The sequence below is a fragment of the Rossellomorea oryzaecorticis genome (genome assembly GCF_045897515.1).
Lineage (GTDB): Bacteria > Bacillota > Bacilli > Bacillales > Bacillaceae_B > Rossellomorea > Rossellomorea enclensis.
Genome location: NZ_JBJOSA010000012.1, coordinates 1 through 56,828, shown reverse-complemented (window position 1 = coordinate 56,828; position 56,828 = coordinate 1). Strand labels below are relative to the sequence as shown.

61 protein-coding genes, 1 tRNA gene, 3 pseudogenes and 2 riboswitches (1 of these 67 running past the window's edge) are annotated in these 56,828 nt (G+C 43.6%); of the genes and pseudogenes, 10 read left to right on the top strand and 55 right to left on the bottom strand.

The window, feature by feature from the left end:
- The 13 genes from accB to ACKA06_RS14250 all read right to left on the bottom strand — a co-directional run.
- On the bottom strand, positions 1-310 hold the 5' portion of the coding sequence (gene accB / locus ACKA06_RS14310; RefSeq protein WP_411159944.1) for an acetyl-CoA carboxylase biotin carboxyl carrier protein. The gene continues 197 nt to the left of window position 1, outside the view; only the first 310 of its 507 coding nucleotides appear in the window; the start codon lies at positions 308-310; its stop codon lies beyond the left edge, outside the window.
- Between the two features lie 642 nt (positions 311-952).
- Entirely contained in the window at positions 953-1,504 is a 552-nt protein-coding gene (locus ACKA06_RS14305) for a SpoIIIAH-like family protein (protein ID WP_058297718.1), read from the bottom strand.
- A gap of 14 nt (positions 1,505-1,518) precedes the next feature.
- A complete protein-coding gene (gene spoIIIAG, locus ACKA06_RS14300) occupies positions 1,519-2,169 on the bottom strand; it encodes a stage III sporulation protein AG (RefSeq protein WP_411159943.1) in 651 nt (216 codons plus the stop codon).
- 7 nt (positions 2,170-2,176) lie between these two features.
- A complete protein-coding gene (gene spoIIIAF / locus ACKA06_RS14295) occupies positions 2,177-2,779 on the bottom strand; it encodes a stage III sporulation protein AF (protein WP_411159942.1) in 603 nt (200 codons plus the stop codon).
- Positions 2,780-2,793: 14 nt separating this feature from the next.
- Positions 2,794-3,987, bottom strand: coding sequence for a stage III sporulation protein AE (gene spoIIIAE / locus ACKA06_RS14290; RefSeq protein ID WP_411159941.1), 1,194 nt, complete (start codon positions 3,985-3,987; stop codon positions 2,794-2,796).
- Between the two features lie 25 nt (positions 3,988-4,012).
- On the bottom strand, positions 4,013-4,405 hold the full coding sequence (gene spoIIIAD / locus ACKA06_RS14285) for a stage III sporulation protein AD (RefSeq protein ID WP_098151200.1): 393 nt from the start codon (positions 4,403-4,405) through the stop codon (positions 4,013-4,015).
- A 14-nt stretch (positions 4,406-4,419) separates the two neighbouring features.
- The gene (spoIIIAC, locus tag ACKA06_RS14280) at positions 4,420-4,626 is read right to left on the bottom strand and encodes a stage III sporulation protein AC (RefSeq protein WP_006838772.1); all 207 of its coding nucleotides are present in this window, start codon (positions 4,624-4,626) and stop codon (positions 4,420-4,422) included.
- A gap of 72 nt (positions 4,627-4,698) precedes the next feature.
- Entirely contained in the window at positions 4,699-5,214 is a 516-nt protein-coding gene (gene spoIIIAB / locus ACKA06_RS14275) for a stage III sporulation protein SpoIIIAB (protein ID WP_064564157.1), read from the bottom strand.
- Positions 5,215-6,138, bottom strand: a complete 924-nt coding sequence (gene spoIIIAA / locus ACKA06_RS14270) for a stage III sporulation protein AA (protein ID WP_032087747.1) — start codon at positions 6,136-6,138, stop codon at positions 5,215-5,217.
- A gap of 602 nt (positions 6,139-6,740) precedes the next feature.
- A complete protein-coding gene (gene efp / locus ACKA06_RS14265) occupies positions 6,741-7,298 on the bottom strand; it encodes an elongation factor P (protein WP_058297723.1) in 558 nt (185 codons plus the stop codon).
- Positions 7,299-7,337: 39 nt separating this feature from the next.
- Positions 7,338-8,402, bottom strand: coding sequence for a M24 family metallopeptidase (locus tag ACKA06_RS14260; protein ID WP_032087745.1), 1,065 nt, complete (start codon positions 8,400-8,402; stop codon positions 7,338-7,340).
- On the bottom strand, positions 8,392-8,853 hold the full coding sequence (aroQ, locus tag ACKA06_RS14255) for a type II 3-dehydroquinate dehydratase (RefSeq protein WP_058297725.1): 462 nt from the start codon (positions 8,851-8,853) through the stop codon (positions 8,392-8,394). Before aroQ ends, ACKA06_RS14260 begins: the two co-directional genes overlap by 11 nt.
- Positions 8,854-8,942: 89 nt before the next feature.
- A complete protein-coding gene (locus ACKA06_RS14250; protein WP_052011528.1) occupies positions 8,943-9,500 on the bottom strand; it encodes a YqhR family membrane protein in 558 nt (185 codons plus the stop codon).
- Positions 9,501-9,817: 317 nt separating this feature from the next.
- Between ACKA06_RS14250 and ACKA06_RS14245 the strand changes: the two genes are divergently transcribed.
- A complete protein-coding gene (locus tag ACKA06_RS14245; RefSeq protein ID WP_231938018.1) occupies positions 9,818-10,201 on the top strand; it encodes an SA1362 family protein in 384 nt (127 codons plus the stop codon).
- Between the two features lie 23 nt (positions 10,202-10,224).
- Here ACKA06_RS14245 and ACKA06_RS14240 read toward each other — a convergent pair whose 3' ends face one another.
- The 6 genes and pseudogenes from ACKA06_RS14240 to ACKA06_RS14215 all read right to left on the bottom strand — a co-directional run bounded on the left by ACKA06_RS14240 (position 10,225) and on the right by ACKA06_RS14215 (position 16,519).
- Positions 10,225-11,106: a patatin-like phospholipase family protein gene (locus ACKA06_RS14240; RefSeq protein WP_411159940.1), complete on the bottom strand. Its 882-nt coding sequence runs from the start codon at positions 11,104-11,106 to the stop codon at positions 10,225-10,227.
- A gap of 139 nt (positions 11,107-11,245) precedes the next feature.
- Positions 11,246-12,370, bottom strand: a pseudogene (locus ACKA06_RS14235) (vitamin B12-dependent ribonucleotide reductase); the annotation flags it as partial.
- Between the two features lie 59 nt (positions 12,371-12,429).
- Positions 12,430-13,362: a PDDEXK family nuclease gene (locus ACKA06_RS14230; protein ID WP_411159939.1), complete on the bottom strand. Its 933-nt coding sequence runs from the start codon at positions 13,360-13,362 to the stop codon at positions 12,430-12,432.
- 211 nt (positions 13,363-13,573) lie between these two features.
- Positions 13,574-14,224: pseudogene (locus tag ACKA06_RS14225) on the bottom strand (vitamin B12-dependent ribonucleotide reductase); the annotation flags it as partial.
- Between the two features lie 315 nt (positions 14,225-14,539).
- Positions 14,540-15,334, bottom strand: a pseudogene (locus ACKA06_RS14220) (ribonucleotide reductase N-terminal alpha domain-containing protein); the annotation flags it as partial.
- A gap of 348 nt (positions 15,335-15,682) precedes the next feature.
- Entirely contained in the window at positions 15,683-16,519 is an 837-nt protein-coding gene (locus ACKA06_RS14215; RefSeq protein WP_032087739.1) for a lipoate--protein ligase family protein, read from the bottom strand.
- Between the two features lie 249 nt (positions 16,520-16,768).
- On the opposite strand from ACKA06_RS14215, the gene ACKA06_RS14210 reads away from it, so the two are divergent.
- Positions 16,769-17,152, top strand: coding sequence for a rhodanese-like domain-containing protein (locus tag ACKA06_RS14210; RefSeq protein ID WP_058297728.1), 384 nt, complete (start codon positions 16,769-16,771; stop codon positions 17,150-17,152).
- A gap of 226 nt (positions 17,153-17,378) precedes the next feature.
- On the opposite strand, the gene gcvPB is transcribed toward ACKA06_RS14210, so the two are convergent.
- From gcvPB to gcvT, 3 genes are read right to left on the bottom strand one after another with little or no spacing between them, the layout of a single operon-like run.
- Positions 17,379-18,845 (bottom strand): aminomethyl-transferring glycine dehydrogenase subunit GcvPB, encoded by a 1,467-nt coding sequence (gene gcvPB / locus ACKA06_RS14205; RefSeq protein WP_411159938.1) that lies wholly within the window; start codon positions 18,843-18,845, stop codon positions 17,379-17,381.
- Positions 18,838-20,184 (bottom strand): aminomethyl-transferring glycine dehydrogenase subunit GcvPA, encoded by a 1,347-nt coding sequence (gene gcvPA, locus ACKA06_RS14200; protein WP_411159937.1) that lies wholly within the window; start codon positions 20,182-20,184, stop codon positions 18,838-18,840. The genes gcvPB and gcvPA overlap by 8 nt, the downstream gene beginning before the upstream one ends.
- An 18-nt stretch (positions 20,185-20,202) precedes the next feature.
- Entirely contained in the window at positions 20,203-21,306 is a 1,104-nt protein-coding gene (gene gcvT, locus ACKA06_RS14195) for a glycine cleavage system aminomethyltransferase GcvT (RefSeq protein WP_032087735.1), read from the bottom strand.
- A gap of 106 nt (positions 21,307-21,412) precedes the next feature.
- A riboswitch (glycine riboswitch) is annotated at positions 21,413-21,491 on the bottom strand.
- A 3-nt stretch (positions 21,492-21,494) separates the two neighbouring features.
- A riboswitch (glycine riboswitch) is annotated at positions 21,495-21,585 on the bottom strand.
- Positions 21,586-21,762: 177 nt separating this feature from the next.
- Between gcvT and ACKA06_RS14190 the strand changes: the two genes are divergently transcribed.
- Together ACKA06_RS14190 and ACKA06_RS14185 are read left to right on the top strand one after the other, a co-directional pair.
- Positions 21,763-23,463 carry a DEAD/DEAH box helicase gene (locus ACKA06_RS14190; protein ID WP_032087734.1) on the top strand — a complete coding sequence of 567 codons (1,701 nt, stop codon included), beginning with the start codon at positions 21,763-21,765 and terminating at the stop codon, positions 23,461-23,463.
- On the top strand, positions 23,432-24,223 hold the full coding sequence (locus tag ACKA06_RS14185; RefSeq protein WP_064564167.1) for a YqhG family protein: 792 nt from the start codon (positions 23,432-23,434) through the stop codon (positions 24,221-24,223). Before ACKA06_RS14190 ends, ACKA06_RS14185 begins: the two co-directional genes overlap by 32 nt.
- A gap of 37 nt (positions 24,224-24,260) precedes the next feature.
- On the opposite strand, the gene ACKA06_RS14180 is transcribed toward ACKA06_RS14185, so the two are convergent.
- Genes ACKA06_RS14180 through comGA form a run of 9 tightly spaced genes read right to left on the bottom strand, consistent with a single transcriptional unit; the run spans position 24,261 to position 28,928 of the window.
- Entirely contained in the window at positions 24,261-24,443 is a 183-nt protein-coding gene (locus ACKA06_RS14180; RefSeq protein WP_032087732.1) for a YqzE family protein, read from the bottom strand.
- A gap of 51 nt (positions 24,444-24,494) precedes the next feature.
- A complete protein-coding gene (locus tag ACKA06_RS14175) occupies positions 24,495-24,992 on the bottom strand; it encodes a shikimate kinase (protein WP_232353885.1) in 498 nt (165 codons plus the stop codon).
- A 5-nt stretch (positions 24,993-24,997) separates the two neighbouring features.
- Positions 24,998-25,399 (bottom strand): hypothetical protein, encoded by a 402-nt coding sequence (locus tag ACKA06_RS14170; RefSeq protein WP_411159936.1) that lies wholly within the window; start codon positions 25,397-25,399, stop codon positions 24,998-25,000.
- Positions 25,347-25,796, bottom strand: coding sequence for a competence type IV pilus minor pilin ComGF (gene comGF, locus ACKA06_RS14165; protein ID WP_197671299.1), 450 nt, complete (start codon positions 25,794-25,796; stop codon positions 25,347-25,349). The genes ACKA06_RS14170 and comGF overlap by 53 nt, the downstream gene beginning before the upstream one ends.
- Complete coding sequence (locus tag ACKA06_RS14160; protein ID WP_198258811.1) at positions 25,774-26,091, bottom strand: hypothetical protein; 318 nt, start codon at positions 26,089-26,091, stop codon at positions 25,774-25,776. Before ACKA06_RS14160 ends, comGF begins: the two co-directional genes overlap by 23 nt.
- Positions 26,075-26,521 (bottom strand): competence type IV pilus minor pilin ComGD, encoded by a 447-nt coding sequence (gene comGD / locus ACKA06_RS14155; protein ID WP_411159935.1) that lies wholly within the window; start codon positions 26,519-26,521, stop codon positions 26,075-26,077. The genes ACKA06_RS14160 and comGD overlap by 17 nt, the downstream gene beginning before the upstream one ends.
- Positions 26,508-26,825, bottom strand: a complete 318-nt coding sequence (gene comGC, locus ACKA06_RS14150; RefSeq protein WP_032087727.1) for a competence type IV pilus major pilin ComGC — start codon at positions 26,823-26,825, stop codon at positions 26,508-26,510. Before comGC ends, comGD begins: the two co-directional genes overlap by 14 nt.
- Positions 26,826-26,848: 23 nt before the next feature.
- Complete coding sequence (gene comGB / locus ACKA06_RS14145) at positions 26,849-27,904, bottom strand: competence type IV pilus assembly protein ComGB (protein ID WP_198258812.1); 1,056 nt, start codon at positions 27,902-27,904, stop codon at positions 26,849-26,851.
- A complete protein-coding gene (gene comGA, locus ACKA06_RS14140) occupies positions 27,855-28,928 on the bottom strand; it encodes a competence type IV pilus ATPase ComGA (protein ID WP_456153945.1) in 1,074 nt (357 codons plus the stop codon). The genes comGB and comGA overlap by 50 nt, the downstream gene beginning before the upstream one ends.
- Before the next feature lie 537 nt (positions 28,929-29,465).
- Between comGA and ACKA06_RS14135 the strand changes: the two genes are divergently transcribed.
- Positions 29,466-29,537, top strand: a tRNA-Gln gene (locus ACKA06_RS14135).
- Positions 29,538-29,772: 235 nt separating this feature from the next.
- Here ACKA06_RS14135 and ACKA06_RS14130 read toward each other — a convergent pair.
- Entirely contained in the window at positions 29,773-30,153 is a 381-nt protein-coding gene (locus tag ACKA06_RS14130; RefSeq protein WP_032087679.1) for a Spx/MgsR family RNA polymerase-binding regulatory protein, read from the bottom strand.
- A 294-nt stretch (positions 30,154-30,447) separates the two neighbouring features.
- On the opposite strand from ACKA06_RS14130, the gene ACKA06_RS14125 reads away from it, so the two are divergent.
- Positions 30,448-30,693 (top strand): DUF2626 domain-containing protein, encoded by a 246-nt coding sequence (locus tag ACKA06_RS14125; protein WP_032087678.1) that lies wholly within the window; start codon positions 30,448-30,450, stop codon positions 30,691-30,693.
- Between the two features lie 47 nt (positions 30,694-30,740).
- On the opposite strand, the gene ACKA06_RS14120 is transcribed toward ACKA06_RS14125, so the two are convergent.
- Positions 30,741-31,373, bottom strand: a complete 633-nt coding sequence (locus ACKA06_RS14120) for an MBL fold metallo-hydrolase (protein ID WP_411159934.1) — start codon at positions 31,371-31,373, stop codon at positions 30,741-30,743.
- A 218-nt stretch (positions 31,374-31,591) separates the two neighbouring features.
- On the opposite strand from ACKA06_RS14120, the gene ACKA06_RS14115 reads away from it, so the two are divergent.
- Positions 31,592-31,765 (top strand): DUF2759 domain-containing protein, encoded by a 174-nt coding sequence (locus ACKA06_RS14115; RefSeq protein WP_032087676.1) that lies wholly within the window; start codon positions 31,592-31,594, stop codon positions 31,763-31,765.
- 67 nt (positions 31,766-31,832) lie between these two features.
- Here ACKA06_RS14115 and ACKA06_RS14110 read toward each other — a convergent pair whose 3' ends face one another.
- The 7 genes from ACKA06_RS14110 to ACKA06_RS14080 all read right to left on the bottom strand — a co-directional run bounded on the left by ACKA06_RS14110 (position 31,833) and on the right by ACKA06_RS14080 (position 40,555).
- Positions 31,833-32,144, bottom strand: coding sequence for an MTH1187 family thiamine-binding protein (locus ACKA06_RS14110; protein WP_058297785.1), 312 nt, complete (start codon positions 32,142-32,144; stop codon positions 31,833-31,835).
- A 5-nt stretch (positions 32,145-32,149) separates the two neighbouring features.
- Complete coding sequence (locus tag ACKA06_RS14105; RefSeq protein WP_411159933.1) at positions 32,150-33,250, bottom strand: YqgU-like beta propeller domain-containing protein; 1,101 nt, start codon at positions 33,248-33,250, stop codon at positions 32,150-32,152.
- A 314-nt stretch (positions 33,251-33,564) separates the two neighbouring features.
- Positions 33,565-34,758, bottom strand: coding sequence for a M14 family metallopeptidase (locus tag ACKA06_RS14100; protein ID WP_411159932.1), 1,194 nt, complete (start codon positions 34,756-34,758; stop codon positions 33,565-33,567).
- 104 nt (positions 34,759-34,862) lie between these two features.
- Positions 34,863-36,737, bottom strand: coding sequence for an LTA synthase family protein (locus ACKA06_RS14095; protein ID WP_032087672.1), 1,875 nt, complete (start codon positions 36,735-36,737; stop codon positions 34,863-34,865).
- Between the two features lie 377 nt (positions 36,738-37,114).
- Entirely contained in the window at positions 37,115-38,083 is a 969-nt protein-coding gene (locus ACKA06_RS14090; RefSeq protein WP_411159931.1) for an ROK family glucokinase, read from the bottom strand.
- Between the two features lie 10 nt (positions 38,084-38,093).
- Positions 38,094-38,300, bottom strand: coding sequence for a YqgQ family protein (locus ACKA06_RS14085; protein ID WP_032087922.1), 207 nt, complete (start codon positions 38,298-38,300; stop codon positions 38,094-38,096).
- An 803-nt stretch (positions 38,301-39,103) separates the two neighbouring features.
- A complete protein-coding gene (locus tag ACKA06_RS14080; protein ID WP_411159965.1) occupies positions 39,104-40,555 on the bottom strand; it encodes a spore germination protein in 1,452 nt (483 codons plus the stop codon).
- A 148-nt stretch (positions 40,556-40,703) separates the two neighbouring features.
- Here ACKA06_RS14080 and ACKA06_RS14075 point away from each other — a divergent pair, with 148 nt between their 5' ends.
- On the top strand, positions 40,704-41,588 hold the full coding sequence (locus tag ACKA06_RS14075; RefSeq protein ID WP_058297787.1) for a hypothetical protein: 885 nt from the start codon (positions 40,704-40,706) through the stop codon (positions 41,586-41,588).
- Here the strand turns inward: ACKA06_RS14075 and ACKA06_RS14070 are convergent.
- The 9 genes from ACKA06_RS14070 to ACKA06_RS14030 form a co-directional block, all read right to left on the bottom strand.
- On the bottom strand, positions 41,585-43,108 hold the full coding sequence (locus ACKA06_RS14070) for a rhomboid family intramembrane serine protease (protein WP_336511344.1): 1,524 nt from the start codon (positions 43,106-43,108) through the stop codon (positions 41,585-41,587). The genes ACKA06_RS14075 and ACKA06_RS14070 overlap by 4 nt on opposite strands.
- A 161-nt stretch (positions 43,109-43,269) precedes the next feature.
- Entirely contained in the window at positions 43,270-43,446 is a 177-nt protein-coding gene (locus ACKA06_RS14065) for a hypothetical protein (protein ID WP_169792801.1), read from the bottom strand.
- 42 nt (positions 43,447-43,488) lie between these two features.
- The gene (locus ACKA06_RS14060) at positions 43,489-44,283 is read right to left on the bottom strand and encodes a DUF92 domain-containing protein (protein ID WP_411159930.1); all 795 of its coding nucleotides are present in this window, start codon (positions 44,281-44,283) and stop codon (positions 43,489-43,491) included.
- Positions 44,276-44,839, bottom strand: a complete 564-nt coding sequence (locus ACKA06_RS14055) for a 5-formyltetrahydrofolate cyclo-ligase (RefSeq protein ID WP_411159929.1) — start codon at positions 44,837-44,839, stop codon at positions 44,276-44,278. Before ACKA06_RS14055 ends, ACKA06_RS14060 begins: the two co-directional genes overlap by 8 nt.
- 92 nt (positions 44,840-44,931) lie before the next feature.
- The gene (gene rpmG / locus ACKA06_RS14050; RefSeq protein ID WP_064091498.1) at positions 44,932-45,081 is read right to left on the bottom strand and encodes a 50S ribosomal protein L33; all 150 of its coding nucleotides are present in this window, start codon (positions 45,079-45,081) and stop codon (positions 44,932-44,934) included.
- A 57-nt stretch (positions 45,082-45,138) separates the two neighbouring features.
- Positions 45,139-45,717, bottom strand: coding sequence for a hypothetical protein (locus ACKA06_RS14045; protein ID WP_411159928.1), 579 nt, complete (start codon positions 45,715-45,717; stop codon positions 45,139-45,141).
- A 6-nt stretch (positions 45,718-45,723) separates the two neighbouring features.
- Positions 45,724-46,734, bottom strand: coding sequence for a nucleotidyltransferase family protein (locus ACKA06_RS14040; RefSeq protein WP_411159927.1), 1,011 nt, complete (start codon positions 46,732-46,734; stop codon positions 45,724-45,726).
- Positions 46,734-49,037 (bottom strand): glycosyltransferase, encoded by a 2,304-nt coding sequence (locus ACKA06_RS14035; RefSeq protein WP_411159926.1) that lies wholly within the window; start codon positions 49,035-49,037, stop codon positions 46,734-46,736. Before ACKA06_RS14035 ends, ACKA06_RS14040 begins: the two co-directional genes overlap by 1 nt.
- Positions 49,034-49,741 carry a DUF4912 domain-containing protein gene (locus ACKA06_RS14030; protein WP_032087647.1) on the bottom strand — a complete coding sequence of 236 codons (708 nt, stop codon included), beginning with the start codon at positions 49,739-49,741 and terminating at the stop codon, positions 49,034-49,036. Before ACKA06_RS14030 ends, ACKA06_RS14035 begins: the two co-directional genes overlap by 4 nt.
- Positions 49,742-50,102: 361 nt before the next feature.
- Between ACKA06_RS14030 and ACKA06_RS14025 the strand changes: the two genes are divergently transcribed.
- Both ACKA06_RS14025 and ACKA06_RS14020 read left to right on the top strand, forming a co-directional pair.
- Positions 50,103-50,450 (top strand): helix-turn-helix domain-containing protein, encoded by a 348-nt coding sequence (locus ACKA06_RS14025; protein ID WP_032087646.1) that lies wholly within the window; start codon positions 50,103-50,105, stop codon positions 50,448-50,450.
- Positions 50,451-50,462: 12 nt separating this feature from the next.
- Positions 50,463-50,912, top strand: a complete 450-nt coding sequence (locus tag ACKA06_RS14020) for a hypothetical protein (protein WP_032087645.1) — start codon at positions 50,463-50,465, stop codon at positions 50,910-50,912.
- A 99-nt stretch (positions 50,913-51,011) separates the two neighbouring features.
- Here ACKA06_RS14020 and phoU read toward each other — a convergent pair whose 3' ends face one another.
- From phoU to ACKA06_RS13990, 6 genes are all read right to left on the bottom strand, one after another.
- Complete coding sequence (gene phoU, locus ACKA06_RS14015; RefSeq protein WP_032087644.1) at positions 51,012-51,671, bottom strand: phosphate signaling complex protein PhoU; 660 nt, start codon at positions 51,669-51,671, stop codon at positions 51,012-51,014.
- 37 nt (positions 51,672-51,708) lie between these two features.
- Positions 51,709-52,482: a phosphate ABC transporter ATP-binding protein PstB gene (gene pstB / locus ACKA06_RS14010; protein WP_032087643.1), complete on the bottom strand. Its 774-nt coding sequence runs from the start codon at positions 52,480-52,482 to the stop codon at positions 51,709-51,711.
- 25 nt (positions 52,483-52,507) lie between these two features.
- Complete coding sequence (gene pstB / locus ACKA06_RS14005) at positions 52,508-53,317, bottom strand: phosphate ABC transporter ATP-binding protein PstB (RefSeq protein WP_032087669.1); 810 nt, start codon at positions 53,315-53,317, stop codon at positions 52,508-52,510.
- 18 nt (positions 53,318-53,335) lie between these two features.
- Positions 53,336-54,223 carry a phosphate ABC transporter permease PstA gene (pstA, locus tag ACKA06_RS14000; RefSeq protein WP_032087642.1) on the bottom strand — a complete coding sequence of 296 codons (888 nt, stop codon included), beginning with the start codon at positions 54,221-54,223 and terminating at the stop codon, positions 53,336-53,338.
- Positions 54,223-55,128 carry a phosphate ABC transporter permease subunit PstC gene (pstC, locus tag ACKA06_RS13995; RefSeq protein ID WP_411159964.1) on the bottom strand — a complete coding sequence of 302 codons (906 nt, stop codon included), beginning with the start codon at positions 55,126-55,128 and terminating at the stop codon, positions 54,223-54,225. Before pstC ends, pstA begins: the two co-directional genes overlap by 1 nt.
- Before the next feature lie 92 nt (positions 55,129-55,220).
- On the bottom strand, positions 55,221-56,123 hold the full coding sequence (locus ACKA06_RS13990; RefSeq protein WP_032087640.1) for a phosphate ABC transporter substrate-binding protein: 903 nt from the start codon (positions 56,121-56,123) through the stop codon (positions 55,221-55,223).
- Positions 56,124-56,828: the final 705 nt, after the last annotated feature.

Here is a 56,828-nt window from a genome sequence, read left to right as displayed (position 1 = left end):
ATGCATAGAACGTCCCTACCATCGGAGACGTGATTTTATGTAGGTTTGCATCATCCGTACTTGCAGCTTCGGATTTCTTCTCTTCTGCAGGTGCAGGCGCCGCCGCTTCTGTTTGAACAGGGGCAGGTGCTTGCTGTACCGCCTGCTGAGCAGGCTGGCTCACTTCTGCCTGGACGATCCCCGCTCCATGTGCAGAACCGGTGTTTTTCTTCAGTTCGATTTTTGAACCTTCATGCTCATATGAAAACTCGTCCACGCTTGAGTTATCGACAAGCTTTATTATTTCACGGATTTCTTGAATTTTTAACACTTTGGACACCCCTCTTATAGTTTAAAAGATTATGACTAGCTACTAATATCATACGATAATACCTCGTATAAATTCAATATGTGTTTCAAGCTATTCTCTAAAGCGCATACATGCTCCTTTATTATCTTATCTCTTTTTTTCAAAAAAATAAAATAATAGGGGCAGAATTTTGTCAAATGGTGTTACGCAGTATAAAAATGAAGTTGGGCAATACTAAAAAGCTACCATATAAAGAATAACAATATCAGTGTTAGTTCTTAATACCGCTAATGATTTCCGTGTAAAACTTCGCTTTCCGCGGGCAGCCCGTGAGCCTCCTCGGCAAGCCTGCGGGAAGAAAAGCGGAAGGGCTTTGTTTAGAGGCTGGTGGCATAAGGCGAATCGGTCACGAAGGCGTTCTTTGCCTTCTTGGCCGGTTTGACTTATGACATGTGCCTCTAAGCCCTGGAGCTGGACAGGTCTCCCATAAGCTACTATTCCCGCAGGAGTCTTCGTCTTACACTCCAATCAACCGCTTGATGGTTAAAAATCTAAATATACTTTGAACAAATTAAAAACCCAAACTAATTTGCCTCATCTTTAGCAAACTAATTCGGGTTTTACTTTGACTAAAACAATATTGTCTTAGTATGTTTTAAGTTTTTAATTTGTAGGCTGGAATTCCACTGCCACCGGTTTTACGTTCCCTACTTCGCTCATTACGAGTCGGATGATTTCGTTGGCATTTGCCTTTGTATGTTCTTTATCTGTTTTGACAGTGATGCGGATGCTGTCTCCATTGGCCCTGACAAGCGCATCGTCGTAGCCGATCGTTTTGATCGTTGTTTCCAGTACCGATTCAGTCATGGCCAATTCCCGGAGATTTTCCATTTGTTCGTAGGCTGCACTCTTCTCTTCAGCTGACAATTCAGGATCGCCGACTTTCGCTTCAAGTTCTTCACGGAGCTGCGCACGCTGGTCTTCCACTTCCATTCTCATCGCTTCGAACACTTCATTGCCGGCAGAGTCTGTGACGACTTCAACATCACCATTTGCCGCTGTTTCTTTGTTATCTGCCGCTTTCTTGCCGCCTTCGTTCTGCTCCGCTGCCATGTCCGTTACCTGCTGTGTAGGTGAAGTGATGTAATAAACGGATAGGACGATCACAAGACTCAACATCGTTAAAAGCCATACTGTTTGTTTTTTTAATAACATCTATTGTTTCCCCCTTAATCTTTAGGTTGGACCGATACCCTGTGAACCGGGACATCCAGTACGCGGGTAACAGCTTCCAATATCATTTTTTTGATTTGTATATTATCGGCTCCCTTTGCTACCACAAGGACGCCGCTGACTTTAGGTTTTCTCGTTTCACTGATGACCGGGACTTCTTTATCCCCGTCCTGGATCACGACCATCTGTTCTTCGCTTGATTTTTCTTCTATCGACCGTTTTCCGCCCTCTTTGTCTTCCTCATTCGTATGCTGCGACTGCTTGTTTTCATTTTTTTCGTACACTTTTTGTTCAGAGGATTGAACATTGACGACGACGAGGGCTTCGCTGACCCCTGTTATATGATCGAGCGCTTCTTTCAGCTGGTTTTCATATTGGTCTTCATAGCTCCGCATCGATGAATCATCCTTATGATCCTTTCCGAATGCAGGTACGTTTTCCACTCCTTCTTCCTGGAGCGTCTTGTCTACCGCAATGCTGGGCTCTTTCTTCCAAAGATCACTGATCAGCATGAAAGCGACCCCGAGCAGCAGGACAATCAGAAAATACTGAAATTTTTTTCCTTTTTTGTGTTCTGGAGGTGTTTGTGCATTTTCCTTTGACAGCCATTCTTTTATCAGAGTTATGGGTCCTTTGCTAAAGTTCATTGTCGCTTCAAGTCCCCCCTTCGGCTATGATTATTTTTTCGGGTGAAAGGTTCCACTTTTCTGCTAGTAAGGAGGTCACCAGGGACATATTCTCAACTGTCTTTTCCGATCTCGTCTTATCTCCTGTATCGATCTCCACATGCCGGACGGCTTCAATGGCCTGTTCCTCTTTTTTTTCTGAGAGATAGACCGTCACTTCCGTGATGCTGTCTGGGATGTTTTCCAAATCAGATGCAGCAATATTAACCTTATTAATGACTTTTCCGCTCTTCTCCATCAACTCCTTTTCAGCTTCTTGTTTCATTTGGACAGCCATCTGTTCTAAAATATATGCACGTTGTGAGGCTTGTATTTCTTTTTTCTTCATTTCTATTAAATTTTCTACGGAATTATTCTGAGAAGTACCGCTAATCCGAAAGGAATCTATGACTGTATCAACATCCGAGGTCAGCAGCTTTAGTAATGGAGTGAGGATGATCGTAATCAACAACAATCCTGTCACGATCTTGACGTACTTCTGCATACTTGAGCTCGGTAGAAGCATATCGATGACGGTTGCCAACAATACGAAAACGATTATATTGGTGATCCATTCAGTCAGGAATGACATCTAAGCTTCCCCCTTCATCGAACCATCATGGTTATATTTCCGGCTGCAATGATGACGGTAATGCTCAAGAAGAACATGAATGAGACTATAGCCAGCGCCGCAAATACATAAATTACACTCTTTGCGATCGTATCCAGACAATCGATGACCGGACCGCCCCCGAGCGGCTGGAGCAGTGCGGCGGCCAGTTTATAAATAAAGGCGATCATCAGGATTTTAATGGCGGGGAATGCCGCGATGATCAGAACGATTGCAACACCCGCTATCCCTACCGTATTCTTCAGAAGTACGGATGCGCTGATGACGGTATCGGCGGCATCCGTAAACATTCTTCCGATGACAGGGACAAAGTTGCCGGTAATGAATTTAGCGGTACGGATCGTGATTCCGTCGGTTACGGCCGCGGTTGCACCCTGCACAGAGATGACGCCGAGGAATACCGTCATGAATACCCCGAGCAGGCCGATGCTCCATGTGCGCAGTAAGTTGGCAAGCTGTGTCACTTTATAATGCGGCGAGAGTGTGCTGACTATGCTCAATAGTGCGGAAAGGAATAAAAGCGGCAGGACGACATTCTGGATCAGCAGGCCGCTTGTGTTCATCAGAAAAAGGATGACCGGATGGAAGAATGCGGCTGATACGACCCCTCCGGAAGCGGCGATCAATGCAAGCAGCAGGGGGATGAGGGCGATGATGAAATTAATCATCGTCGAAATCGCTTCCTGCGTATAATCAATCGCGACGTGAAAGCTGTTCAAGGCGATGATGATCAGCACCATGAAGATGATTCCATATGCGACCTTGCTTACATTCCCTCCTTCAAAGGCGTTTTGGAGCGATTGGAGGAACATGCTCAGAATTGTGAGAAGAATCAATGTCCCCAACAGCTTCCCATTCATCACCAGTTCTTGGAATGCAAACTTCAATATACCGCTGAACCAGGCTTTCATTGAAAATTCTTTCTCCCCCTGGATGAAGTCCATCAGGCTCCCTTTTTGACTCTCGGGGAGATAGCCGCCATATTCATCCACGATGCTTGTCCAAAAGCTTTTCAGTTCGTCTATGCCCAGATCATCGAGCTGCTGGGTCACGACCCCTTCCTGAAAACCTGGATTCCCCTCTTCACTGCTGCCTTCAGCCTGTACAGCGTAAGGACCCATGATGAATAAAAGCAATGCGATGACGAGTGTTCGATAGTATTGCTGCAATTTTTTCCACCTCTTTCATCTTCAATCATCCGGTCGGAATCATGTTGATGATTGTTTCTATGATTACTGTCAGAATCGGTACGGCCATTGCCAGGATCAGTATCTTACCCGCGAGCTCCACCTTGGCAGCGATCGCCCCCTGGCCTGCATCCTTTGTAATATGGGAAGCGAATTCGGCTATATAAGCGATGCCTATGATCTTCAGGATCGTTTCAACATAGACAAGGTTCACGTTGGCATTTGCCGCGAGCTTCTCAAGCATATGAATGATGGTATAAATCTGATCGATCAAAAAAAGGAATATAGAGCAGCCGACGAATACGATGAGCAAAAATGCAAAGTTAGGCTTTTGTTCTTTTACGATCAGCGCAAGAAAGGTGGATACAAGTGCGATACCGACGATTTGAATGATCTCAATCGCAGACTCCCCCTTTACCCTTGAAATAGAAAGACCGATTTTATTTTCTGGAATAAGTCATCCACGATGGAAGCAACCATGAACAGAATATAGATAAATCCGAAAAGCGTGACCCATTGTGCGTATTCTTTTTTTCCCACCTGGTCCAAGATGGTGTGCAAGAAGGCGACGACTATTCCCACCCCTGCAATTTTAAATATGATATCCACATCGATTCCCATACTTTTCCCTCCTGCTTTTCTTTTTCGCACATTGCGGGTCATCCCGGCCTGTCAAATGTTTGCTGCGATAAATTAAAGCAGCAGGATGATCAGAAGAAGGCCCGATAAAAATCCCAGGCTTTTTGTCATTTTTTCATATTTTCTTTGTCTTTCCACCGCTTCGGTCTCTTCGCGTTCCAAATGCTTCAATGCGAGATGGATATGCTTCTGCTGGGTGACCAGATCATGTTTTCCGAGGTTTTCCCCGAACTGCTTCATGATTTCATATTCTCCCGTTTTGAAAGCCGTCAATTTCCACACTTCATCAAGGCTGTCTTCCCAGGCTTTCTTGACTGATATCTCCTGTGCGGTCAATTTTTTTGAGAAACCTTCAAAAAACCACGAAACCGGTTTTTGAAGCTGTTTGGATATTTTTCTGGCCGCTTCATGGAGCGGGGTATGGCTGTAGGTTATTTCCGCTTCAAGAGATTGCAGGGCAACTTTAAGCAGTCTTAACTGCCTTGGCCTTTCTGTAAGATACTTGGATACTTCAAAACCCGCCCACGATGTAGAAAGAAGAATAAAGATTGCTCCTATAATTTTTATCATTCATGTCACACCCACTTTATTCAAAAGAGATTCTCCATGCTCATTCAATACTTTTGATACTTGTCCAGGGTCTGTATCTCTATTAAGCTCAATGAATCTTTCAATACTCTGCATACCGATGATTTCTTTGATGACAGGTCTCTTTTTCACTTCCTCAAACGAAGCTCCATGAATGGTCATCATTAAAGTAATGCCTGCATTTACTGCTTCCTGTATGGCCTCTCCGTCTTCCGCGCGCCCAATTTCATCGACAATCAAAACATCCGGACTCATGGAACGGATGAGCATCATCATTCCTTCTGCTTTGGGGCATGCGTCAAGGACATCGACCCTCGGACCGAATAAAAGTTGGGGAACCCCATTTACACAGCCCGCTATTTCAGATCGTTCATCCACGATCCCCACTTTATATGGAGGGATCTTTTTATGAGGATCACCTGTTGATATGATCCGCGCAAGATCTCTTAACAGTGTGGTTTTCCCCGTCTGCGGTGAACCGATGATCATTGTTTGCTTCCAGCTCCCGTCATACACGAACGGAAGCAGCGGGTCTGCAATCCCGATTTTCTGTCTGGCAATACGGATATTAAAAGAGGCCAGGTGACGTATCCCTTTTACGGCTCCGCCTTCTAGTATGACTTTTCCGGCAAGCCCCACACGGTGTCCACCATCAATTGTGATGTAGCCTCTTTTGAGCTCTTCCTCGAGTGTATAAAAAGAATGATGCGAAAGTTTATTGATCAGCTGTTCAGAGTCTTCAAGTGTGACGTTGTAAGGAAGAAAGAAGGGTTTCCCCCTTGCCGTGACTTCCAATACTCTGTTAGTACGGACTCTGATTTCTTCGGCTGTATCCAGTATGTCTTGTGGAAGGGAAAGGATTTTTTCGGAAATGGTGCTGGGTAGCAGGGCTAGAACTTCTTGCATGAAGGTACCTCCTAATCTTTTTCCACCGGGCTTTTCGGTTGAGTTTTCCCATACCGGCGTACAAGCCCCCAGATAATACAATGTATTCTTTGAAAGTAAGAATATGACTCATCCTGGAGAGAATAGCGATTGTGAAGTGGATTGAAGCATCAGTTTTAGAATAAATTGGTGGATTGAAGCTATTTGCAGGGGTATTTTAGTTTAGTTTGCGGACCGGGGCTTTTTTAAAGGAACCGTAAAGAGTGAAATAGAGGATAGGTGCATGTAAAATTGGAATCGAAATGGAAAATGTTTCGGAATCGGGGCATAATCTTCGAAATACAGTCGGTAATCTTTTAATTTTCACCTATATTCTTCGAATTTCCACAATTATTCTTTTAATTCTCCGAATAATTCCATCGATTACCAATTTTAACCATTAAACCACAGCAAAAAAAAATGGCTGCACACCACCATGAGAGCATGCTTTTTCCACTATTAGATACTAATTAAAAGGCACGACCCTCGCTGCTGCAGTACGGGAATAAAGCAATAACGATCAAAAAAAGCCTGGACAGAGTTTGATCTGTCCAGGCTTCTGGTTTTTGTTTTTCGATATGGGTTTATCCTCGTGACACGTATGTCCCGTCCGTTGAATTGATAACGAGCACATCTCCTTCGTTCACGAAGAACGGTACGTTTACAACAAGCCCGGTTTCTACTGTGGCAGGCTTTGAACCGCCTGAAGCTGTGTCTCCTTTGATACCGGGTTCAGTTTCCGTTACCGTCAGTTCAACTGTGTTCGGAAGCTCGACTCCAAGAGTCTCCCCTTCATACATCATGATTTGAACTTCCATATTTTCCTTGAGGAATTTCAATTCATATTCTATGGATGCTGCAGGTAATTCGATTTGTTCGTAACTTTCATTATCCATGAACACGTGCATATCGCCATTGGCATACAAGTATTGCATCCTGCGGTTGTCGATTTGGGCTTTCGCCACTTTTTCACCTGCACGGAAAGTCTTTTCCTGCACTGCTCCGGTACGAAGGTTGCGAAGTTTTGAGCGTACGAATGCCGCTCCTTTTCCCGGTTTAACATGTTGGAAATCCATAACTCTCCAAATGCCGTTATCTACTTCGATCGTTAAACCTGTACGAAAATCATTTACTGAAATCATGTTTGTTCCTCCTATTGTCAATTAGACCTCTTTCAAGGACTAAAATGGTAGAATGATTAGATCTTTAGTTGAGTGTGTCAATGTTTCATTGGAATCCTCAGTGATGAGCGTATCATCTTCAATACGTACACCGCCGACCCCAGGTACGTACACTCCCGGTTCAACCGTTACAATCATGCCAGGCTCAAGTACTGCTTCGGAACGGGAGGAAAGACCGGGTCCCTCATGAACTTCAAGACCGATTCCATGTCCCAGCGAATGTCCAAAGCACTCACCATAACCTTTTTCTGTTATGTAATCGCGTGCAATCGCATCTGCTTCTTTACCTGTCATGCCCGGCTTGATTTTCTCCATGGCCAGAAGCTGCGATTGAAGTACGACATCATAAATTTCCTTCAGTTTTTCACTCGGTTCACCTACGGCCAGGGTACGCGTCATGTCAGAACAATATCCTTTATAGTATGCACCATAATCCAATGTAACAAAATCACCTTTTTCGATGACTTTATCGCTTGCTACACCGTGCGGAAGTGCTGATCGGTTCCCAGAAGCCACGATTGTATCAAACGATGAAGAAACAGCACCGGCTTTTCTCATAAAGAACTCCAGCTCATTTGACACTTCCAGCTCCGTTACACCCGGCTTGATGAAATCCAATATATGCTTGAATGCTGCATCCGCAATGTCCGCCGCATCCTTAATTATCTTAAGCTCTTCAGGTGTCTTAATCAAGCGTAACTTTTCAATCGTACCCGCGACAGGTACAAGTTCGGCTTCCAGCACTTTCCGGTAACCCTCGAATGCACTGTAAGTCATATAATTTTTTTCAAAACCGAGCTTGTTGATTCCTAACTTAGAGACTTGTTTAGCGACTTCTTCCTGGATGGGACCTGTGTGCTGGACAATTTCATAATCAGCAGCCTGTTCCGCAGCCTGTTCCGTGTATCGGAAATCTGTTATGAAAAGAGCCTTTTCGCCTGATATCAGAACAACACCTGCAGATCCAGTAAAGTTCGTCATGTAACGGCGGTTGTATGGGCTCGTGATCAGCATCCCGTCTATACCGCTTTCAGAAAATGTATTGCGCAATCGATCAATTTTCATCCCCTTGCACTCTCCCTTTTATGTAATGAATAATTGCCTCCAAGGCCAGTTCATACCCATGCAGTCCCAGTCCGACGATCTGCCCGATTGTTTCGGCGGCAATGACGGAATGATGCCTGAAATTTTCACGCTGATGGATATTGGAAATGTGGACTTCAATGACAGGTACTGACACAGAAGCCACTCCATCTCTCAAAGCATATGAGTAATGTGTAAAGGCACCCGGATTCAAAATGATACCGGCGACCCCTTCATCCTCAGCTTCATGGATATAATCAATCATTTCCCCTTCATGGTTCGATTGAGCGGAAAGTAACTGCCAGCCTTTTTCCTCAGCTTTTTCCTTCAGATTTGTTTCCAGTTCCTGAAGTGTGGTGTGACCATAGATTTCGGGTTCCCTTTTTCCTAACCGGTTTAGGTTAGGTCCGTTTAATAATAAGATTTTTTTCATAGATAACCCCTAAAAAAAAGAATGTTCAACATGAACATTCTAACATAAACCTATTCCATCTACCTACTAAATTATCTGATAATAGGACGTTAACGAGCCATTTCCCCTGACTTTTGCTTTTGTTCCTCATGTCTCAGCTCATTCTCCTCATATGATATCGAATATCCGATAAAGACCCCGTACAGGATGTAGATGCAAAGGGATGTGATCAACGTATGATAATCGATTGCTGCAAATGATTTTATGCTCGGGAAAAGAGGTCTTAACAGCAGGAAGACGGTAAAAAAGAGTACAATCCCATAACCTGCTCCCACCCACATTGATTTGAACTTTCTGAGTACACCATAATAGACCAGGGCTACACCGATAGAGATGATTCCATAGGCCAGTATAGATAAAATGATGCCTATCCATCTTTCCCTCCAGTCACCGACTGCCCAGGGTTCGAAGATAATATTTGGTTCGAGTTTGGTAAAGGAAAAATAATAACAAAGATAGGCAATTGAACTCCATATCAAACCGCCTATAAACCCGGTCAACATGACCATTCCTATAAACGACATCGGCTTTTCACTTTGATTTTGTTCCAGTGCGGGATTGGTTTGATCACCTTTCACTTTTTCAGCCTGATTATTTTGTTCGGACATCCAGAACACCTCCGTTCATAGTATGTCCCATTCCTTCAAACATTTGCATAAAATTCCTTTTAAGCTGATTTCATTTTTTCGACTTCGCAGTCTGGCTCTTTTTGAGAATTTTTAGTAAAATAAAGGATAAGGACCATCCCCCATCTCATGGAATATGGTCGAACTTTCAAAGGTTTAATGAGCGGTGATTACGTGAATAAGTATACTATCACACCAGTACCCCTCATATGAAAATCTACCCAAATTGACGATTAAAATGAATAAATATTGTCTACAATACTAATATAAAGGATTAAGAATCATTGAATCATAAGGAGGTGGCTTTGTTGAACGCTCGGAATATCCTGGTTTTCACCTTATTATTTTTAGCGATTTTAGGATTGGGATCCTGGCTGATCGAAAATCCCCTTGGACTTCTGCGTAACATTCTGGTCACGGCCGCCGTCATCGGAATCATTTTCTTTATTTACCGGAAATGGTTCAGCAAGAGAAGCAGCGCAGGCAGCAGCGAACAAAGAGCGTTTCTTAAAGCAGCCAAACAATCAAAAAAGAGATTAAAGAAAAAATCGACTACCGCAAAGTCCCATAGACCGACTGTTTCCCAGCTTTCAAAAAAACGTTCCCACCGAAAAAAATCCAGTGCGAACTTAACGGTCATTGAAGGAAAAAAGAATAAAAAAAACAATCGGGCATCTTTTTAAAATCGATGCCCGATTGTTTTTTTTCAAAAGGTCCATTGTTTCAGGAAAAGCTCTCCTTTGTACTTTCCCGTTTCAAATAATTCACTCTTTCCTTCATTGGATAACTCAAATTCCGTGGTCTGCACGCCCTCTGTCGGGATAAAGATAACATTTTTCTCATGCTTCCTGGAAATATATCTTGAATCATGCGCATCTTTCATCGTCTGGAACAGAGCACTGTAGAGGTCAATTGCATTATTGATTTTTTTCTTTGGACGCTGGAGGTAATTAAGACTCAGCTTCACCCCTATGACAGGGCGGGTCTTTTTAATATTCTCCCTGTCAAACAGCCACATTGGAAAATTACTGAGCACACCCCCGTCCACAAGTAGACTGGTGCCCTCGAGCGACCGGAGCTTTACAGGTTCAAAAAAGTACGGCAGACTCGCGCTCATCCTGACTGCCCTCGCAACCGGAAATGTCTGCGGGGCAATGCCGTATTTCTCAAGATCATCCGGCAATACAAGAAGCCTCCCATTCGATAAATCGGAAGCAATGACCCTGAGCGATTTTTCCGGAAGGTCTGCAAATGTATAAATTCCCCTTGCTTTAAGCTTTTGCTCGATCCAGTTTTCAAGAGCCGCTCCTTTATATAATCCCAGCCGGTAATAGACCCTGAACCACTTGATAAAAGGCAGGGAGATGAGTGCATTTGAGTCCAATAATTTCTTGATATCCATCTCTTCCATTATATTTTTCATCTCTGTGCTCTTATATCCTGCCGCAATAAATGCAGCAATGATCGCACCTGCACTTGTTCCCGCCACTCTCTTTAACTGTAACCCTCTTTCTTCGATTGCCTGGCAGGCACCTATCAAGGCGAGCCCTTTAACCCCTCCGCCGGAAAACACTCCATCTATTTCCAAAGGCGCCCCTCCTTCAAAGCTGTATATAGTATATTTTTAAGTGAGGAATGCGCGGTTTAGAACCTTTAATGCTCCTGGGGAATCGGTCATACACATAAAAAAGGAGAGGAAAAATCCCCTCTCCAGTTCGAACATATTCTTACAGACCGCATTTCAACTGTGCACCGCAATTGGTACAGGTATTGCAGCCGCCCATGTCCTGGACGGTACCTTTCCGGCATACCGGACAAGTATTTCCGACTTCAGAGCCGATCGTCACGTCAGTCGAGCGCACATCCTGGATCGTGTCCAGAAGTACAATCGGTTTGCTTTGGGTTTTCACTTCTTCTTGGACTTCTTCTTCGTCAAAGCTGTTCTCTTCTGCTTTCAGCGTTAGGACCTGCGAGTCACGGCTTCCGTCAACGTAAACAGTACCGCCTTTCGCACCGCCTTTGTACAGTCTTTCATACACTTTCTGTACTTCTTCCACTGTATATCCTCTTGGTGCATTTACCGTTTTGGAAATGGAGCTGTCGATCCAGTTCTGAATGACGCACTGAACATCGGCATGCGCTTCCGGTGCGAGATTCATCGAAGAAATGAACCATTCAGGGAGGTCATTTGCATCCGCTTCAGGATTGCGTTTCAGGTAATCCTCCACGATATCCGCTTTCACTTCAATGAATTTACCTAGGCGCCCGCTTCTGTAATACGTGAAGGAGAAGTACGGTTCAAGCCCGGTCGATACCCCGACCATCGTTCCGGTTGATCCTGTAGGGGCAACCGTCAATAAATGGGAGTTTCGGATACCGTGCTCAAGGATGTTTCCTCGTACATCTTCAGGCATCTTTTGCATGAACCCAGTATTGATGAAGGCTTTTCTCAGCCTTTCAGTCTCTTCTTCTGTTTCCCCTGTAAGGAACGGGAAGCTTCCTTTTTCCTTGGAAAGTTCCACGGAAGCACGGTAAGCCGTGGTCGCGATGACCTCGAACACTTCATCCACAAGCTTGTTTCCTGCTTCAGAACCATACTCTTTTTCACAATAGATCAGAAGGTCTGCAAGACCCATGACGCCAAGGCCGACGCGGCGTTCACCAAGTGCCTGTTTCTTATTTTCTTCCAGGAAGTAAGGCGTTGCATCAATGACGTTATCCTGCATACGCACGCCGACTTCAACGGTTTGCTTCAATTTTTCAAAATCCACTTTCTTTGTATCCTTGTCTGCGAAACGGGCCAAATTGACGGCTGCCAGGTTGCAGACTGAAAATGGTGCGAGGGGTTGTTCCAATTTGTTATCCTACCAGCTTTTTATCTGGTAGTTCTTACGGTTGCATTCCCGTAAGTTCAGCATACCTTTTCATTGCAAACCTTTTTCATAAACCTGATAAGTTCTTTCCTGCCACGATCTTCACCAAAGACTGCTTTTGAAATTACTCTAAGGTCCTTTACTCCAAATTGATTATGGATGTTTTCCACTAAAGCAGAGATTGCAGGGCTGATTTTATTCAATGGAGTATTTAAAACAATATCTTTATTGGCCAAAGACCATTGAATAATGTAGTCCTTTATGCATTCATGGATATAACTTCTTTTTTCCACATATCGTTTAGTTGCATTTTTTATAGCAACTTTTCCTGAACATGCCCGACTACAAAATCTCTGCGTGGAAGTGACTAAAACTTCAATACCTTTAGAACATACTCGGCACTCTCTCTTCTCTCTAGGAATTCGAATATACCCTTTTTTCACTCCACCCCTTTTTAATCCTTCCCGCATTCTGCTTCGGGTAATACTGTCTGAGGCCCACCTCCGTTTTGTATGTTCACCAATTTTTCTTTTAGCTTCCTCACTGTGTTTCATGTTGAAGTGGGCGTTTAGTTTTCCTGAAGCAGATTTATTGATGGTTGTGTTTTCATCATTTAACCACCGGGTTATTACTGAATTTAAAGTAAAGGGCAAAGTTTTATAAAGGTTTAAGAGTTCTTCGTAAGAGAGCAGCTCACAATCAATTTGATAACACTTTTGTATTAAAGCTAGAGCCTTTCTGGCTTCAGCCTTAGCTTTAGTGTTTCTGGACTTTATTTCAACTATTTTAATTAATTTTTGGTTTTGATTGTATAAAAAGAAATCAGGTTTATAGGTTCTATTTCCTATTCTATAGGTGCTTTCTTCATATCCCCAATGGATTGAGTGATAGTCAAGATAAATAGCGTATGCATATTCATAGGAGCTTCTCAAATAGTGTCCCTTATAAAAGCCAGCATATCCTCTATTCATCTTCTCCACCTCTTAATAGTTAGGGGAATGTTTATACCAGAAAGGAAATATGTTCGCAATGTTGCGGCCTCGTGGAAGGATTATATTCTGTTTTATACAGGTTCACCTTCTATGCGTTGCCCCTGACTAAAGCTTTACCTTTAGCCTTCGGTTCGGATTCCCATCTCAGGGTTCCCGCTTAATTCCGCAATGTTTTACATGAGGCAAACTATTTACCACATGGGTTTGTTGCAACAACTTTCTGACCGTATGCTTTTGCGTTGGTCATATCGTTCGCATTATCAATAAAGAAGATTCCCGGTTCTGCAGAGTATGTTGCACAAACATTAACCAGGTTCCAAAGTTCTTTCGCCTTGATTTTTTTGTATGTCCTTACCTTGTAGCCAAGCTTTTCCCATTCTCGGACATCTCCGACTTCATGCCAATTTTCGTTATAATACTTCATCTGGTCGGCATCATAACTCTCTACATCAGGGAAGCGCAGTTCATATTCTTCGTCTTTTTCGACCGCATCCATGAAATCGCTTGTCAGGCAGACAGAGATGTTGGCGCCTGTCAGGAATTCCGGGTTGTGTACACTGTATGTACCGCCCGTCCGCAGCTTTTCCTCGGCATTCTTGATGATCTTCTCGTCGAATCCGCCGTAGCCCGGAATCTGTTTATAGTTGATGATTCCCTGATACATCGCCTCTTCCTGCTCTGTCAGGGGAGTGAATTTCAATTTATCTTCTGCTGCCTTCTTGATATTCTCATCCTCTGTATTTTCAAGCAGATAGCGCAGGATGCGCGGATTCTGCATTTTAGAGATGATGAATTCAATGATGTCAGGATGCCAATCTGAAAGCATGATCATTTGAGCCAATTTGTTGCACTAGTTCGCTACACCAGTTCTCTATGTCACCATAGAGTTCAGACCATATCTTACATTCAAATAATGAATGTCCTCGCACTTCGGAACCGCTTGGCCCCTACTCTACTCCCTTCCGCTTTTACACGTGGTTTCGATGGTCGTTGAACCTTCTCCTAATTAGGAGCTTGGCTGCTGATTGTCTTTATCCACTTATTGTTTTTAAGCATTCACGCTCACCGTTTCCAGTCACGTTGTAGCCAATAAGTCATAAAAGAGTTTCCAGCAATTCACGAGGTTTATTTATAGACGAGGCACTTAAGCTGCTTTACCACGTCTTGATCCGCCTTGCTCGACCAAGTGAGTCAGTTTCGCGATGTCATCCAGCCAGGACACGGATCCCGAGGATTTACCATTAACTCCTTTTGCCAGCGTGTTGCGCGGTCTTAGAGTCGATCCATTCGTTCCGACACCTCCGCCGCGGCTCATGATTTCCATTACCTGCTTGCGGTGCTCGGAGATCCCTTCACGCGAATCTTCTACGAACGGCATCACGTAACAGTTGAAATAAGTTACGTCCGTCCCTGCACCTGCTCCGTACAAAACACGTCCAGCAGGTACGAAATGCAAGTTGACGAGCTCATGATAAAACTTTTCAAACCATTCTTTTCTCTTTTCAGGGGTTTTTTCTACTTCGGCCAAGCCTGTTGCGTTTCGCTTTGCAATTTGTTCATAGTAGACTTCCAATGGTTTCTCAATGACATCCAGTGTACGAGTCACTACGCCCGTTTCAATTTCATGCGGTTTATCAATCGCACTTCTGTATTCCTCTTCGATCCAGACATCCGCTTTTTTGTTTTCCCAATCAATGGCTGTAATGTACCCAAGGCCCCTTGCAGGGAACTTAGGGTCCTCTTTGATTGTCAGTACGACAAAATCGCCTTCTGAGAGAGTGATCTTTTCAGTATCTTTGAAAGAATAACGGTCAATCATTACCAAGCGGGATACACCTTTGTGAGTGGTTTTCATATCCGGGGTGATAGGATGCACTTGAGGAAACAATCCAATATCCTGATTCAATCTTTCCTTGTTCAATTTCATCGTTTTTTTCGACGCAACAGTCATATAGACAGCTCCTTCTACCATAAATGTTTCTTTTATTTTGTTTTAGCTTGTTTTCTATTTGCAATTAATACGTTATCATATGCTTATTTTAAAATCAATAAATAAACACAATATATGGTGTATTATATATTTTTCGACACACCATATATTGTGTTGCGGACAGAAAATTATTTTTTTGTCAAACGACTAAAAAGCAGAAAATAATAGGAAAACGCAGAATCCCATAGATAATATTCCTAATTCAGGCGGTAATCTATTAATTTGGGAGTTGCCAAACTTTCATCTTCAGAAATAGTTGGTAAAACAGGAAAAAAGGGACACGCATCGCTTTTTTCTAACAAAAAATTTTCATCGTTTAAAATTCCACTCATCGGATTCATATCGGGTTTTTGCCAGATTCTCAACATATTGTGTTTCTTCTTCAGAAAGCACATATGGTTCAAGATTGATATCGAGTCCTTCTTCGAATCCTTTCTTAAAAGCGTCTTTTGCCATATCCATCGTGATTCTTTCAGACGAGATCTCATTCATGGCAACGGCTTTGTTTTTGAACGCTCTTTGCATACGCTCTTTTACCCTGTCGGAAGGATACTTAAACAGACTGAACAGTTTATCTTCGTCAAGATCAAGTAGGATGGACCCGTGCTGGAGGATGACCCCTTTTTGGCGAGTCTGAGCGCTGCCTGCCACCTTCCGGCCCTCCACGACAAGTTCGTACCAGCTCGGTGCATCGAAGCAGACCGCAGAACGGGGGTTTTTCAATCCTTCCCTTTCTTCAGCCGTCTTCGGGACCGCAAAGTATGCTTCAAGACCAAGCGCCTGGAATCCCTTTAATATTCCTTCTGAAATAACCCTGTAAGCTTCAGTGACAGTCTTCGGCATTTCAGGGTGCTCCTCGGACACAATGACACTGTATGTGAGTTCCTCATCGTGAAGGACTCCCCTTCCTCCCGTTGGCCTTCTCACAAAGCCCAGCCCGTGCTCCCTGACGGCTTCCATATTGATTTCTTTCTCAACTTTCTGGAAGTATCCTACAGAAAGTGTCGCCGGATCCCATCCATAAAAACGGATCGTCGGCGGGATTTCCCCTTCACTATGCCAATCCAGGAGCGCCTCATCGAGCGCCATATTGAAGGAAGGCGAACAATTTCCTGAATCGATGAATCTCCACGTTTCTTTTGACATTCGACATACCTCTTTTACTTTAGCTTCATTCTTTTACACCAGGCCGGTATTCAGGCCATTTTTGGATAAAAGGTTTTAATGTGTTTTCCTATGTATTAATCCGTTACTAGTCTACCAAATCCTTTTCCAAAAACAAAGGAAAACAGATTGGTAAGTCTTTGCTGTGAATAGTAAATTTCTTTTGATTCTCTGGGCGATGATGAATATAATAGTAGATAGTGCATTGGAAGAAAGGAGCATGAAAGCAAGATGGATGGTTTATTTATACTATTAGTCGTACTTGGAGCAATCATTGCGTATTCCCTGTTTACGTACTTCAATCAAAAAAGAGTGGTCAACACATTGTCAGAGGAAGAGTTCAAAGCAGGTTACAGAAAAGCCCAGCTGATCGATGTGCGCGAAAACAACGAATATAACAACGGACATATTCTTGGTGCCCGCAATATCCCTCTTTCACAGATGAAAATGAGACAAAAAGAAATCCGCAATGATCAGCCTGTTTACCTGTACTGCCAGAGCGGAATGAGAAGTGCCCGTGCAGCACAGATGCTTCACCGCAAAGGCTACCGCAATCTTCACCACCTGCAAGGCGGCTTTAAAAAATGGACAGGTAAAGTTAAGCATAAAAAATAAAAAACTCGAGTCTCCTGCCGCAGGAGCTCGACAAGCAGAAAAGCGTAGCCGTCTTGATTAGAGACGGCAAGCATATGACGAGACCCCCCAAAAGGCGTACTTTGCCTTTTTGGGGGGTCTTAGTTTGTTTACCCAGAGCTACTGGCCGAAGGAGCCTACAATTAAGAAAGGATTGCCGTAACCGGCAATCCTTTCTTTGTTATAGATACCTATCCGCTATCCTGACTTACGCTTCAGGAGTATAACGAAGAATCGGTTTTCTTGCTGCAAGGGTTTCGTCCATTCGTTTGACTACTGTTGTATGCGGTGCTTCCTGGACGATTTCAGGCGTGTCCTCTGCTTCTTTTGCAATCTGGATCATAGCATCGATGAAAGAATCCAGTGTTTCTTTCGACTCTGTTTCAGTCGGTTCGATCATCATGCATTCCTCTACGTTCAACGGGAAGTAGATCGTTGGCGGATGGTAACCGAAGTCGAGCAGCCTTTTCGCGATATCAAGCGTCCTCACTCCGAGTTTTTTCTGACGCTTACCGCTGATGACGAATTCATGCTTGCAGTGACGGTCATATGGAAGATCAAAATGAGGAGCCAGTCTTCTCATCATATAGTTTGCATTAAGGACCGCATTCTCGGTTACAGCCTTCAACCCGTCAGGTCCCATCGTGCGGATATATGTGTAGGCACGTACGTTGATGCCAAAGTTTCCATAATAAGGTTTCACACGGCCGATTGAATCCGGACGGTTATAGTCAAATTCGAAATGATCACCGTTCTTCACCAGAACCGGCTTCGGGAGGTAGCGGATCAAATCTTCTTTTACACCAACCGGGCCGCTTCCGGGACCTCCGCCTCCGTGTGGACCCGTAAAGGTTTTATGGAGATTCAAGTGAACGACATCGAAGCCCATATCCCCCGGTCTCGCCTTGGACAGGACGGCATTCAGATTGGCACCGTCATAATACAGCTTGCCACCGGCTTCGTGGATGATCGCTGCCATCTCCAGGATGTTTTCTTCAAATAATCCCAACGTGTTCGGATTTGTGAGCATAAGGGCCGCAGTATCTTCCCCGACAACCCTCTTTAGATCTTCGAGATCCACAAGGCCATTTTCATCCGATTTCACTGTCACCGTTTCAAAACCGGCCACTGTAGCACTTGCAGGGTTTGTTCCATGGGCGGAGTCAGGTACGATGACTTTTGTACGCTTCGTATCACCGTTTGCTTCATGGTAAGCACGGATCATCATTAGACCCGTCCACTCGCCGTGAGCTCCGGCAGCAGGCTGGAGAGTCACTTCGTCCATGCCCGTGATTTCTTTCAGATGCTCCTGAAGGTCATACATCAATTCAAGTGCTCCCTGGACACTTTCCGGTTCCTGAAGCGGGTTGATATGTGCAAAGCCATTTAGGCGCGCCACATTTTCATTCACCTTCGGGTTGTATTTCATCGTACACGATCCGAGCGGGTAGAATCCTGAATCAACACCATGGTTGCGTTTGGATAATGCAGTATAGTGGCGCATGATATCAAGCTCTGACACTTCCGGTAAATGAGGCTCCTCCGTCCGGATATAATCGGAAGGAATCAATTCAGAAACATCTACTTCCGGTACATCCAGTTCAGGCAGGCTGTAGCCGACACGGCCTTGTTTCGATAATTCAAAGATAAGAGGCTGATCCTGTAAGTTATTCATGACAATCCCCCAATTCCTGTGCAAATGCATCAATTTCTTCTTTGCTGCGAAGTTCAGTCACGGCAACCAGCATATAATACTTCAACTCTTCATCCACTAGACCGAGATCATATCCGCCGATGATTTCTTTTTCTAGAAGCTTTTTGTTTATTTCTTTCACAGGGGCATTCACTTTTACGACAAATTCATTGAAAGAAGGACCTTCGAATGCGATTTCAAAACCTTTTTTCTTGAGTTCCTCTTTCGCATAATGAGCTTTTTGGATATTCTGAAGGGCCATCTCTTTAACACCCTGTTTCCCGAGTGCCGTCATCGCAACGGAAGCTGCCAGCGCGTTCAAAGCCTGGTTTGAACAGATATTAGATGTCGCTTTATCGCGGCGGATATGCTGTTCACGGGCCTGAAGGGTCAATACAAATCCTCTCCGGCCTTCTTCATCGACCGTCTGCCCCACCAGACGGCCGGGAACTTTACGCATCAATTTTTTACTTACTGCAAAATAACCGCAGTGAGGTCCGCCAAACGCACTCGGGATCCCAAACGGCTGGGCATCCCCGACAACGATGTCCGCTCCGAGTTTTCCAGGCGGTGTCAGGGCACCAAGCGATAGCGGGTTGGAAGATACGACAAACATTGCTTTCTCGCTGTGCGCGGCTTCTTCAATCGCCTTCAGGTCTTCCACCCTTCCAAAGAAGTTAGGGTATTGAACGATGACAGCTGCAATATCACTGCTCATAAGCTTTTTCAATTCCTCAGTATCTGTGACGCCATTATGATGCGGGATCTCCACAACGTCGATATATTGGCCCTTCGCATACGTTCTTAGAACATCCCGTGATTCAGGGTGAACCGTACTTGAAACAAGAACTTTTTTGCGGCGGGTCTGACCTGCGCTTAACATGGCCGCCTCGGCCAGTGCAGTCCCTCCGTCGTACATGGAGGAGTTCGCTACATCCATCCCCGTCAGTTCGCAGATCATCGTTTGAAATTCAAAGATGGCCTGCAGTTCACCTTGTGAGATTTCAGGCTGATACGGCGTATACGCGGTGTAGAATTCTGAACGTGACAATACGTGATCGACGATGATCGGCGCATAGTGATCATAAACACCCGCTCCAAGGAAGGAGGCATGACTTTTCAAATCTGCATTTTTTGCCGCCATTTTAGTCAATTCTTTCACCAGACCGGTTTCTGACTTGGCAGGCTTGATATTATACTCACCTTTGAAGCGGACCTTCTCAGGAATATCCTCAAATAAATCGTCGATGCTGTTTACTTCAATGCTATTTAACATTTCCCGTTGATCTTGCTCTGTCATCGGTAAATAACGATGCTTCATGACCGTCATTCCTCCCTATTATTTAGTTCTCTTATAAAATGGTGTCGGAACCACTTTTGCGTTAACTTTCTTCCCTCTGATTTCAACCTGGATTTCTGTATCGATGGAGGTGAACTCTTTTTTCAGCAGGGCAAGGCCGACATTTTTCTTTAAAGTAGGAGACTGTGTCCCTGTTGTCACTTCACCGATTTCTTCCTCGCCTGAAAATACTTTGTAGCCGTGACGCGGGATGCCGCGTTCGATCATTTCAATACCGACAATCTTTCTTGACGCACCTTCATCTTTTTGTTTTTTCAGAGCGTCCTGCCCGTTGAAAGGAATCTCCTTGTTCACCTTTACTGCAAAGCCGATCCCCGCTTCGATAGGGGAGATGTCTTTTGAGAGTTCCTGTCCATAAAGTGCAAGATTCGCTTCGAAACGCAGGGTATCGCGTGCCCCGAGTCCGCATGGAAGCACCCCGTCCTTCTCGCCTTCTTTTAAAATATCTTTCCAGATTGCGGCTGCATCCTCTGCATCACAGTAGATTTCAAAACCGTCTTCTCCTGTGTATCCTGTGCGGGAGACAAGGGCATGACGTCCATTGATGCTGACGTTGGATTGGAATTTAAAGAACCCGATCTCGCTCAAAGAATGTTCATTTGTCAACCTTTGCAAAACACCTTCAGCAAGCGGACCCTGCAAAGCGAGCTGAGCCATATGCTCGGAGATATTATTGATTTCTACTCCGTCTGTTTCATGCTGTTTCAGCCATTCAAAATCCTTATCGATGTTCGCTGCATTGACCACCAATAAATAGTCATTGTCTTTTATTTTATAAATCAGAAGGTCATCAACGGTGCCGCCGTCTTCATAGCACATTGCAGTATATTGAGCCCCGCCGTCTTTGACTTTGGATACATCATTGGTCATCATTTTCTGTAAGTATTCGAGAGCCCCTTCGCCCTTCACTTCGATTTCTCCCATATGCGACACATCAAAGAGCCCTGCACGGGTCCTGACCGCTTCGTGCTCTGCTTTGATACTTGAGAATTGAACCGGTAATGCCCAGCCTCCGAAGTCGATCGTCTTTCCCCCATACTCTTTATACACTTCATATAAAGGTGTTTTTTTCAAATCTGCCATTAGACTTCCCCCTTAATATCATCAAACTTTTCCTTCTGTACGCTTCCTGCTGCCAAATATCCGCGCATGAAAAAAGACAGAAAAACCCCTTTTTTCAAAAGAGTTTCTCTGTCCTTTCACCTGAAAGTTTACCGGTAAAACGGCTTTCCCCTTTGGTGGCTTCCAAATGGAAACACTCTCCAGAGCTGCGTCCAGCAAGAGTCTTTTTGCCTGAGAGATTCACACATTGATGTTTGCTCCTTCGGCGCTGTATGGTACAGTCTCTCCCCTTGCTATCATTCGCCAATATTCCTTGCAACATTTGGTCATACTAGAAGTATAAACAGTAGAAATGTTATTGATGTGAATGTTCGGATTATTATAGTTTTCAAAACATTAGGTAATCTACTCTCATCCTACCATTAAACATAAGTTCCGGGCAATCATTTTTCTATCAAATAAGGAGATGTTTTTCACATGAATGTTGACGTTGTATTTAATGAGGAGTGGGGCGATGGTCTCGATACGTTAATAAATAATGACGGCCCCTGGGGGAGCTGGGAGCTCTACAAGCTTGCAATAGAATGTGAGCAGCATCTGGCAATCCCGAACTTTGAGGGCCTTCAGGCACCAAAACATTTGGCTAATGTGACTCCGCTCCCCCATCAGCTCGAAGCTGCCAGACAGGTAGTGGAAACAATGAACGGAAAAGCCATCCTTGCCGATGAGGTGGGCCTCGGGAAAACGATTGAAGCTGGTCTGATATTAAAAGAATATATGATTCGAGGACTTGTAAAAAAGGTATTGATACTCGTCCCTGCATCACTGGTGTCCCAATGGGCATATGAACTGAACAGCAAGTTCTTCATCCCTGCCGTCGCGCAGCGCAAAAGCTATGTCTGGGATCAGTGCGATATCGTGGTTTCCTCCATGGATACCGCAAAACGGAGCCCGCATCGCGAGAAAGTTTATGAACAGGACTATGACCTTGTCATCATTGATGAAGCTCACAAACTGAAAAATCATAAAACCAAAAACTATGAATTTGTCCAGAATCTCAAGAAAAAGTTTTGCTTACTTCTTACAGCCACACCGATACAAAATAAAGTAGAAGAAATCTTCCATCTTGTTTCACTGTTAAAACCCGGGCACCTTGGGAATGAATCCGGATTCACCGACCGTTATAAAAAAGGAGACCGGACTGTCCATGATGATGACTCCTTGAATCAGCTCATCAATAAAGTCATGATCCGGAACAGGAGGAGTGATACAGGAATTGAATGGACGAAGCGCCACGTCAAAACGATACTCATTGATTTCAATCAGCCGGAACGGGACCTGTACGACAGTATCAACTTATTGAAAGGGAGCCAGGAAGACTGGGCCGCGGCCAGTTCATTTTCACTCCTCACATTGCAAAGGGAAGCTTGCAGCAGCAGGGAATCCGTTTTTTACACGCTGAAAAACATGATCGAGAAAAAAGAAAATCCTACTGCCGCATTCGAGAATACGATTGGCACACTCATGAAAAAAGTGGAAAACGTGACCGTGAATTCAAAAGCCCAGAAAGCGCTGGAACTGATCCAGCAGATAAACGACAAGGTCATTATCTTCACTGAATACAGGGCGACACAACTGTACCTGCAATGGTTTCTGAAGCAGCACGGGATCTCTTCCGTACCGTTCAGGGGCGGTTTCAAAGGCGGAAAGAAGGACTGGATGCGTCAGCTGTTCCAAAACCACGCCCAAGTACTCATTGCCACTGAAGCTGGCGGCGAAGGAATCAACCTCCAGTTCTGCCACCATGTCATCAATTTCGACCTGCCTTGGAATCCCATGCGCCTTGAACAGCGGATTGGACGCGTACACCGTCTCGGCCAGACCGAGGATGTGCATATATACAACTTTGCCACCAGGGATACGGTGGAAGAACATATCCTAAAGCTGCTGTATGAAAAAATCAACCTGTTCGAGAGGGTGATCGGCCAGCTCGATGAGATTTTGACGAGGCTTGATTTTTCAGATTTTGAAGAGCACGTCACGGATATCCTCTCTTCCTCGCGAACCGAGGGAGAGCTCAAGATCAAAATGGAAAACCTGACCAGTATGATTCAGTTCGCAGAAGAATTAAAGGAGGAAAAAGCCAATGCAGCAGCGCGAAATACATCAATTTCTTGAACGCTATTTTACAGCAAACGGCTGCGAGCTGGTTGCAAATGGGGAAGGCTATATGACCGTCCAATTGACGATCGATCTTGATAAAGAATTGATGAACCGTCCATTTTACTGGCATTATCTGGAGAAGACAGGCGGGACCCCAAATCCGATGACCTTGTCACTGGTGACGGACGGGGAAAAAGCACCGGAAGATTTCAAAGGGGAACTCATCCATTTCGGCTCCCCGCGATTACACCAGATATTCCGTTCGACAAGAAATCTTGCAGGATATATCCGTCTTTATGAAGAAAGAATGAATTTCAACGGCCAGCAGGTTCCACTCCATCCATGGCTTGGCTTGAATATCAAAATTTCTCATGTGACAAATTTGAAAAAGGACAGGATTGAAAGCATTGGTCTTAATTTAATCAACGGCCACATACAGGAGGACTTTCACAATCACCTGTTATCGAGAAGATTGACCCCTAAGATTCCCGACTTTTCTTTTACTTTGACTCCGATCATTAAACCGCAGAGCGGGATAAATCGAATTCAAGGTTATCTGCTGAACGGAATCGAACAGGAATCCTTCTCCTGGGCAGACGAAGCAAGGAAAAGATGGGAAGAAGATCTGGATCTCCTAAGTCATTTTTACGGTGATCACGAGGAAAAACCGGAATCGTACCACCTCGAAAAGCAGGCGTTAAAAGAACAATATGAACCCAATATTACAATTGATATCATCAATGGAGGAATATTCTATTTACAGAACACCCATTGAGCATAGAAAAACCGCCCTGTCATTTACAGAGGCGGTCCTATTTTTTATTCTTTTTAAACAGCACCAGGAAGGCATATGGCAAGACCCCGAACCATCTGAATAAAAAAGGGGGACGCTCATTCTTCCTCTGGTGTTTCAGAGTTTTTCGTTCATGTGGGGATTTTTCGTAATGCTGAACAAATGTCTGGGTTATGAACTTTACGTAATCATTTACTGACATAAACGCACCACCTTCCGCTTCTATCAGTATATCCGCACCATCAGAATTTAATCATGATTCGATGTGGCGCTTCAATTCATTCAGTGTCTCTTCAATCGATTTACCGGTGGTATCGATTTCTGAACTACTGGCATTTCTATAAAGGGGCAGCCGGCGGTCGTAAAGATTTCGCAATTGGTCCCTGGAATTTTTCAGGACGAGCGGTCGTTCACAGTCTCCCTCCAGCCGCTCCCATAACTCTTCAAATGAACAATAAAGGTGGAATACCTTCCCGCTTTCACTTAGTATGTCCCTATTCTCTTTTCGTTCGATGATCCCTCCACCTGTGGTGATGACTGCTTCCTTCTTTTTCAGTTCCATCAAAGCTTGTGTTTCGATTGTACGGAAAAAGCTTTCACCATCTTCCCGGAAGATTTCCTTTATCGGACGGCCTTCCTTCTCTTCTATGAAGTGATCCATATCAATTACGGGGAGATTCTGAAGCAACCCTATTTCCTTACCGACAGTTGTCTTCCCCACTCCCATGAAACCTATTAAAAAAATCGGCATGCACATTACTTCCAATCTATGATTTGTTTTGTTTCCCTATTATACACAACAGAGACCGGCTTAAAAACCTTCTCATCTGTTTGATAGGTTATTTCCATCAGCACCTCCTGTTCATTCAGGAGGGAATTCACTACTTCTGTTTCACCAAAGTCCCCCTCATGTATGACTGAAGCGGGCACAGGATCTTTCATTCCGAGGAGCGCACCATGGGCAATGCTCACCTTTCTTTCATACACTTCTCCCATATTGACCAAATAGCGGTATTTACTGAGAAAAAGGCTTGTCGACAATACAGCCGCCGTTATGACGATCATGAACAACAGCATTGAATAGGGAAGCAGAAAACCTCCCTCATTAAGGTACTTCCGGTTGAATTTCCTTGTAATGATAATATTCACTTTCAACATTCTCTCCCTCTTTAAACACTACAGAGATCTTAATTCCTTGCTGGACTTCTGTAATAACAAACGAATCGATTTCTTGAAGCACGACCTCATGCCCGAGTCCGCCAACCCTTCTCCTTACTGAATCTTGATACCGCTCATACGTAATGGTTCCCCCATCGCTTTCAAACGAGATTTCTTCCGGGGAATACAGAATATTACTCCCTCCCCACATTTCCGTTCTCAGGCTCTCGCTGAACAGATTCCATTCATAATACCTAGGAGGGAGGCTTTCTTTTTGGATGATCTGAAGTCCTTTTATGACAAGTGGAAAGCTGAGCGATATGACCAAAAAGATCATAAAGGACAGCAGGGCATCGAGCAGAGTGAACCCCTTATTATTCAGAAGCACATATTTCATCGGTGCCTCCCTCCTTTTCGAAGGCTACACAAGGACTGGTGAGGTCATTCCCTTTCCAATTCAGGGTGTAAAGCACTCCCTTATACATCCTCGTACTATTTTTATAGTCATTCGTCACAACTGCGTGCTCAATCCCTTCAAGAAGGAACTTCATTGCCTCTACCCTATGCTGTTTTTCTTCAAGTGTGGTAATCATCCTGATGCTTAGAGGAAGGGAAAATGCAAGCATCATCATGAAACAGCTAAAAGCGACCAGGCTTTCGGGAAGTGAAAAACCTTTAGAATTCCTGTACATAAAATCTTCCTTGTCCGATTTGGAATGATAGTTTTATCGTGGTCTCCCCAGCATTGAAATAAACCGGACCGAACCGGTTGGTGTTGCCTGATGGGTTGTAAATGATTTCATTCAATTTATTGTTCTCTGATATTGTGACGCCGGCCGGAAGAGAGCGGGAGACCAGCGTATTCCCAAAGTAGTCTTTAGCAACATATTTATTTGCATAAAACAACAGGGTCGTGGAGGATTGCGAAAAATAACTTTGACTTTGAATGAGATACAAGTCCGATTGCAGCTGGGAGATAAAAAAATTCTTTTCCGTATGCTCTTTCAATGGCGCAGCTGAAAATGCAGCAAACGATAAAAGGACCGTTAAAATCAATAGCACAATGAGCATCTCGATGAATGTATAACCTCCTTGATACGCACCCTTTTTACTCTGCCGCAACTGTGTCTACATTTCCCTCCGCATCAATCGTCAGTGATTGTCCATCGGGGCATGTTTGATGATTTTCATTAATATATTTCTTATCTACCAGAAGTGCCATCGTGACCGGTATCGCATTGCCGTTATCCATCTTATATGCTTCCACCTGCCCTTCCACCATATTGATGAACGCTTCACATCCTTTCGAATTGATCTTACTGCTCTGACTCGTGACATTCGGGATCGTTACGAATAACAGGACAGAAATGACCAATAACACGATCATCATTTCAATCATGGTAAAACCCTTTTCATTCTTTAACATAGTGATCCTCCTTCTTGATTAAATTAAATGCCCTGCATCATTTGAAACAGCGGCATCATGATGGAAAAATAAATGGCCATGATGAACAATCCGACGAAAGTGAAGATCGCCGGCTGGATGTACTTGAGTATCTTGTTTCCCTTCTCTTCAAGTTCCGCAATACAAATTTCACTGTACATTTTCAATTCATCTGCAAGCCTCCCGTTTTTTTGACCGTGGGAAACAACATAAGATAACTCTTCCTGGAAAAAGGAAATCTTAGAGGTGCAGTCGTACAGCGGCCGGCCTTCTTTCAAACCGTCCAGCAGTTTTTTTGAAATGTATTGCAGGACGGGTCGATATGTCTGCCTCTCAATGATTTTAAGAGATTCAGTGATCGACACACCATTTTTCAGCAGAAAGCTGAGTTCCCTCGCAAAGAAATGTGTCTGCCCATGCTTGATGAAAAAAGACAACAGCGGGAATCTTATCAAGAAAGTGATATGGCTTACCTGGAATAACTTATTTCTGAATAAATAAATGAAGGGGATGATCGTTGCCACAATCAGGATGAACCCCAAAAAATATGAGGGGAAACTTTCGATGAACCAAAAGAGGTAACTATAATTATCTGATTGATCATAACCTAATGAATGGTATAACGATTGGAAGCGCGGGAACAAAATCCTGCGGAGGAGTACCATGAGCATGATGGCGATCATTACGAGAAAAAGAGGATATTGAAGGACCTTCACTAGTTTTTGTCTGCCCTCACTCATTTTCAGGAGATAATCCCCTGCTTCCTTAAGCGTGGCACCCATCTCGCCATGATGTTCTGCAAAATAAATCTGAGCGGATACCTGCTTTGGCATGTTGAACTGACGGTCGAATATCGATGAGAGTGGCTCTCCTTTTTGGAGAGAGTTGGTGATCCTCTTTTTTAATTTAATTGAACCGTTCCGCCCCGGCACAAGAAGAAAATCAATCGCTTCTGAAAATGTATATCCCTTTTCCAGTAGATCACCCGTCCTCTTCAGGAACTTCCCTTGGTCATCCATTTTCTTCATGTATCCATTTGCGGAACTCAGAATCCGGAACAAATCCCAATGCCACCCCCTTGTTGATCAGTGTACGAAGAGTAGGATACTGATAATATGCATCTTCTCCCCTCGCTTCTTTAATCACTTCCTTAAGTGCACTGCCCGTCACAATTTCATAGACCGAGGCCCTTTTCACCGGACCTTTGCCTTTACAATCCGTATTGCAATCAGTCTCACACACTGAACATTTGAGTTTCAATAGTCTTTGAGCGGATACCCCTATCAAAGTCTGCTGTATATCATGCCAGTGCACCCCCAGTTCCATCAGCCTGTAAACCGCACTTTTGGCGTCTTTGGTGTGTAAGGTAGTTAAAACCAGGTGGCCGGTAAGCGCTGCCCTTATTGCAGTCTCAGCAGTTTCCCTGTCCCTGATCTCGCCGACCATGATAATGTCGGGATCATGCCTCAATATGGCTTTTAATCCCGCAGAATAAGTGATTCCAGCTTTTTCATTCACTTGAATCTGCACCATATCTTCATGATCTTTCTCAATGGGATCTTCCAACGTGATGACATTTCGGTTGAGAGCGGACGAGCAATGATGGACGAGCGAATATAAGGTCGTGGTTTTCCCGCTGCCAGTAGGGCCTGTGAAAATGATGAGTCCATGGGAATACATGAGAAGGGCTAGAAGTTTTTTTGCTGAAGAAGGGTAAAGGGACATTTTTTCGAGCGGGACCTGAAACTCCTGCGGAAGGATCCGGATGACCAGGCTTTCTTTGAGATGATTGGTAGGCAGTGTGGAGATCCTGAGGGAAACCGGGGAGTCTTTGATCATCGTGTTGAAGGATCCGCTTTGAGGTTTCCGTTTTTCCCCGATATCCATCTGCGCCATGAATTTCAGATGGGCGATGAGTCTTTCACCTTGTTCGTGGGGGATCGATTGAAATGGGGACAGCACCCCCGTCTTGCGGAACTGGATGTGGTAATCATTGAGTCTGGGGATAAAGTGAATATCGGATGCATCATTGGTAATGGCATCCTTGAGCATGATCTCTGAAAGAGCTTCTACTGATTGATATATCGTTGTGGCACCACCTTTCTTTTTCCATAACTACTATATACGACAAAAGTTTACAAAATCCTTTATTTTTCTGAGTTGAGATGGAAAGTTTTTCAAAGGGGCGTTAACTATAGCTTTGCTTTTGTCTTTGCAGTGGTTCCAGCTTGGTTTTTGTTGAAGATGCGGACAATAGGATAAAAATATATCCATTTTCAAAGGATTTTTTTACCTTTTTTATAAATTTTTTAAGTTTTTGATGAATAATGACCGGAATGCATCGCTGAAATTCCGGAGCGATCATGATTTATGATCCATTTTCAGGTTTTATGATCCATTCGACAAAAAATACGCGCCAAATTAAGAATTTATGATCCTAAACTGAAAAATATGATCCTAATTTGAATTTTATGATCTTACAAGAATAATTCTAATCTAGACTCCTTTTCTAAGCTTCTGTATCAACCTTTGCCTCTTATTAAATAATCTATCTAAAAAAACTTTAAACACACTGTATATTTTCCACCCAACCTTCTCATACTATCTCTTGTAACATCCCATTGGGCTATAGCCAAGCGGTAAGGCATCGCACTTTGACTGCGACATGCGTTGGTTCGAATCCAGCTAGCCCAGTTAGAAAAGCGGAGGCGGCTCGTTTAGGAGCGACAAGCATAAGATGAACTTACCGGAAAGGCGTTCTTTGCCTTTTTGGTAAGTTCATCTTATGACCTCGAGTCTCTAGCCGCCGGAGCTGGACAACCGAAAAACGGAGGCGGCCCAATCACAATCAACATTATAAACCCAGCCTCCCTCAAAAACAGAAGAGGCAGCCATCTAAAAAAAAGATGGCTGCCTCTTCTATTTCTCTCTAACTGCTCTTCTTCAAACTGCTCTTTTTACCGGAAAAGCTCTTAAGGCCGTCAGGATTGTATCCGACGACGAGCTTTTTTCCGTCGGTCAATAACGGGCGGCGAAGGAGTTTCGGTTCCTGGACGATCAGGTCGATCACTTTGGATAAAGGCAGGTCATTTACATCCGTCCCAAGCTGTTTGAATGTCTGGCTTCGGGTGGCCAGGATTTCATCGAGGCCTTCAGTAGTTAATGAGAGTAGTTGGACGAGCTCATCATGGGTCGGTGTATCCCTGAAAAGATGGCGTTCATCAAAAGCAATTGAATTTGCATTGAGCCATTTTTTTGCTTTTCTACAAGAGGTACAGCTTGGATAAGTAAAAAACGTTAAGTTTTCCATTTGAATTCCTCCTTTAATTGTATAAATAAGCAAGTTACCTTATTAGTTAAATACATTGTATACTTTTTGTATAACTTTTGTACAGTAATTACACTCGGTAATTTATGAATTTTTTTCAAACGCTTCAAAACCTTGCTAATAGCAGGGTGAAGGCGGTTTCGGAATACGTTTTCAGCTTCTGGGAGTAGAAATCACGTAATCGTCACAAACTATCATCAAACAGATATTTACTTTTGCAGTATGATTCATTTATAATATTGAATGATGGACTTAGGGTGCAAAGGAGGGTTACATATGGATCGTATGTACAGAGTTCTTGGATTCTGGACTGGAATTTTTGCTGTAATGTTTTATCTTGGCGATATGACAACGACATCATTAATCTTTTTAGGCCAAACAGGATTCTTCATTATGTTAAGCTACTTAAAACTTTCCGAACGTATGTATATTTATATTTTCGGTGCCTATCTGACTGTGTTCTTCGCTGGGTTTACTTACTGGACGACCTTTATGATGACTCCGGGTGCAGGAGGACACTAAAAAAATTCCCTTTAGCTTAAATGCTAAAGGGAATTTTTTTCTTTCTCTTAAAATCCATTCAAGAAAGGATTGCCGTCCATTTCATTTCCCACCGAAGTTGCCGGACCGTGGCCTGGAAGGACTTCTGTTTCTTCCGGAAGAGTGAGCAGATGATCATGGATGCTTGACAGGAGCTCTTGATGATCGCCTCCGGGCAGGTCACTCCGGCCGATGCTTCCCATAAAAAGTGTATCTCCTGCAAATACTATTCCTTCACTTTGCGCATAATAGGAAAGACTTCCCGGAGAATGGCCGGGTGTCTTGAACACCTGAAGTGTAAATTCATCAATGGTAAGGGTATGTTCAGATGTTATGATTCTGTCGGCAGGTGCCGCTTGAATCTTACCCATTCCGAATAAACCGGAACCATTCAGGCCGGGATCGGTCAGCCATTCCGATTCTTTCTCATCGATATATACCGGAATATTATATGTATGCCTGACTGTATCGACTGCTCCAATATGATCAAAATGGGCATGCGTCAATAAAATGGCAAGGGGCTTAAGGTTATGTTCATTCAGCCAGCTTACAAGTTTCTCACCTTCTGCACCCGGATCTACGATTAGACAGTTTTTCTTATCGTTCCAAAGGATATAGCAGTTTGTCTGCAGCGGGCCTAAGGGCATTTGTTTCCATTTCATTCTTTTACCTCCTTTATGGTATCGGGATATAATTATTGTAGCAGATGCAGGGATCAGAAAAAAACAAATTCGGTGCCATAGAAGTGTCAAACTTTTAGACCTCGACAAACAGAGGAAAAAAATATAAAATGTTAATGAGTGCATTTATGTACATACGATTATATGTATTTTGTAAGCGTTGTTAGGAAAACGTATTTTCAATGAAAGGGGTCATATAAATGGGTCTTGTAATTATTACAGCATTGGTCACACTATTGGCTTTATTCGCAGTGGTAAGCACATTCAAAAACAAGAATGGTCTTGGAATCGTGTTTTCATTGGCAACTCTAGGTGTTTTTGGCTGGTTTACAATTATGACTGTCCTTCACTCCGGATACCCGGGTGGCCACTAGAATCAAAAAGAAAAAAACCCTCCGTCATGGAGGGTTTTTTCTTTTTGAGAGATACAGTCTATATTTCTTACTCCATATGGGCCTTAACGGAAGCAAGTTTGCCTTCCATTGTCCCCTTTTTATCTCTCCGATCATCGATTCTGATATTTGTGGCCACACGCTTGATCCCTTTTTGGAAAGGGGCCTCGTGAATTTCCTGTATCACTCCGAGCAAGGTGGAAAGTTCCCCTTCTATGATTGTATTCATCGGTGTAAGCTGATACCGGATATTCCCTTCATCTTCATGCTTCTGCAGGATTTTCTGAAGATCAGCAACATACGAACTCACACTTGGTGTTTCAGTCCCAATAGGAATAACAGTTACGTCTACGATTGCCATACTATCTACCCTTCCTCTTTTACTAATTCAATGATGGATGCATCATTGGTATCAATGATTTTTTCAAGTTGATTACCATACAAACAAGGAGTCCCGGCTGGAGAGCATTGGAGTGGTTCAGCAGCAAGACCTGTCATCAGTGTCTCCTCACTCCCATCAGTCACATTCCATTTTTCCAAAGAAAACGTACCGGAATATGTATCATAAGAGCCTGCCTCATTTGCTTTAAAGGTAATCAGTTCATCATTATTATCTATCATATCATAGAAAGGAATGAACCAATCGGAATACCGGCTCAGTAATGTCGCCTGGAACTCAGAGAGGATTTCTCCGTTTTCATTGATGAATTGGTACATGAAACGATCATCCTTATTCTCATTATCATGGACAGAAAGGAGGGAATGAGGGAAGCGTTCAAAATGGACACTTGCCGTATCAATCGTTTCTTTTTTTCCATCCAGAATATTTTGGGCCATCAAAGGGGCTGATATACTGATTTCCTCACTGTTCCAGTCCTGATAAAGGACCGATACTTCGGAATTCCATTTCAAGAAGGGCTCTTCCACATCCAATAATCGTAACTCAGGGGAATTCAGGTCCAGTTCAAATACTTCAAAGCTCCAATCTTCTGCAAAACTCGTAATCAGAAGTTTGTCTGTATTGAACGCATTCCAAACGTATGTTAGTTCTGAAGACGGAATTTCACTGCTGTATATCTCTTTTCCATCGAGGTCGATGATCGTAATCAACGCTGAGTAAGTAGCAGGTGCTGAATGGATGAGGATCTTGCTTTTATCGGGAGAAACCATGGAGCGGACATAGGAAGAAGGTATTTCAGCAAGCTTTTCCTTGTCCCCTTTAAAGACGTCTGTAATATATAAGGCCGCTGCCCCCTTTTCTTCGATTACAGTCAAGATTTCGCGATCGGATAGCCAATCGATGTTTTCGATAAATGTATCGGATGATATGCTTTTCCCTATTACTTTCAACGGTTCTTGTTTTTGCGGGTTCTGTTCACCGGTCTGGGGAGCATCAGTGATTTTAGATTGGCAGCCAGCCAACATTATCAAACTGCCCAATAATAATATAAAGACTAGTTTTTTCACTAAGACACTCCCCCTTTTTATTTTCACCGAAAAATTCGCCTATATGAATTAGTACGTATTACAGACCAAAATGTTTCAATAATATGATAAAAACATTACAAAAATTCAAAAAATGATGACCAATTGATTCTGCTCCATCCAGCATCGACAAAGGTCACCACTCTTTTATTCATTTCATGTTGGTTTCATTATAGGAACGATATCACAATAATAAAGCTGATGATTCATTTTACTCCTCTTTCACTTAAAAATCTACTATGATATTTTTAATTTCAACAGGTAAAAAAGACTATTTTTTTACTTGACCCATTAAATTAGTACCATCTATATATTGAAACAAGAAAGATCCCCAATGTATCTCTATATATCTCGTCAAATTGCGAGAGGGGGAGGGGGTTGATCCCTTTACCAAGTTCCAGAGTAAATGCCGGTTTTCTATATTCTTTTATATACCAGTCCTTATATCCCGCATAACTGTCAATGTACCTTACAGATCTGTAGCCGCTGACCCGTTCGAAATCTTCGGCAAGCCTTTCAGCTTCAGGAGGTTCCAGTCCCTCATATCCCCAGTAAAATTCTTTGCCCTGTGTGTGTAAAGCAAGCATCCGATCGAACAATTCTTCCTGTGCAAGCTCTGCCATTGCAATCGTCTCTGGCTCAGAAAGGGGCTTATCACCTGGGAAATCCCGGGGGGCCGGGGACTTTACTTCTTTCCTTTCTTTTTCAAGTTCCCATTTCGCAGGAAACTGATTATTAAGATCCACGCCGCGTATATTTGCCTTCCATCCCGTAAAATCAGAGCTCCCATTATTTATGTTCAACAATTGATCCTTCATCGCTGAATGAGGCCCCTTCAGGACAAGATCCACCCCATCTGGATTCACCATGGGAACAATCGAGAGTGTCACCGCCTTATAGACGGACAATGTCTCTACTCCCCTTATAGGTATCATATTCGTCAACGAAAGTAAAAAATCATTCAGGAATGTCATTAAGACCGAAGTCGTGATCCATTCATTTGCATGAAAAGATGCGTTCATGTGGACTTTTTTGGAACCGTCCCCTATTTTTATTTTATAAAGCGGTTTCCCCAATACACTCTCGCCAATCGAACGCAATCTGATGAATGGATATATTTCTTTCAGTCTTGTTAAATCCCTTTGTAATATATCAAAACTGTACCCCTGTCTTCCATTGACAATAGGTGTAGTGACCCTTGAAGGCAAAATGATGGCCGAACCGATCTTCAAGGCATCGGGATTTATATTACCATTCAAAAGCAGCAGACCGTCAACATGGATATTCCGCTGCTCCGCGAGCTTCCAGAATGTATCTCCTTGTTTAATTGTATAACTTTCTTTGATGAACCCCGGTATTTCCACTTCTGACCCGATTTTCAAGGCGTTCGGATCCAGAGATGGATTTGAATCGATGATCAGTCCTGCCGGTATAAAAAACAGCTGACTGTAGTACCAGAATGTATCCCCGCTCCTAACACTGATTTTCATCATGAGACCTCCCTGCTATACATCCATACTTACTCATATGATTCGCTCATTATTTCATGACAAAAAAAGAGCTTGCGAATCTTATTCGCAAGCTCTGCAATCAATTATTGTTCTTCATCCCGATACTCTGTTTCTTCATAGAAGCGGAGCAGGTCTCCATAGATGACCTTATCGGAATAGTCGAGTTCTTCTGTGACACGCTCTTGATATGGTTTACAGAATTTCATGTCGGTTTTTTCTTCTGTCTCCTTATCCCAGCATTTCTCACCTGCATACACATAATCCTTTGTAATGAAGCGTCCGTCTCTCAGGATGGTGAAATCTTCATGCTGGTCAGAGAAGATGTCCCCTCCGAATTGGATATCTTTTTTCGTATCGATTCCCAACAGGTTCAAGATTGTAGGTCTCAAATCGATTTGTCCTGCGACTTTGGAAATCGTCTTGCCTTCTTGTCCGGGCACATGGATAATGAGCGGGACTCTCTGCAGTTGAGTACTCACAAACGGAGTGACTTCTTTCCCGAGATACTGACTCATTGCCGTATTATGATTTTCAGAGATGCCGTAGTGATCACCGTACATGACGATGACGGAATTCTCGTAAAGTCCTGATTCTTTCAGATCGTTGATGAAGTTCTTCAACGCCTCATCCATGTAACGGACTGTCTGGAAATAACGGTTTACAGTACCGTCCTTAGAAGTATACGGCTCGATTAACTTATCTTCTTCATCCAGTGTGAACGGGTAATGATTTGTCAGTGTGATCATTTTGGTACTGAATGGCTTTGGCATTTCTTTCATGTGCTGCACTGATTGTTCGAAGAACGGGATATCTTTCATTCCCCAGTTAACGGAATTATCTTCGGTCACTTCATAATCAGGTAAAGAATAGAAGCGCTCATACCCGAGGGAATCATACATGATATCACGATTCCAGAAGCTCTTATTATTGGCGTGCATTGCCGTTGTGTAATAGCCGTTTGCATCGAGCTTTTCTGTCATGGAGTCGAATTCGTTGCCTGAATGTGTGAAGAAAACGGCCCCTCGGTTCAACGGGTAAAGGGAATTATCCAAGATGAATTCGGAATCCGACGTTTTCCCCTGCTGCGTTTGATGATAGAAGTTATCAAAGTAATAGCTTTCTCCGATGAAATCATTTAAGAAAGGAGTAACTTCTTCGCCGTTCACTTTACTGTTGATGACAAAATTCTGGAGTGATTCCATGGAAACGATGATCAGATTCTTGTCTTTTGCGATGCCCGTCATCTCTTTATCGGGCTCAATGTAATTTGCTCTTACGTAATTATCAATATCCGCCAGCTCGCTGCCGTCCGCCAATGCTCTTTGGGCGGAAGATTTCGATTGCAGGAAAATATCATAAATATGGTAATTGTAAGTCCCGATGTTCTTTACGAGCATTTCACGGTCGAACGTTCTCGTGAGAAGCTGCGGCCTTTCGGATTCAGCCAGTCCAAGATTGAAGAAGACAAGTGCTGTCGCAACGAGGAAATAAGCCCTCCTGCTTGCCCGGCTGTAATTTTTAAGAGAAAACCATGAAGGCAAGAATTTGATTAACGCAATCAGGACGAAGACATCCACGAAGTAAAACATATCTTTCCAACTCATGATGGCACTGGCGCTGCCCCCTAAATCGGAGAAGTTGCTTGTCTGGAATAATACAGGGAGCGTAAGGAAGTCATCGAAGAATCGATAGAAGACTACATTCCCATAAAGGATGAAAGACAACACGAAACTTGTGATGATCATATAGCGGGTGCGGGATTTATCTTTTTTCATTAAGAGCCCGATTCCGAATATGAACAGCAGGAACCCTAATGGATTCATGAAAAGGATGATTTCCTGGATCGTGTTTTCTATTTTTATATCAAAACTAGTTTTATAGACGATATATGTTTTTATCCAAAGGAGCAGCGCTGCAATGAGGACTAATGGTACCTTTGGAATCTTATTTATCTTCATTTTGTAACCTCCTTGCTACTTACGTGTTCGTTCGTATGTAACATAAAATGTAATTTTTTAACTGGTAAAATAAGTAAATTTTAAATTAGAACCATGTGTTATCTTAATACTTTTTTTACAAAACGTCAAACCCAATATCATACAACCCGTGTAAAATAGTATTTTACACCTTATTCTCCTACCCTTACTATTAGACGTTTAAAACAACTAAAAGTTTCATATTCTCCTTTTTTATTCAAAACGAACCCATAGACCCAGGAAACACTGTGTCTCCATAAGAGCCTTACAGGTCATGAGTCCCCCTCCGGCTGGCGGAACAGTAGATTTTCCCCATCAAAAAAAAGCCCCCTTTATGGGAGCTCAGGTCTCAGCGAAAATCAGATCTTATTTTTCACCAGCCATGCCGCACCTATCACACCTGCGTCATTACCCAATGTCGCGATGCTCAGGCCGGTCGATGTCCTGACAGTCGGAAAAGAGAATTGTTCAAAGCAGCTTAGTACTGGTTTCAATAATATATCCCCTGCTTGTGACACCCCTCCTCCGATCACGATTTTTTCTGGATTCAAAACATTCCCTAAATTCGCCAATGCGAGACCAAGATAGAAAGCAAGTTGTCCGACAACGCTTACAGCCAATTCATCATTGCTCCTTGCCGCATCAAATACATCTTTGGCACTGACCTTCCCTTTTTCATTTCGGATATCCCTCAATGTTGAGTGATCGGAAGTCGAATTCAGCTTTTCATTTGCGAGGCGCACAACTCCAGTGGCGGAAGCAACCGTTTCAAGGCACCCTGTCTTCCCGCAATTGCACTGAAAACCACCTTCGGGAACGACTGTTATATGTCCAATTTCTCCGCCGGCGCCTTTTACCCCATGTACGATGTCTCCGTTGGTGATGACGCCTCCGCCTACACCTGTACCGAGTGTGACACAGACAAGATCCTTTGCACCGTCCCCTGCACCTTTCCACATTTCACCGAGTGCAGCACAGTTTGCATCGTTGTCAATGACAGCCGGAAGGCCGGTTTCCACTTCAAGCAGATCTTTCAGCGGGGTATTTGTATCCCATCCGAGATTGACTGCTTCATATATAATGCCTTTTGCCATATCCACCGGCCCTGGTGCACCCATGCCGATCCCGACCAGCTTTGCCTTGCTCTGTCCGAGTTCCTCGAGTTTCCGGTCGATCGCTTTTGCTATGTTGACGATGATGTTTTTTCCGTTTTCGGATTTATCCGTAGGGATTTCCCATTTATGTAGCAGCTCTCCGTATTTACTTAGAAATGCTATTTTTGTCGTCGTGCCGCCCAAGTCGACTCCGACCAGCCATTGTTCTGTCATCTAATCACCCTTATTTTTCTTGTTTTTCTTTTTCCATTGCAATTTCCTGCCTTAATATCAAGAGAGCTGTCTGAAACTCCCTCATTTCAATCAGCTGGGATTTGTAAAGCTCCTTCAGTTCGTCTTCAATGAGCTGCAGGTCTGAAAGACGGTGTCCGGTATAAATGATGGTTCCATAGCTTTTCAAAAACTGCTGAATGTCATAGATCGTTCTCATTCTTACACCTGCTTTCTTTCTTCCCACTAAAGTATATGACAAATGCCGGGTGTTCTCAATTCTTTCTTCATAAAAGTGGTTTATCAACGCAGTTGACTTTTTTTTGATTCCACTCATCTCCGCTATTGATTTCCGTGCAAAACTTCGCTTTCCGCGGGCGGTTGGTGAGCCTCCTCGTCGCGCTGCTCCTGCGGGGTCTCACCTAACTCGCTTTTCCCGCAGGAGTCTACGTTTTGCACTCCAATCAACCGCTGGAATCGTTTTTGAATATGGATAAGTCTACACACTTTTATCCTGAAATGGATTATCACCTATATTCGTAGGGTTTCACATTTTATCATTCAGTATAAAGGTCAGATTCACTATACGTCTAAACCTACTATTTTATGGTATCCTTCATAATAACCAGTCCTACCGTAATGCACCTCTGATTTGGTATTTGGTTTACCAAAAACATTTTTACCAAATTAACCTACGATGTTACGGGTAAGGAACTAGTTACGTTCATGATAATACGGCAAGTTTACGGGTCTCACTTGTCTAGCTGGAGAGCTTAGAGGCATATGTCATAAGCCATACCGACCAGAAACGAATGAAAGCCTTCGTAGAATTCGTCTTATAGCACTCGCTTCTGAGCAAAGCCCTTCCGCTTTTCTTATCAGCTACTCTTCCCCCAGGAGTCTTCGTCTTGCACTCCAATTCACTACTGATGCCCTCTGGAACAGACCTTCAATCTTTAGCAAAGTTCAAAAAAGACTACCTTCTAGGTTTAACACCAAAGGTAGTCTTCAAACTATTTATTCCTAGCGGTCCGGGTCTTTTGGATGCAGGAAGCGCGGCCTTCTGTTTTTGAGGGGCATCGGCGAGCGCAGGAATACGTCTCTGAAAGCCCGGAAATTGAATGGGATGAACGGCCACATATAAGGGATGTCGAATGATTTCATTCTTGATAGTGCAATGATCCAGGCCATGACACCGATGACGAAACCGTAAACGCCGAATAGTGCAGTGGCAGCGAGCAGAAAGATCCGCACGAGCCGGTTTGCCAGGCTGAGTTCATAACTCGGGGTGGAAAATGTCCCGATTGCAGCGATTGCAAGGTACAGGATCACTTCGTTTACAAACAGGCCGACTTCAACGGCAACCTGACCGATCATCAACGCAGCTACAAGGCCCAGTGCTGTGGCGAGCGATGAAGGTGTGTGGATTGCGGCCATCCTCAATATATCGATCCCTATCTCGATCAGCAGGAACTGAAGGAATAAGGGAACTTCTCCCGTTTCATTCGGTCCGACATAGCTGAATTGTTCCGGCAGGAGGTCTGGCTGCACGGCAAATAAATAGTAGAGAGGAAGCAGGAAGATGGAACTCCACACTGCTATAAATCTTACAAAACGCAGATAAGCCCCAACCGATGGCTTGTTACGGTATTCTTCTGCATGCTGCAAATGATGCCAAAAGGTCGTAGGAGTGATCAATACACTCGGTGACCCGTCCACCATGATGATGACATGCCCTTCGTATAAATGGGCTGCGGCAGTATCCGGCCTCTCCGTATACCTCACCATCGGATATGGGTTCCAGTGCCTTCCCGATATGTACTCTTCCAGCGTTTTTTCTCCCATCGGCAGTCCATCTGTGTCAATTTTAGAAATGGAATTCTTTATTTTTTTAACTAAGTGGGGGTCGGCGATGTCCTCCAGATAGGACACGACAATATCCGTTTTCGACCTTCTGCCCACCTGCATATATTCCATGCGGAGGGATGGGTCGCGCACCCTCCTTCTGGTAAGGGCGGTATTGAATACGATTGTCTCCACATATCCGTCCCTTGAACCCCTTACAACTCTTTCGATATCCGGTTCCTGCGGTCCTCTGACCGGATAGGTTCTCGCATCGATGATGATGACTTTATCGATGCCGTCCACGACGAGAGCCGTCGGTCCTGCCAGCACCAGATCCACGACTTTATTCAGGTCGTCCACTTGTTCAATCTCGATATACGGGATATAAGTTTTTAATAATTTCTCCAGCGTGTTTTCTTCCAGCTGTTCCGGATTCAGTCCTGCCAGCAGCTTCATTAAGTAATGCATGATATCATCTTTTACGAACCCGTCCACCATAAACATCGCCATTTTACGTTCCGCATATTCTAAATCCAGCTTTATGACATCAAAACTCTTATCAACAGCCAGAACTTCTTTCAGAAAGCTTGTATTCTCCTCTATTTTCGCAGAGACAGGCTTTTTCTCCATCGTCATTTCAGCCTTCACCCCTCATAAGTTAACATGTTTTACCATCTTTACCATACTAGACAACCTGCACATAAATCATACCTTGGAACATATTAAAACCTCTTATGACATAGGAATTAACAACGGACAAACCACTGAGGTGAACGATATGAAACAAATCTTACGGAACGCCCTTCCCTTCTTGATCCTTATGGTCATACTGGCGGTCGGCATCGAGTTTATATATCAGCCGCGGACAGAGGAAAGCATCATTTTTTTCCCGATCAATGAAAATGTTGCCTATGAATCGGCTTCGACCCTTCTCACGCTTGTTCCTGAAAAAAAAGATAATGTATATGAAGTGAAATGGAAGATTTCCTCCAAGCTGGATACACCGGCTTATCTGCGCCAGGATGTGGGTTTCTTATTTATCAACGGGAGACTGAAGGGGAAGATGAATGAATGGGAGCAGGATACCGATGGGATCGTCCAGGAAAAAACCATAGAATGGAAAGAAAGCAGCCTCTTGGAGGCAGTAGCTTTTCATTACTCTGAAATTCATGAAGATGAAGACGCGACTTATACCAGTGCACAAAAGATGACTGAGGATACGCTTTATGTCATCGATTCTAATTTCAGCCCGCTCAACTCTTTCAGACAGCCTGTAACAGACGCAGAAAAAGAATGGAAGACCATCCTCGACAGGGTGACATCTCAGCAGCTGGACTACTTATGGGAAAAAGCAGTCGAAACGTACGGTATCCCTCTCGAAGAATACACAGCTGTACCGCTCACTGAATTACCAAGGTTTGAGGAAGACCCCTTGGAAGGGTTTGAGAAGGCAGAATGGGATAGGCTCATCGGAAACCTTTGGGAAGGACTGTATAAAAACTATTATTTAGGAATAAAAAAGGAAGACGGTACAATCATCGATTCAATCGACAGTACCATCCCCCTAATTCTGATCAAGAAAGATAAAAAAGAAGTTCTTGTTGTTCTGGTAGACAAAGACGGAAATCCTTCCTTATTGAGGCAGAGGGTAACGCCATCCTAGGAAGCCCCCTCTAACTCATCAACCAATTTTTTATATTTTTTCTCATTTTTATTGAGGCTGTAAGCTTTTCTGGCTTGTTTGAGTGCCTCTTCACGGTCACCGCTGTCAATCAGGATCAGAGCTAGATTATAATGCGCCTCGTGGAAATCATCCCTTTTCTCGATGGCACTCCTCAAATGATCCTTGGCGGTGTCTGTTTTCCCAAGTTTTATTTCAGCATATGAAAGATAGAAGTAAGTCTCTGCATTCGGCGTGCCCGTTTCAATGACTTCATTCAACAATTCTTCAGCTTCCGACCATTCTTCATCTGCAATTTTTTCCTGGGCCACGCCGTTCACTGTATTAATATCCCATTCAGAAGGAGCTGACTGCCGGTCGCCGGCATAAAATACTCCGATAAGAATTACGGTAGCCGACAAGATGAGAAACTGCCTGAAAATCCTGCGATTACCCGGGACACTGACAATCCCGGCAGCAAGGAAACCTCCTGCCAAACCGCCGAGATGACCGGCGTTATCTATGCCTGGGACCGTGAATCCGAAAGCCAGATTTAAAATGATGACCGCTATGATATTGAAGCCCATCGTGCGGAAAAAGATTTTCGGATACAGCACCCCGAAATAAAGAAGGGCACCAAAACATCCAAAGATGGCTCCGCTCGCTCCCGCCGAAAGGTTAGAAGTGAAAAGGTAGCTTGCAAATGAGCCTGCGATCCCTGACAGCATGTAGATGAAGACAAAACGGATACGTCCATATATCCTTTCTACAGCAATGCCCAGATAGTAGAGAGCAAGGGTATTCATGAGCAGATGCAGCAGCCCGATATGTAAGAATATCGGCGTGATGAGTCTCCACCATTCTCCTTCAATGATCAGCGGATTATATTTTGCCCCATATTTGATCAGCGTTTGAGGGTCCTGGCTTCCACCATTCATCTCAAGTATCGCAAACATGATGAGCTGCACCGCGATGAAGAGATAAGTGAAGAACGGTTTTCCCTTTTCAAACAACTCCCTATCTCTCTTCGCCTGCTTTGCTGACGCGTTCACCGCACTTCTTCTCATCCATTCGACGTTCGCTTCAAGCACCTCGGGAGGAAGCTCCCAGTCACCATCACTGAATAATGTGTCTTGTTTAAGCGTTTCTTTTCCGGTTGATTCGTCGATCAGAATGGATTCTACGGCAGCCTTCCCTACATGAGAATCATCAGTGATCATTCCTTCTGCACCATCAACAGGCGGATAGGTGGTTATGTATATATTTTTCATTTTCATATTTCGTTTTCGGAGCTTTTTTCTTATCATATCTGCATTCCGGACAGTTTGTTCAATATCCCGTTCCAGCCATGAACCCCAATCGAGATCTTTCAGGCGCAGCCTAATGACATCAGGATCTTTTAAGACCGTGGATTCGAACCAGATTTCATCCTGCTCCTGTGACAGATTCAGGATCCGGTAATGCTTTTGTTCGATTAAGTAAAGCGCCATCTTCCAAAAGAGGTAATGATATCGTAAATTCACTACATCCACTACTTTCTGTTTTTTTACAGGAACCCCTAAGGCTTCCTTGATTTACTGCTACTATACCCTTACCTTTTTTAGAATGTAAAGTTATAAGGGTCAGAGTCTAGTTACCGCATAAAAAACCGCTCGAGAAGGAAAGTCCCTTTCGAGCGGTTTTTCTACCTGAATGTACTTTGAATGAATTTCGAGCGAATTGCGGGTATGCTCATTGCTCCTTGAACAGCAAAGCGGCGGATAAGAAAATTCCCCAGGAGCAGGTTGAGTATACGATAGCGGTTAGGCAGCAAAAAGAGAATGAAGCTGCCGATTACGAGCCATTTGATCCATCCGTTCATCTTGATCCCTCCTGAGAATAGTTTGGATTATAATACGGAAGTTTATCCAATTATTATCACAAGCATCAAAAAAAGGATCACCCCTGCAAAAAGGCTGGACAAAAAGTTCACAGCTTCATTGTTCAGCCACGTAGACCCTTTATTTTTTACAGTGGCAGTACCACAATGAACGGGTGATTCAGTGGAGGAATTACATACAGTACATCTAAATTCAGCCTGCCAGTATGCGCCTGCCACCGTATCGAATACATTTCCAAGAAAACCTGCAGCTGTAATCATGATAAACATCGTCCAGTCAAATGACTCCATGAAAACAACGAACAAGAGAGAGATAAAGACAGCCCCTGCGAATGATGCAATTGTGCCGATCAGGGATACAGCCCCGGAAGTCCCTTTTTCCACTCTCCTGAAAGACCGGATTGAGAGCGGTGCTTTTTTACTCAATGGACCGATTTCGGAAGCCCATGTATCAGAGTTTGCTGCAGCAACAGCGGCTGCAAATGAGTTGAGCCACCAGTCATTGCCGGTAAAATGGAACAATAAGATGAAAAGAACCGAAGGCCCGCCATTCGCAGCAACTTGCTGCCAATCTCGGACGGAGGTCTTCGCGAGCCGTCCTTCTATTTCTTTTTTTGAAGAGGAAAACAGCTTTGACCATATGCTGGAACTCAGAAAGAATGCCCCGATCAACAACAGGCCCCTCCAATGATAAAACTGGGTGATGATCAAACCCATAAGAAAAGCGGCTACGGCTCCGGAAGGACTCAGATTGTCCGTTTTCCATCCCCCTATGGCAACCAACAGTATAGTCATATAGACAATAATAATTTCAGTCACACTGTATACGTTCACTTTCCGTTAAGATTTCAGCTACCGGAATATCGAACGGTTCCACAGGCAGACTTTTTACCAGCTGATCACTGAATGCCAATGATAAGGTCTTCCCCTTATACCCTGAAAGAAAGCGGTCATAATACCCCCCGCCGAATCCGAGCCGGTACCCTTTTTGTGTATAGGCGATACCCGGGACGATCACTGACTGGATGCTGTCCCTATGTATGGGTGGAGTAATGGAAGGGATGGGTTCGTACAGCTCATAATAGACTTTCTCAAGCTCCTGAAACGATTTCAGTTCATGAAAGATCAGTTCTTTTCCTGCCGGCTTGCATTTCGGGACACATATCGTCTTCCCTTCTTCCCAGCCCCTTTTAATGATGTTCCACGTATTTACTTCAGGGGGCTTTGAGACAGTTACCGCTATGACTTCACTGCTCTTCCAGAATTCGGACCGAAAGAGGCGCTGTTCGATTGAATAACATTTTTGTTCATATTCCAACGGAGAAATCGCTTTTAACACCTCAAGCTGACTTATTCTCATTTCTTTTTTGTCCATATTGTCCCTCCTTTTCACAGACTATTATATCAGCAGATCACCTGGCTGCTAAAAAGAAGTATAAAAAAAAGCAGCGGATAGAATCCGGCTGCTTATTTCGTTTCGCGGTGAAGAGTCACACGCTTTAATTTCGGGCAATATTTTTTTAGCTCAAGACGATCTGGATTATTACGCTTGTTTTTTGTAGTAATATAGTTACGCTCACCAGTTTCTGTGCAAGCTAATGTAATGTTTACACGCATTATTATTTCCCTCCAAACTTCACTATCTTCATCTATTCATACGACTTTTCTATAATATCACTTTTCCTGCTGAAATGCTAGTCCGTTTTTCATTCTGTCCGTTAAAATTAATCCATTTCCTTTTACAGCACCTTCAACGGCAAACAGCCTGCCTTGTTTAACTTCAAAAGGTTTGAATGTATATTCCAGCATGTAGGCCATCATATGAAGACCGTTCGTGATCGGATAGTAATGAAGACTTCCGGACTTTAAAGACTTCTTCCACATTTGCAATCCTTTCAGATTCAAAGGGAACACGGATTTCTTTATACTGTCTGCACTTGTTACCACGTTGGACATCGCCATATCTCTTTTACTGTAGTTGTAGAATGCATTTTTCGAGAGGGAAAGTACTCCTATGGTCTCTTCACAACAGGAAAGCCATTCCACCAGAAAGAAGATTTTCAGTTTCTTTATTTCCTTCGTGACATTTACCAATTCGAACGATAATGATTCTCCCCAATTTTCATCAGCTTCCGACAGGTTGACTGTTATACCGTCGAATCCGTCCATCATTTTCTCGAGAGGTATATATGATCCGGCTTCCTTCCAGGCGATCCCTTGAATATGAAACTTTTTATTAGGTTTATTATTCATCAGCCTCTACACCTTTTGCCATGTTTTTATTTTTTTCCCATAGTACCTGGCAAGCTCCCTTGCCAGATTTTTTCTGTCCGCTTTTGAATAAATGATAAAACCCCTGTCTGGATCACTCACAATCCTGGTCCATCCACCGTCACGGTGTTCAATCTTGAATTCCTGTTCATCCATGAAGGGAACGGACTCGGTTTCCAGCAGTTTGGCGACTACGATTGGCTTTTTCACTTTAGGACAGGCTACCTGAACCCTGGTAATGAAAGGATCAAGGACGGCCGTCTCGGTTTTTCCGGCAGCGGTTTCCGCATCTGTTGTAAACTGCCCCCTCATGAGATCCTCACGTGCTTTCTTGTATTCCTCCGGGTTTCCGATATCCCTCCAGTAAGCGTTCGTTTTGAAAACATATACTTCTTCATTGTTGCGGAGCAGAGCCGGAATAAGATCATGACTGAAGTCCAATGCCCCTTTCCGTGAATACTTCCGCAGAAGGAAAGGCTCGATGATATACACACCGGTGTTTACCTCGTTGCCCTCCCATGAAGAAGGTTTTTCTTTAAACCCGAGGAGCTTCCTGCTTTGGTCGGTGTAGCAGATACCATATTCCCTAGGGTCCGGTACATCTTTGGACACAAGCGTCATGGCAGCTTTCTTACTCTGGTGGAAACGGACTACCTGGTCGATCGGGATGTTCGTGAAAGCATCCCCGCTCAATACGAGAAAAGGCTCCTCGAGTAGGTGCTTTGCCAAAAAGACCCCCCCGGCGGTTCCGAGCGGCTTTCTTTCTTCCAAATACGTGATATTCACGTTGAACCGGCTTCCGTTTCCGAAGTATTCTTTAATGGTACTGCTTTTGTAACAGGTGGTAATGAAGATATCCCTGACCCCGTAGGAACGAAGCAGGTTGATGCTGTACTCGAGTATCGGTTTATTAAGGATCGGCACCATTGGCTTGGCGACTGAAATCGTATACGGTCTCAGTCGCTTTCCTTCTCCTCCTGCTAAGATGACGGCTTTCATCACCGAAGCCCTTCTACTTTTGTCTGAAGGAGGACATCTTCATATACATGCAAGGTCTGATCAGCAATCCGTTCCCAGCTGAACATGGATTCGGCCATTTTCAAACCAAATTCCCCCAAACGTTCAGATTTTAAAGGATCATGGAGCAATGAAAGAAGAACTTCATATAAATCCGAGTCATTATCCGGCTGGAATAGCAAGCCCGTCTTTTCGTGCTTTACGATGCTTTTCAGTCCACCGGTCTCTGATGCAACAACTGCTTTCCTGAAAGCCATCGCCTCAAGGGCAACAATGCCGAACGGTTCGTAAAGACTTGGGAAGATGACTGCCAGACAGTTTTTCAAATAACCGTTTCTCTTCTCATCTGAAATGAACCCAGGGAAGAAAACCATATCATAAAGATTTTCATTTTTCACAAGCTGGCGGTAATGATCAAGCATCGGTCCTTTACCGGCAATGATGAACGAAACCATGTGACCGTCCCGTTTTAGCAGGGAAGCGGCCCTGATAAGCGTTTCAAAGCCTTTCTCATGCACCATCCTCCCGATGGAAAAGAAATACGGCCTGCTCTCCTCTATTGATTGATCAGTGGTCATTTGCCCGAGTCTTTCCAATTCAACTCCGTTTGGTATCACTTCGATCGGTGCATCAAAAGTAAACAATGAACGGACTTCTTCCTTCATATGCTCGCTGCACACGATCAGATGGTCGGAAGCAGCGACCAGCAACTGCTCTTCTCGGTGAATCTTCTGCTGAAGTTCTGTGTAGATTCCCTGATTTCTGCCGTGTTCGGTTGCGTGAATGGTCGTGATCAGCGGGAGGGAATAAAATTCCTTCAGCTTGATGGCAGAAGTTGAAACGATCCAGTCATGCGCGTGAATGTGTGTAATCTTTTCCTGAGAGATCAGCTCATGTGCATATTGCACAAAAGATTGGTTCAGGTCGAACACCCATTTAAAGAAATTCTCTTCATAGGGGTGCAGAGGGTGTACACGGTGAATCGTCACACCTTCCAATGTTTCATAAGCAACAGCATCCTTTGAGCGGGCAGTAAGGACGTGTACCTGCTTCCCCTTCTTGACCAGGTTATTCGCTAAATCGTAAACATGCCGCGAAAGCCCCCCAATGATATTCGGTGGATACTCCCAGCTGAGAATTAAGACCGCATCCTGCTTATCCGCAATCTGAGCCGATTTTTTTGACCCCGGGATCTCTAATAATTCATCTGACGGAAGTGGATTCACTTTTTTGCGGTGGTGAAAAAAGTGATCCTCCATATCTCCCCCCATCATGATAGATGCCGTCCTGTTAAAGGCAGAATCGTCCAAGAAACTCTCAGACATCCCTTGGATCGCTGCGATGAATTCTCTCGTTAACTGTTTGAAGCCGGCAGCATTTATATCCTTAACAACACTCAATTTCTCAAGCTTTTCTTCCATTCCATGTATTTTGCGCAGATTTTTCATCTCTGCATCCTTCATTATCGGCAATTGTTCCTCCATCCCCATATAACCGAATCCGATCCGTGCAAGTGTTGACGGTGCAGTAAGCCAATCTTTTACAGGTAAAGCTGCAACTCCCAGCAATTTCTGCCCGTCATCATCCAGGGCAATCGGTTCTATTGATCCCCTGGCATTCGATTGAAGAATTTTAGAAGATACCGGTATCAATTTCAATCCTCTTGGACTGTGAAGAATATCTGCTTCTTCATTCTCTTTCTCGCTGAACTTGCAAGAAAAGGAGGAAATGAACGAAGCTTTTATTCCTTCCTTGAGAAGATAAAGATCGATTCCCGGCAGGTAGGCTGCTTGTGGAAGCCAGAAAAACTCCGGTTCGTGTCCAAGATATTCCTTGAAAATCCCGATGCTGATCTTCACCTGTACCTCAACCCCGATTGTGGTCCGGTAATGGGTCAAAGGGATCGAATTCAGAGCGGTCGGTATGATGATGGCTTTTCCGTCGTTCATAAGAGTTTTATACGCTTCCGATAATTTCTTCTCCCAATTTAACCATTGAGAGTAAATCCTGACCCACTTTTCTTTTTCTTCCTTGTCCCCCATCAGCATCCCTTGAAGGTATTCGTCGGCGGCCTCAATGAATTCCTCTTTCGAAAAGAGGCATAGCGCCAATGGATTCAAGATCACCGGAATGGGTTCACCGTCATTTTCTTTAAGCGCTTGGATCAGGTTCAAATGTTCCTTAAACAGGGTCGAACATTTTACTATATACTCTTTCTTATCTTCCATTTCAATTGCAGGTTCATTGAAACGGGGTAAGATCATCACGTTCTGCCTATTGCTCATGCTTTATCCTCCTGCTCCATCACATAATATGAGTATGTGCTTACATGCTCCACCCATTTGGGTTCTTTCACTCTTCCCTGCTCGAATTCTTTTAGTTCTCTTAAACTATGATATTCGGCATCCTGAGCAGTCCGCGGCGTATGAATGACATTCGAACGCTTTATTGCAATGAATTCACCCGAAGGGATCCGCACCCCTAAATCCATGCAATAGCTTCTATTATCTTTAAGGCCATTTATGAACCAATCCGATTCGGTTGAAGGGACGTAAGAATCACGATAGGAGTGATGATTATGCCCATTAAAGATGATGGAGGTGATATCATATAACCTGAGAATGAAAGGCAATTCACCGTCCAGATTGAAACGATCTTTCAAGTGATCCAGCCAGTCCTTCGAAATCGTCCAGTAACAATAGATCCTGGCCCCGGTTGAGTATGTAATCGTGAAGTCTTCCATAATGGGTTTGCGGCTTTGTCGGCCGGATTTTAAAGAAGCCTTTCTCTTTACTTTCCCGATCCGGATATCCTGGTTCTTTTTTTCTGTTATGGTTTCCGCTGGTTCGATTTGAACGCTGCCTGATTCAAGGACCTTTTGGTATTTTACCCATTGGTATTGAACCTTTCCTACGGTCGTACCCAGCTCTTTGGCAATTTTCCTGAACGAGATGCCCTTTTCTCTCATTTCTATTATTTCATCCAGCATTTAAGACCCTCCCAGCATAAACAAATAGTATATGAATTCATCTAAATATTATGACAATTATCCTTAAATCAATCGTAACACCCCATTCAAAAACCTACAATAAACGCATTTTGTCGTATCTTGTTAAATGGGATGAAAACAACGTAAGGATAAAGCAAAAACCCTATATAATTTCTCCAACTTTTCTTAAATTGTGTATATAAAGCGATTTCATTTAGGTTACGACATAATTTTCACTGTTGAATCAAGAGCCGCCTGACAAATAAACTAGATTTTTTACAAATTATTCTTTCCTTCACTAGAGAACGCTTTGCCACTATGCTATAAATAAGGAAGAATAAATTAGCAAGAGGTGATTTTTTTGGAAACATTACTTATTGGATTATTGGGATTTTCCATTCTATTATTCTTTCTATCTTTTTTTCAAAAAGACAGGTATGCGGCAATCGAGAAAGAAGTGGAAGAGTTATCGATGACTGTTCTGCAGGAAAATTATCAATTGAAAAAACGGCTGAAAGTGCTGGAGGAAGAACTTATGATGGACGGAGAAGTGTTTCGGAAAGGTAATCCCTCCCTTAAGAAACCGATTCATGAAGTGGTAAGGAATCAAGTCATCGCCCTCCATCAGCAGGGGACCCCGCTGGACCAGATTGCAAAACAATCAGCACTTACAAAGTCGGAAGTCGCCCACATCATTTCCGCGCTTTAGAAAGGAGCCCATATGAATAAACAGACAACCAGAGCCTTTTCAGCGGGCATATTGTTCACAGCCGTAATCATATTTCTTTATAATCTTTATTTTCATGAGGCTCCTTTGCAGGATTCAACTTCTATCCCAGAAGGCAGTATCGTCGTAAATGAGTCAGAAGTACAGGAAAAAGAAAAAGAAATCTCCGTCTTGAAAGAACAACTTGAACGATATAAGTCTGAAAAAGGCAAGGAAGAAGATGCCCGCCAGACAGACAAATATCAATTGACCTTGACAATCAAACCTGGAATGACCCCAGGTGATATTGAAGAGAAATTGAAAGATGCTAACATTATCAGTGAAGATGAGGATTTCGTACAGTTTATCGTGGATAATGAGTATGCTGATAAAATACAAATCGGTGATTTTCTTGTTAACTCTGAGATGACGGTAGAAGAAATTGCAAATACAATCATAAAGTAATAGCTGAAACCTGTATGGACGAAAATAAGCGGGCTGACAAAATTTATGTCAGCCCGCTTATTTGATTAACAGGTACTCCCAGGAAGGCACTGATCTTGATTAATCGTTTAGATCGAAGCGCTCTCCGGTCACGAGGTAAATGACGTTCTCACAAATGTTCGTAACATGGTCGGCAACGCGCTCAATATATCTGCACGTAAACGCAAGCTGAGTGATCTGGCTGATCTCGTCCGGATATTGAGGGATGTATGTCATCAGTTCCTGGACTAGCTTTCCGTAAAGCTCATCGACTTCATCATCACGGTCGGCTATCTTTCTTGCAGCAGCAGCATCTTCTTCATAAAATGCTTTCAGGGCGTCTTCAAGCATTTCTTCTGCAATCGACAGCATCCTTGGGATTTCTTCAATCGGTTTAATCAGTTTTTGATCGCCGATGTGCAGAGTGGCTTTACTGATATTGGTGGCCATATCACCGATCCGTTCAATCTCGGAACAAATTCTTAAAGCGGAGATGATTTTACGCAAATCAGTTGCTACTGGTGACTCTTTCGCAATCAGTACGATAGCCATATTGTTGATTTCGTTATCAAATTTGTTAATTAGACGGTCTTTGCTAATGATTTCCCTGGCTTTTTCTGTGTCTTGAGTTTTAAGTGTCTCAATCGATTCCCTAAGAGATACTTTTGCCAAATCAGCCATGTCGAATAATTTTTCTTTCAGTTCCTTCAATTTGTTATCAAAATGCGTTCTGTTCACCATGAATTCATTCCCCTTTATCGTCTTTTATGAGCTAAAATCAGCCAAATCTGCCGCTGATGTAGTCTTCTGTACGTTTGTCAGCTGGATTTGAGAAGATTTTATCAGTTTCGTCCAATTCAATTAAGTCCCCGAGAAGGAAAAATGCCGTTTTATCCGACACCCTTGCAGCCTGCTGCATATTATGGGTGACGATGACGATTGTATATTGTTTTTTCAGCTCTGCGATCAACTCTTCGATTTTCACCGTAGAGATAGGGTCAAGCGCGGACGTAGGTTCATCCATCAAAAGGACATCCGGCTTGGTGGCCATTGCTCGGGCAATGCACAAGCGCTGCTGCTGACCGCCGGAAAGTCCAAGCGCTGGAGCATCCAAACGGTCTTTTACTTCATCCCACAGTGCAACATTCTTTAAGCTGGTTTCTACGATTTCATCCAGTTCAGCCTTCTTTTTGGTACCGTGGATCTTTGGCCCGAAAGTGACATTGTCAAAAATGCTCTGAGGGAAGGGATTCCCCTTCTGGAAGACCATTCCGACATTTTTCCTCAGCTCAACCAGGTCGATGCGGTCCGAAAGAATGTTTTTGCCTTTATAATTGATTTCACCTGACATTTTAATCCCGGGCACGGAACGATTCATCAGATTCAACGTTTTGACAAACGTTGATTTCCCGCAGCCAGAAGGACCGATGATGGCGGTCACTTCCTTCTCAAGGATTGGAAATGTAATATTTTTTAGCGCATAGTTATTTCCATACCATAAATTCAGGTCATCTACATTGAATATCGTTTTCTTTTCTACAGCTGTTGTCATTTTAGTACCCCTCCATCCTCTTCGATCAACTGAAACGCCCTGAGATATAGTCTTCCGTACGTTTCTCTGATGGGTTTGTGAATATCTTCTCCGTCTCGTCAAATTCAACCAGATCACCGTTATAGAAGAAAGCTGTTTTGTCGGAAACCCGGGAAGCCTGCCCCATATTGTGTGTAACAATGACGATTGTATAGTCTTTCTTCAATTCAGTGATCAATTCCTCTATTTTTGCATTTGAAATCGGATCAAGTGCAGATGCCGGCTCATCAAGCAGCATGACGGTTGGTTTCATCGCAATCGTCCTGGCAATACAAAGACGCTGCTGCTGTCCGCCTGATAGAGAAAGGGCTGATGTATGAAGACGATCCTTTACTTCATCCCATAAGGCAGCCTTCCTTAAACTTTCTTCTACAGTGTCCATAAGAGTACTCTTCTTTTTGATACCGGAAAACTTAAGGGCATGAGTGATGTTCTCATAAATTGATTTATTGAATGGATTCGGCTTTTGGAAAACCATACCGATCTCTTTTCTCAGTGCCACGACGTCAATGTTTTTCCCGAGGAGGTTGACATCCTCATACATGATTTTCCCTTCAGCACGAGCAATCGGGACGAGGTCGTTCATTCGATTGACTGTCCTTAGGAATGTGGATTTCCCGCATCCTGACGGACCGATCAATGCCGTTACCGCGTTCTTCTCTATTTTCATATTAATATTCTTTACAGCATGATTATCGCCGTAATAAAAGTTGAGGTCCTGCACATCCAAGATGATTTCCCTGGATGATTTTTTATCGGCCGGTCTAATTGGTTTTTCCGTTAATTGTACAGACATCATTTATCACACCTTCTATTATTTTGTTGCTGTGATTTTCTTGTGAATATAGCTTCCAAGGAATCTGGCACCAAGATTAAAAATCAGTACAGAGATGATAAGGACCGCAGATGCGCCTGCAGCTTTCTCATCAACATCCGGGATTAACCCCTGGGTGTTTACTGACCAAATGTGTACCGCCAGTGTTTCAGCAGGTCTGAAAAGATTGAGCGGTGAAGTCGGTGAAAATGGATTCCAATCCATGTAATTCAGTCTCGGTGTAGATAAGCCGGCTGTGAATAATAATGCCGCCGCTTCTCCAAAAACCCTTCCCGATGCCAGGATGGCTCCAGTAAGAATGGATGGGAATGCACCCGGGATCAAGACGGTTTTAACCGTATGCCAATTGGTGATGCCGAGAGCGAGACTTGCTTCTTTCAGCTCCCTCGGTACACTTCTGATTGCGTCTTCGCTGACACGTACCATGACGGGCAGGTTGAACACTGTCAAAGCAAGTGCTCCTCCGATGATTGTATACCCCCAGCCAGTGATGTTAACAAATACTAATAAACCGAACATCCCAATGACAATCGATGGAAGGGATGCAAGTACTTCTATACAAGAACGGATGGTATCCGTCACTTTACCCGGCTTTGCATACTCAGCCATATAAATACCGCCGCCGACACCAAGAGGGACGGTAATGATCATCGTAATCACCAGGATGTAGAATGAGTTGAATAACTGATCCCTGATCCCGCTTCCCGCACGAACGGCACTTGAAGGGGTGGTAAGGAAATCCCAGGTGATATACGGAACCCCTTTTACCAAAATATATGAAAATAATGCTACCAATATCGAAATGATGATGGCGGCGATCCCGATAAATATACCGGTCGCCACTTTATCGGCTGTTTTACTATTCATTAGATTTTCCTCCTAGCAGAGAGATAACGGATAATCAGAATAAATATGAATGACATAACTAATAAGATTAGGCCCATTGACCACAGTGTGTTATTTTCAACACTTCCATACGTTGTATGTCCCATATTCAGTGTGATGATTGTCGTTAATGTTGCAGAGGCATCCAATATACTGCCAGGAAGGTCCCTCGTATTCCCGATGACCATCTGAACTGCCAGTGCTTCGCCGAATGCCCTTGCCATACCAAGCACAACCGCTGTAAGCAAAGTAGGCAGTGCTGCTGGTATCAATACTTTTCTAATTGTCTGCCAGCGTGTTGCACCCAAAGCATAAGACCCGTCCCTTAAACTTTTCGGCAGTGAACTCATTGCATCCGTTGCAATGGTCGTAACAGTCGGCAGAATCATGACAGAAAGAACGATTGTTCCTGCCAACAGTGAAAATCCCATACCCGCAAAATTTTCGCGTATAAAAGGGACCAATACTGTAAGCCCTATAAATCCATAAACAACTGACGGAATCCCTACAAGCAGCTCGACGATCGGCTGCATGATTTTCCTTCCCCATGAAGGTGCGATTTCAGTCATGAAGATTGCGCCGCCGATACCAAGCGGGGCGGCAATCAATGCAGAAAGAATCGTAACGGCAAAGGATCCGAAGATGAACGGCAGTGCTCCATACACAGGGTTTTCTCCTGTGGGGCTCCAATCCGGGCTGGTTAAGAACTCAATGAGGCTTACACCATTTTTTATGAATGATTGCAATCCTTTCGTGCTAAGGAAAATCGTGATAGATATTGTAGCAACAATCATGATGACTGCAGATAACGTTACTAAGAACTTCCCTTTAACTTCCCCGTTCATCCAAGATCTATTATTTTTCACTAGCCTCTTTGAGGCAGGCATATGTTTTTCCATAATCGTCAAACACCCCTAATACGATATAATAGGGCAAATGCGGTGAGCGCATTTACCCTATTGATTTATTGAACTGTCGATTACTTCTTCTTTTGATTCCCTTCAGCGTCACGCTCTACTTCCATTTTCGTAGCTGCGATATAGCCTTGGTCTTTCAATAATCCAGTTTGAACATCTTCACTCATCATGTAATCAAGGAATTCTTTTGCAAGTCCGTCTGGTTCACCCTTTGTATAAGAGTGCTGATACGCCCAGATCGGGAATTCACCTTTTTGAACATTTTCATCTGTTGCTTCAACACCATCTACTGATAGTGGAGTTACACTGTCATCTGTGAAGTAAGAGAAAGCAAGATAACCGATTGCCCCATCTGTTTCGCTGATGATTTTCTTAACAGTGTTTGAAGAATCTTCAGTGATTCCTTCAGCTGGAGTTTCTCCATCAAGACCGAATTTAACGAAAGTTGCGCGAGTACCAGAAGAGTCAGGACGGTTTACAAGAGTGATTTTTTGGTCTTTACCACCAAGCTCTTTCCAGTTCTTGATTTCACCAGTGAATACTTTTTTAAGATCTTCTTTTGAAATGTCTTTTACACCAACATTAGGATTAACTGCAGCAGTCATACCTACAACCGCTACTTTATGGTCAACTAACTCATCCGCAGGAATTCCTTCCTTTTCTTCAGCGAACACGTCAGAGTTACCAATTTGAACTGATCCTTCAGAAACTTGGGATAACCCTGTACCAGATCCGCCAGCGTTAACCTGGATGTCTGCTTCCGGATTTTCCGCCATGAATTCTTCAGCTGCCGCCGCAACCAATGGCTGCATCGCAGAAGAACCTGAAACTACGATTGAACCTGAGGCACCTTCTCCGCCTCCACCTTCTTCGTTGTTACTTGCATTTCCATTCCCGCAGGCAGCTGCGAAAGCAACAAGCATTCCTACGATTAGAAGCAGTCCGTATTTCTTGAAGTTCTTCATTCTTTAATTCCCCCTAAGAATATTGGTTGTTTTGTCCTACGAGTACTAGATTAATAGACGAGTGTTAATTGTGTATTGACGGTTTGTAAAGGTTTTGTAAATTCGACAAATTTCTTTATCCGCGCGGGTGCTTTGACGATTTTGGAACCTTTGTAACCTGTATTATGCTGATTATTCTTCCATTTTATTCAGTGGAATTCGTTACTTTTTTCCTGCAGGATGGGACAAAACTAAAAAAATTTTATATAAAGACGAACAATATCAGTTTAGGGCCTTTACACCGCTAATGATTTCCGTGCAAGACTACGCTTTCCGCGGGCGGTTGGTGAGCCTCCTTTGACAAGTGGGTTAACTGTCTAGCTGCAGGGCTTAGAGGCACATGTCATAAGTCAAACCGGCCAAGAAGGCAAAGAACGCCTTCCAGGCCGATTCGCCTTATGCCACACGCCTCTCTTCAAAGCCCTTCCGCTTTTCGGATAGGAGTCTTCGTCTTGCATTCCAATCAACCGCTAGAAAAGGCTAAAACCTGAATGTTTTTTGGACATAATAAAAACCCGAAATAATTTGCCTCAGTGTGTGCAAATTATCTCGGGTTTTACTCAGACTAAAACACTTTTGTCCCAGCCTCTTTCCTACGATTAGTCAAGTACTAAATCATAAGTTGAAGGATTGTTCACTATTATTTGGGCATAGGAAATAAACCTC

Coding starts and splice junctions, on each gene's coding strand:
- ACKA06_RS14305 (WP_058297718.1), bottom strand. CDS start 1,504: ATGTTATTAAAAAAACAAACAGTATGGCTTTTAACGATGTTGAGTCTT.
- spoIIIAG (WP_411159943.1), bottom strand. CDS start 2,169: ATGAACTTTAGCAAAGGACCCATAACTCTGATAAAAGAATGGCTGTCA.
- spoIIIAF (WP_411159942.1), bottom strand. CDS start 2,779: ATGTCATTCCTGACTGAATGGATCACCAATATAATCGTTTTCGTATTG.
- spoIIIAC (WP_006838772.1), bottom strand. CDS start 4,626: ATGGGAATCGATGTGGATATCATATTTAAAATTGCAGGGGTGGGAATA.
- spoIIIAB (WP_064564157.1), bottom strand. CDS start 5,214: ATGATAAAAATTATAGGAGCAATCTTTATTCTTCTTTCTACATCGTGG.
- spoIIIAA (WP_032087747.1), bottom strand. CDS start 6,138: ATGCAAGAAGTTCTAGCCCTGCTACCCAGCACCATTTCCGAAAAAATC.
- efp (WP_058297723.1), bottom strand. CDS start 7,298: ATGATTTCAGTAAATGATTTTCGTACAGGTTTAACGATCGAAGTAGAT.
- ACKA06_RS14260 (WP_032087745.1), bottom strand. CDS start 8,402: ATGAAAATTGATCGATTGCGCAATACATTTTCTGAAAGCGGTATAGAC.
- aroQ (WP_058297725.1), bottom strand. CDS start 8,853: ATGAAAAAAATCTTATTATTAAACGGACCTAACCTAAACCGGTTAGGA.
- ACKA06_RS14250 (WP_052011528.1), bottom strand. CDS start 9,500: ATGTCCGAACAAAATAATCAGGCTGAAAAAGTGAAAGGTGATCAAACC.
- ACKA06_RS14230 (WP_411159939.1), bottom strand. CDS start 13,362: ATGAATAGAGGATATGCTGGCTTTTATAAGGGACACTATTTGAGAAGC.
- ACKA06_RS14215 (WP_032087739.1), bottom strand. CDS start 16,519: ATGTCAAAAGAAACGTGGAGATTCATCGATTCAGGAAATTGTTCGCCT.
- ACKA06_RS14210 (WP_058297728.1), top strand. CDS start 16,769: ATGGATGGTTTATTTATACTATTAGTCGTACTTGGAGCAATCATTGCG.
- gcvPB (WP_411159938.1), bottom strand. CDS start 18,845: ATGAATAACTTACAGGATCAGCCTCTTATCTTTGAATTATCGAAACAA.
- gcvPA (WP_411159937.1), bottom strand. CDS start 20,184: ATGAAGCATCGTTATTTACCGATGACAGAGCAAGATCAACGGGAAATG.
- gcvT (WP_032087735.1), bottom strand. CDS start 21,306: ATGGCAGATTTGAAAAAAACACCTTTATATGAAGTGTATAAAGAGTAT.
- ACKA06_RS14190 (WP_032087734.1), top strand. CDS start 21,763: ATGAATGTTGACGTTGTATTTAATGAGGAGTGGGGCGATGGTCTCGAT.
- ACKA06_RS14185 (WP_064564167.1), top strand. CDS start 23,432: ATGCAGCAGCGCGAAATACATCAATTTCTTGAACGCTATTTTACAGCA.
- ACKA06_RS14180 (WP_032087732.1), bottom strand. CDS start 24,443: ATGTCAGTAAATGATTACGTAAAGTTCATAACCCAGACATTTGTTCAG.
- ACKA06_RS14175 (WP_232353885.1), bottom strand. CDS start 24,992: ATGCCGATTTTTTTAATAGGTTTCATGGGAGTGGGGAAGACAACTGTC.
- ACKA06_RS14170 (WP_411159936.1), bottom strand. CDS start 25,399: ATGTTGAAAGTGAATATTATCATTACAAGGAAATTCAACCGGAAGTAC.
- comGF (WP_197671299.1), bottom strand. CDS start 25,796: ATGAAATATGTGCTTCTGAATAATAAGGGGTTCACTCTGCTCGATGCC.
- ACKA06_RS14160 (WP_198258811.1), bottom strand. CDS start 26,091: ATGTACAGGAATTCTAAAGGTTTTTCACTTCCCGAAAGCCTGGTCGCT.
- comGC (WP_032087727.1), bottom strand. CDS start 26,825: ATGTTAAAGAATGAAAAGGGTTTTACCATGATTGAAATGATGATCGTG.
- ACKA06_RS14130 (WP_032087679.1), bottom strand. CDS start 30,153: ATGGAAAACTTAACGTTTTTTACTTATCCAAGCTGTACCTCTTGTAGA.
- ACKA06_RS14125 (WP_032087678.1), top strand. CDS start 30,448: ATGGATCGTATGTACAGAGTTCTTGGATTCTGGACTGGAATTTTTGCT.
- ACKA06_RS14120 (WP_411159934.1), bottom strand. CDS start 31,373: ATGAAATGGAAACAAATGCCCTTAGGCCCGCTGCAGACAAACTGCTAT.
- ACKA06_RS14115 (WP_032087676.1), top strand. CDS start 31,592: ATGGGTCTTGTAATTATTACAGCATTGGTCACACTATTGGCTTTATTC.
- ACKA06_RS14110 (WP_058297785.1), bottom strand. CDS start 32,144: ATGGCAATCGTAGACGTAACTGTTATTCCTATTGGGACTGAAACACCA.
- ACKA06_RS14100 (WP_411159932.1), bottom strand. CDS start 34,758: ATGAAAATCAGTGTTAGGAGCGGGGATACATTCTGGTACTACAGTCAG.
- ACKA06_RS14095 (WP_032087672.1), bottom strand. CDS start 36,737: ATGAAGATAAATAAGATTCCAAAGGTACCATTAGTCCTCATTGCAGCG.
- ACKA06_RS14090 (WP_411159931.1), bottom strand. CDS start 38,083: ATGACAGAACAATGGCTGGTCGGAGTCGACTTGGGCGGCACGACGACA.
- ACKA06_RS14085 (WP_032087922.1), bottom strand. CDS start 38,300: ATGAGAACGATCTATGACATTCAGCAGTTTTTGAAAAGCTATGGAACC.
- ACKA06_RS14080 (WP_411159965.1), bottom strand. CDS start 40,555: ATGGAGAAAAAGCCTGTCTCTGCGAAAATAGAGGAGAATACAAGCTTT.
- ACKA06_RS14075 (WP_058297787.1), top strand. CDS start 40,704: ATGAAACAAATCTTACGGAACGCCCTTCCCTTCTTGATCCTTATGGTC.
- ACKA06_RS14065 (WP_169792801.1), bottom strand. CDS start 43,446: ATGAACGGATGGATCAAATGGCTCGTAATCGGCAGCTTCATTCTCTTT.
- ACKA06_RS14055 (WP_411159929.1), bottom strand. CDS start 44,839: ATGGACAAAAAAGAAATGAGAATAAGTCAGCTTGAGGTGTTAAAAGCG.
- rpmG (WP_064091498.1), bottom strand. CDS start 45,081: ATGCGTGTAAACATTACATTAGCTTGCACAGAAACTGGTGAGCGTAAC.
- ACKA06_RS14045 (WP_411159928.1), bottom strand. CDS start 45,717: ATGAATAATAAACCTAATAAAAAGTTTCATATTCAAGGGATCGCCTGG.
- ACKA06_RS14040 (WP_411159927.1), bottom strand. CDS start 46,734: ATGAAAGCCGTCATCTTAGCAGGAGGAGAAGGAAAGCGACTGAGACCG.
- ACKA06_RS14035 (WP_411159926.1), bottom strand. CDS start 49,037: ATGAGCAATAGGCAGAACGTGATGATCTTACCCCGTTTCAATGAACCT.
- ACKA06_RS14030 (WP_032087647.1), bottom strand. CDS start 49,741: ATGCTGGATGAAATAATAGAAATGAGAGAAAAGGGCATCTCGTTCAGG.
- ACKA06_RS14020 (WP_032087645.1), top strand. CDS start 50,463: ATGAATAAACAGACAACCAGAGCCTTTTCAGCGGGCATATTGTTCACA.
- phoU (WP_032087644.1), bottom strand. CDS start 51,671: ATGGTGAACAGAACGCATTTTGATAACAAATTGAAGGAACTGAAAGAA.
- pstB (WP_032087643.1), bottom strand. CDS start 52,482: ATGACAACAGCTGTAGAAAAGAAAACGATATTCAATGTAGATGACCTG.
- pstB (WP_032087669.1), bottom strand. CDS start 53,317: ATGTCTGTACAATTAACGGAAAAACCAATTAGACCGGCCGATAAAAAA.
- pstA (WP_032087642.1), bottom strand. CDS start 54,223: ATGAATAGTAAAACAGCCGATAAAGTGGCGACCGGTATATTTATCGGG.
- pstC (WP_411159964.1), bottom strand. CDS start 55,128: ATGCCTGCCTCAAAGAGGCTAGTGAAAAATAATAGATCTTGGATGAAC.
- ACKA06_RS13990 (WP_032087640.1), bottom strand. CDS start 56,123: ATGAAGAACTTCAAGAAATACGGACTGCTTCTAATCGTAGGAATGCTT.